The organism is Paragemmobacter straminiformis (genome assembly GCF_014243445.1).
Classification (GTDB): Bacteria; Pseudomonadota; Alphaproteobacteria; order Rhodobacterales; family Rhodobacteraceae; genus Paragemmobacter; species Paragemmobacter straminiformis.
Genome location: NZ_JACLQD010000001.1, coordinates 1 through 56,592 on the forward strand (window position 1 = coordinate 1; position 56,592 = coordinate 56,592).

General features: G+C 67.9%; 48 protein-coding genes, 3 tRNA genes and 1 riboswitch. Of the genes, 28 read left to right on the top strand and 23 right to left on the bottom strand.

Annotated features, from left to right (window positions below):
* Positions 1-179 precede the first annotated feature (179 nt).
* Both H7F16_RS00005 and H7F16_RS00010 read left to right on the top strand, forming a co-directional pair.
* Positions 180-1,202 carry an alkane 1-monooxygenase gene (locus H7F16_RS00005; protein ID WP_185795509.1) on the top strand — a complete coding sequence of 341 codons (1,023 nt, stop codon included), beginning with the start codon at positions 180-182 and terminating at the stop codon, positions 1,200-1,202.
* A gap of 53 nt (positions 1,203-1,255) precedes the next feature.
* Complete coding sequence (locus H7F16_RS00010; protein WP_185795510.1) at positions 1,256-1,669, top strand: hypothetical protein; 414 nt, start codon at positions 1,256-1,258, stop codon at positions 1,667-1,669.
* Between the two features lie 126 nt (positions 1,670-1,795).
* Here the strand turns inward: H7F16_RS00010 and xseA are convergent, their stop codons facing one another.
* On the bottom strand, positions 1,796-3,352 hold the full coding sequence (gene xseA, locus H7F16_RS00015) for an exodeoxyribonuclease VII large subunit (protein WP_185795511.1): 1,557 nt from the start codon (positions 3,350-3,352) through the stop codon (positions 1,796-1,798).
* 840 nt (positions 3,353-4,192) lie between these two features.
* Here xseA and purD point away from each other — a divergent pair.
* The 4 genes from purD (at position 4,193) to ptsP (ending at position 10,877) form a co-directional block, all read left to right on the top strand.
* Positions 4,193-5,455: a phosphoribosylamine--glycine ligase gene (gene purD / locus H7F16_RS00020; protein WP_185795512.1), complete on the top strand. Its 1,263-nt coding sequence runs from the start codon at positions 4,193-4,195 to the stop codon at positions 5,453-5,455.
* On the top strand, positions 5,397-6,914 hold the full coding sequence (locus H7F16_RS00025) for an ArnT family glycosyltransferase (RefSeq protein WP_185795513.1): 1,518 nt from the start codon (positions 5,397-5,399) through the stop codon (positions 6,912-6,914). Before purD ends, H7F16_RS00025 begins: the two co-directional genes overlap by 59 nt.
* Before the next feature lie 140 nt (positions 6,915-7,054).
* Positions 7,055-8,317 carry an aspartate kinase gene (locus tag H7F16_RS00030; RefSeq protein ID WP_185795514.1) on the top strand — a complete coding sequence of 421 codons (1,263 nt, stop codon included), beginning with the start codon at positions 7,055-7,057 and terminating at the stop codon, positions 8,315-8,317.
* 316 nt (positions 8,318-8,633) lie between these two features.
* Complete coding sequence (gene ptsP, locus H7F16_RS00035; RefSeq protein WP_185795515.1) at positions 8,634-10,877, top strand: phosphoenolpyruvate--protein phosphotransferase; 2,244 nt, start codon at positions 8,634-8,636, stop codon at positions 10,875-10,877.
* A gap of 292 nt (positions 10,878-11,169) precedes the next feature.
* Here the strand turns inward: ptsP and H7F16_RS00040 are convergent, their stop codons facing one another.
* On the bottom strand, positions 11,170-13,596 hold the full coding sequence (locus H7F16_RS00040; RefSeq protein ID WP_185795516.1) for an ATP-dependent helicase: 2,427 nt from the start codon (positions 13,594-13,596) through the stop codon (positions 11,170-11,172).
* Between the two features lie 233 nt (positions 13,597-13,829).
* Between H7F16_RS00040 and H7F16_RS00045 the strand changes: the two genes are divergently transcribed.
* On the top strand, positions 13,830-17,273 hold the full coding sequence (locus tag H7F16_RS00045; RefSeq protein ID WP_185795517.1) for a pyruvate carboxylase: 3,444 nt from the start codon (positions 13,830-13,832) through the stop codon (positions 17,271-17,273).
* Positions 17,274-17,498: 225 nt separating this feature from the next.
* Here the strand turns inward: H7F16_RS00045 and H7F16_RS00050 are convergent, their stop codons facing one another.
* Positions 17,499-18,017 (bottom strand): PhnA domain-containing protein, encoded by a 519-nt coding sequence (locus H7F16_RS00050; protein ID WP_185795518.1) that lies wholly within the window; start codon positions 18,015-18,017, stop codon positions 17,499-17,501.
* 142 nt (positions 18,018-18,159) lie between these two features.
* Here H7F16_RS00050 and H7F16_RS00055 point away from each other — a divergent pair.
* From H7F16_RS00055 to hisH, 5 genes are all read left to right on the top strand, one after another.
* A tRNA-Gly gene (locus H7F16_RS00055) sits at positions 18,160-18,234 on the top strand.
* A 113-nt stretch (positions 18,235-18,347) separates the two neighbouring features.
* Positions 18,348-18,977, top strand: a complete 630-nt coding sequence (locus H7F16_RS00060; protein ID WP_185795519.1) for an FMN-binding negative transcriptional regulator — start codon at positions 18,348-18,350, stop codon at positions 18,975-18,977.
* Between the two features lie 195 nt (positions 18,978-19,172).
* Positions 19,173-19,247 (top strand) — tRNA-Gly (locus H7F16_RS00065).
* A gap of 99 nt (positions 19,248-19,346) precedes the next feature.
* Complete coding sequence (gene hisB, locus H7F16_RS00070; protein WP_185795520.1) at positions 19,347-19,934, top strand: imidazoleglycerol-phosphate dehydratase HisB; 588 nt, start codon at positions 19,347-19,349, stop codon at positions 19,932-19,934.
* A 94-nt stretch (positions 19,935-20,028) separates the two neighbouring features.
* On the top strand, positions 20,029-20,667 hold the full coding sequence (gene hisH, locus H7F16_RS00075; RefSeq protein WP_185795521.1) for an imidazole glycerol phosphate synthase subunit HisH: 639 nt from the start codon (positions 20,029-20,031) through the stop codon (positions 20,665-20,667).
* Here hisH and H7F16_RS00080 read toward each other — a convergent pair.
* Positions 20,636-21,523 carry a DMT family transporter gene (locus H7F16_RS00080; protein WP_185795522.1) on the bottom strand — a complete coding sequence of 296 codons (888 nt, stop codon included), beginning with the start codon at positions 21,521-21,523 and terminating at the stop codon, positions 20,636-20,638. The genes hisH and H7F16_RS00080 overlap by 32 nt on opposite strands.
* 336 nt (positions 21,524-21,859) lie before the next feature.
* The gene (locus H7F16_RS00085) at positions 21,860-22,255 is read right to left on the bottom strand and encodes a DUF2147 domain-containing protein (protein ID WP_185795523.1); all 396 of its coding nucleotides are present in this window, start codon (positions 22,253-22,255) and stop codon (positions 21,860-21,862) included.
* Positions 22,256-22,460: 205 nt separating this feature from the next.
* On the opposite strand from H7F16_RS00085, the gene hisA reads away from it, so the two are divergent.
* On the top strand, positions 22,461-23,180 hold the full coding sequence (gene hisA, locus H7F16_RS00090) for a 1-(5-phosphoribosyl)-5-[(5-phosphoribosylamino)methylideneamino]imidazole-4-carboxamide isomerase (RefSeq protein WP_185795524.1): 720 nt from the start codon (positions 22,461-22,463) through the stop codon (positions 23,178-23,180).
* 70 nt (positions 23,181-23,250) lie between these two features.
* Here hisA and H7F16_RS00095 read toward each other — a convergent pair whose 3' ends face one another.
* Positions 23,251-24,168, bottom strand: coding sequence for an HNH endonuclease (locus H7F16_RS00095; RefSeq protein ID WP_185795525.1), 918 nt, complete (start codon positions 24,166-24,168; stop codon positions 23,251-23,253).
* A 92-nt stretch (positions 24,169-24,260) separates the two neighbouring features.
* Here H7F16_RS00095 and hisF point away from each other — a divergent pair, with 92 nt between their 5' ends.
* Positions 24,261-25,022 carry an imidazole glycerol phosphate synthase subunit HisF gene (gene hisF / locus H7F16_RS00100; RefSeq protein ID WP_185795526.1) on the top strand — a complete coding sequence of 254 codons (762 nt, stop codon included), beginning with the start codon at positions 24,261-24,263 and terminating at the stop codon, positions 25,020-25,022.
* Positions 25,019-25,330 (top strand): phosphoribosyl-ATP diphosphatase, encoded by a 312-nt coding sequence (locus H7F16_RS00105; protein WP_185795527.1) that lies wholly within the window; start codon positions 25,019-25,021, stop codon positions 25,328-25,330. Before hisF ends, H7F16_RS00105 begins: the two co-directional genes overlap by 4 nt.
* Positions 25,331-25,404: 74 nt before the next feature.
* Here the strand turns inward: H7F16_RS00105 and H7F16_RS00110 are convergent, their stop codons facing one another.
* The 3 genes from H7F16_RS00110 to H7F16_RS00120 form a co-directional block, all read right to left on the bottom strand.
* The gene (locus H7F16_RS00110) at positions 25,405-26,244 is read right to left on the bottom strand and encodes a class I SAM-dependent methyltransferase (RefSeq protein WP_185795528.1); all 840 of its coding nucleotides are present in this window, start codon (positions 26,242-26,244) and stop codon (positions 25,405-25,407) included.
* 95 nt (positions 26,245-26,339) lie between these two features.
* Positions 26,340-27,020, bottom strand: a complete 681-nt coding sequence (bluB, locus tag H7F16_RS00115; RefSeq protein ID WP_185795529.1) for a 5,6-dimethylbenzimidazole synthase — start codon at positions 27,018-27,020, stop codon at positions 26,340-26,342.
* Between the two features lie 44 nt (positions 27,021-27,064).
* Positions 27,065-27,253, bottom strand: a riboswitch (cobalamin riboswitch).
* A 66-nt stretch (positions 27,254-27,319) separates the two neighbouring features.
* Positions 27,320-27,874, bottom strand: a complete 555-nt coding sequence (locus tag H7F16_RS00120) for a winged helix DNA-binding protein (RefSeq protein ID WP_185795530.1) — start codon at positions 27,872-27,874, stop codon at positions 27,320-27,322.
* 114 nt (positions 27,875-27,988) lie between these two features.
* On the opposite strand from H7F16_RS00120, the gene H7F16_RS00125 reads away from it, so the two are divergent.
* Both H7F16_RS00125 and H7F16_RS00130 read left to right on the top strand, forming a co-directional pair.
* Positions 27,989-29,083: an LLM class flavin-dependent oxidoreductase gene (locus H7F16_RS00125; RefSeq protein WP_241741099.1), complete on the top strand. Its 1,095-nt coding sequence runs from the start codon at positions 27,989-27,991 to the stop codon at positions 29,081-29,083.
* Between the two features lie 19 nt (positions 29,084-29,102).
* Entirely contained in the window at positions 29,103-29,594 is a 492-nt protein-coding gene (locus H7F16_RS00130; protein ID WP_185795532.1) for a flavin reductase family protein, read from the top strand.
* Positions 29,595-29,612: 18 nt separating this feature from the next.
* Here H7F16_RS00130 and H7F16_RS00135 read toward each other — a convergent pair whose 3' ends face one another.
* Together H7F16_RS00135 and rlmB are read right to left on the bottom strand one after the other, a co-directional pair.
* Complete coding sequence (locus tag H7F16_RS00135; protein ID WP_185795533.1) at positions 29,613-30,029, bottom strand: CoA-binding protein; 417 nt, start codon at positions 30,027-30,029, stop codon at positions 29,613-29,615.
* Between the two features lie 260 nt (positions 30,030-30,289).
* A complete protein-coding gene (rlmB, locus tag H7F16_RS00140) occupies positions 30,290-31,075 on the bottom strand; it encodes a 23S rRNA (guanosine(2251)-2'-O)-methyltransferase RlmB (protein ID WP_185795534.1) in 786 nt (261 codons plus the stop codon).
* 134 nt (positions 31,076-31,209) lie between these two features.
* On the opposite strand from rlmB, the gene H7F16_RS00145 reads away from it, so the two are divergent.
* The 3 genes from H7F16_RS00145 (at position 31,210) to H7F16_RS00155 (ending at position 33,096) form a co-directional block, all read left to right on the top strand.
* Positions 31,210-31,293, top strand: a tRNA-Tyr gene (locus tag H7F16_RS00145).
* Positions 31,294-31,319: 26 nt separating this feature from the next.
* Positions 31,320-32,114: a dimethylarginine dimethylaminohydrolase family protein gene (locus tag H7F16_RS00150; RefSeq protein WP_185795535.1), complete on the top strand. Its 795-nt coding sequence runs from the start codon at positions 31,320-31,322 to the stop codon at positions 32,112-32,114.
* 7 nt (positions 32,115-32,121) lie between these two features.
* The gene (locus tag H7F16_RS00155) at positions 32,122-33,096 is read left to right on the top strand and encodes a hypothetical protein (protein WP_185795536.1); all 975 of its coding nucleotides are present in this window, start codon (positions 32,122-32,124) and stop codon (positions 33,094-33,096) included.
* A gap of 195 nt (positions 33,097-33,291) precedes the next feature.
* Here the strand turns inward: H7F16_RS00155 and H7F16_RS00160 are convergent, their stop codons facing one another.
* A complete protein-coding gene (locus H7F16_RS00160) occupies positions 33,292-33,705 on the bottom strand; it encodes a VOC family protein (RefSeq protein ID WP_185795537.1) in 414 nt (137 codons plus the stop codon).
* 186 nt (positions 33,706-33,891) lie between these two features.
* On the opposite strand from H7F16_RS00160, the gene H7F16_RS00165 reads away from it, so the two are divergent.
* The gene (locus H7F16_RS00165) at positions 33,892-35,178 is read left to right on the top strand and encodes an O-acetylhomoserine aminocarboxypropyltransferase/cysteine synthase family protein (RefSeq protein WP_185795538.1); all 1,287 of its coding nucleotides are present in this window, start codon (positions 33,892-33,894) and stop codon (positions 35,176-35,178) included.
* Between the two features lie 52 nt (positions 35,179-35,230).
* Here H7F16_RS00165 and H7F16_RS00170 read toward each other — a convergent pair whose 3' ends face one another.
* Positions 35,231-35,932 (bottom strand): SIMPL domain-containing protein, encoded by a 702-nt coding sequence (locus H7F16_RS00170; protein ID WP_185795539.1) that lies wholly within the window; start codon positions 35,930-35,932, stop codon positions 35,231-35,233.
* 161 nt (positions 35,933-36,093) lie between these two features.
* Here H7F16_RS00170 and H7F16_RS00175 point away from each other — a divergent pair, with 161 nt between their 5' ends.
* The gene (locus H7F16_RS00175; protein WP_185795540.1) at positions 36,094-38,985 is read left to right on the top strand and encodes a translation initiation factor 2; all 2,892 of its coding nucleotides are present in this window, start codon (positions 36,094-36,096) and stop codon (positions 38,983-38,985) included.
* Between the two features lie 54 nt (positions 38,986-39,039).
* Positions 39,040-40,989 carry a cation:proton antiporter domain-containing protein gene (locus H7F16_RS00180; protein ID WP_185795541.1) on the top strand — a complete coding sequence of 650 codons (1,950 nt, stop codon included), beginning with the start codon at positions 39,040-39,042 and terminating at the stop codon, positions 40,987-40,989.
* Here the strand turns inward: H7F16_RS00180 and cobT are convergent.
* Positions 40,978-41,994, bottom strand: a complete 1,017-nt coding sequence (cobT, locus tag H7F16_RS00185; RefSeq protein WP_185795542.1) for a nicotinate-nucleotide--dimethylbenzimidazole phosphoribosyltransferase — start codon at positions 41,992-41,994, stop codon at positions 40,978-40,980. The genes H7F16_RS00180 and cobT overlap by 12 nt on opposite strands.
* Before the next feature lie 106 nt (positions 41,995-42,100).
* Here cobT and H7F16_RS00190 point away from each other — a divergent pair, with 106 nt between their 5' ends.
* Positions 42,101-42,868, top strand: a complete 768-nt coding sequence (locus H7F16_RS00190) for an adenosylcobinamide-GDP ribazoletransferase (RefSeq protein WP_185795543.1) — start codon at positions 42,101-42,103, stop codon at positions 42,866-42,868.
* A gap of 144 nt (positions 42,869-43,012) precedes the next feature.
* Here the strand turns inward: H7F16_RS00190 and H7F16_RS00195 are convergent, their stop codons facing one another.
* From H7F16_RS00195 to H7F16_RS00215, 5 genes are all read right to left on the bottom strand, one after another.
* The gene (locus tag H7F16_RS00195) at positions 43,013-43,522 is read right to left on the bottom strand and encodes a CarD family transcriptional regulator (RefSeq protein WP_185795544.1); all 510 of its coding nucleotides are present in this window, start codon (positions 43,520-43,522) and stop codon (positions 43,013-43,015) included.
* Positions 43,523-43,840: 318 nt separating this feature from the next.
* Entirely contained in the window at positions 43,841-44,179 is a 339-nt protein-coding gene (fdxA, locus tag H7F16_RS00200; RefSeq protein ID WP_185795545.1) for a ferredoxin FdxA, read from the bottom strand.
* 48 nt (positions 44,180-44,227) lie between these two features.
* Positions 44,228-44,509, bottom strand: coding sequence for an RNA-binding S4 domain-containing protein (locus H7F16_RS00205; protein WP_338401928.1), 282 nt, complete (start codon positions 44,507-44,509; stop codon positions 44,228-44,230).
* Between the two features lie 52 nt (positions 44,510-44,561).
* Complete coding sequence (locus H7F16_RS00210) at positions 44,562-47,471, bottom strand: helicase-related protein (RefSeq protein ID WP_185795547.1); 2,910 nt, start codon at positions 47,469-47,471, stop codon at positions 44,562-44,564.
* A 12-nt stretch (positions 47,472-47,483) separates the two neighbouring features.
* Positions 47,484-48,032, bottom strand: a complete 549-nt coding sequence (locus tag H7F16_RS00215) for a tetratricopeptide repeat protein (RefSeq protein ID WP_241741101.1) — start codon at positions 48,030-48,032, stop codon at positions 47,484-47,486.
* 87 nt (positions 48,033-48,119) lie between these two features.
* On the opposite strand from H7F16_RS00215, the gene H7F16_RS00220 reads away from it, so the two are divergent.
* Together H7F16_RS00220 and H7F16_RS00225 are read left to right on the top strand one after the other, a co-directional pair.
* Entirely contained in the window at positions 48,120-48,407 is a 288-nt protein-coding gene (locus H7F16_RS00220) for an SCP2 sterol-binding domain-containing protein (protein ID WP_185795549.1), read from the top strand.
* A complete protein-coding gene (locus tag H7F16_RS00225; RefSeq protein ID WP_185795550.1) occupies positions 48,404-49,363 on the top strand; it encodes an alpha/beta fold hydrolase in 960 nt (319 codons plus the stop codon). The genes H7F16_RS00220 and H7F16_RS00225 overlap by 4 nt, the downstream gene beginning before the upstream one ends.
* 69 nt (positions 49,364-49,432) lie before the next feature.
* Here H7F16_RS00225 and H7F16_RS00230 read toward each other — a convergent pair whose 3' ends face one another.
* Genes H7F16_RS00230 through H7F16_RS00245 form a run of 4 tightly spaced genes read right to left on the bottom strand, consistent with a single transcriptional unit; the run spans position 49,433 to position 53,345 of the window.
* Positions 49,433-50,158: a proteasome-type protease gene (locus H7F16_RS00230; protein WP_185795551.1), complete on the bottom strand. Its 726-nt coding sequence runs from the start codon at positions 50,156-50,158 to the stop codon at positions 49,433-49,435.
* Between the two features lie 34 nt (positions 50,159-50,192).
* The gene (locus H7F16_RS00235; protein ID WP_185795552.1) at positions 50,193-50,999 is read right to left on the bottom strand and encodes a transglutaminase family protein; all 807 of its coding nucleotides are present in this window, start codon (positions 50,997-50,999) and stop codon (positions 50,193-50,195) included.
* Entirely contained in the window at positions 50,999-51,949 is a 951-nt protein-coding gene (locus H7F16_RS00240; RefSeq protein ID WP_185795553.1) for an alpha-E domain-containing protein, read from the bottom strand. The genes H7F16_RS00235 and H7F16_RS00240 overlap by 1 nt, the downstream gene beginning before the upstream one ends.
* 4 nt (positions 51,950-51,953) lie before the next feature.
* Entirely contained in the window at positions 51,954-53,345 is a 1,392-nt protein-coding gene (locus H7F16_RS00245; protein ID WP_185796582.1) for a circularly permuted type 2 ATP-grasp protein, read from the bottom strand.
* A 387-nt stretch (positions 53,346-53,732) separates the two neighbouring features.
* Here H7F16_RS00245 and H7F16_RS00250 point away from each other — a divergent pair, with 387 nt between their 5' ends.
* The gene (locus H7F16_RS00250; protein ID WP_185795554.1) at positions 53,733-54,749 is read left to right on the top strand and encodes a ligase-associated DNA damage response exonuclease; all 1,017 of its coding nucleotides are present in this window, start codon (positions 53,733-53,735) and stop codon (positions 54,747-54,749) included.
* A 115-nt stretch (positions 54,750-54,864) separates the two neighbouring features.
* Positions 54,865-56,475: an ATP-dependent DNA ligase gene (locus H7F16_RS00255; protein ID WP_185795555.1), complete on the top strand. Its 1,611-nt coding sequence runs from the start codon at positions 54,865-54,867 to the stop codon at positions 56,473-56,475.
* Positions 56,476-56,592: the final 117 nt, after the last annotated feature.

Here is a 56,592-nt window from a genome sequence, read left to right on the forward strand (position 1 = left end):
CGCCCGTCCCTCGCCTCCCGTCCCTCCCTCCCCCTCGCACCGCGTCGCGCCCTCCCCCGCCCCTCGCGCCCTTCGATAGGACGCCGTCCCTCGCCCCCCTCCCCCTCACCCACCCCCACACAACCAACCCCGCCGATCCCCGTTGCCCCGCACCGATCCGCTGCTATCCTTGTCGCGTCATGAGTGCCAAACCCCTCCCCCTTGCCGCCTTTGCCGTGGCGACGCTGCTTCCCGCCGCCCTCCTCGGCCTCGGGGCGACACTCGGCGGCCTCTGGCTCGGGGCGGCCCTTTTCTGGATGTGCGCGCTTTCGCTGCTGCTCGACCAACTCCTGCCGCTGGTCGAAGCCGATGCCCCCGAAGGGGCCGAGTTTCCGGCCGCCGATCCGCTTCTCGCAGGTCTCGCCCTCTCGGCCCTTGCCCTTCTCGTGCTGGCCACCCATGCGGCCACCTCGGGCAGCCTGACCCTGCCGCAAAAGGCGGCACTCCTCATAGCCACCGGCCTCTGGCTCGGCCAGATCGCCCATCCCGCCGCGCATGAGCTGATTCACCGCAGCGACCGGCGTCTCTTCCGCCTCGGCGTGCTCGTCTACTCGGCCCTGCTCATCGGCCATCACGCCTCGTCCCACCGCCTTGTCCACCACCGCCACGTCGCCACCGCCCAAGACCCCGCCACCGCCCGCCGGGGCGAGGGCTTCTGGCGCTTTCTGCTGCGCGCGGGCTGGCAGGGGTTCCGTCAGGGCCTGCGGGCCGAATCCGCCCGCCCGCACCGCCTGCACCCCTATCTCGCCTATCTCGGCCTCGCCGCCCTCGCCCTCGGCGTCGCGGCAGCGGTCGGCGGCGCTGCGGGCGTCGCCGTCTGGACCGCCCTCGCCCTGCACGCCCAGATGCAGATCCACCTGTCCGATTACGTCCAGCACTACGGCCTCACCCGCAGCGTCGCCGCAGATGGCCACCCCGAACCCGTCGGCCCCGCGCACAGCTGGAACACCGCGCACTGGTTCTCCTCGGCGCTGCTGCTGAACGCCCCGCGCCATTCCGACCACCACGCCCATCCGCAGCGCCCCTACCCCGCGCTGCGCCTGCCGCCCGACGCCCCGCGACTGCCCTGGCCCTTGCCCCTTGCCGCCCTGATCGCACTGGTTCCGCCGCTCTGGCGCCGCCTCATGCGGCCCCACCTTTCGCGCATCCGCCCACCGCAATGACTGGTCATCGCCCCGCCTTTCTGGCATTTTCCCGCCAGTTGACCGGAGCTGCCATGACCCTTCGCCCCCTCGCCTTCACCGTCGCACTGGGACTGTCCGGCACCGCCTTCGCCGCTCCCGCCGCCGACGTGCCCATGACGGCCGAGGAATTCTCCGCCTATGCCACCGGCAAGACCCTCTCCTATGCCCAGGGCGGCGAGGTCTGGGGCTCGGAACAATACCTCCCCGACCGCCACGTCGTCTGGACCTTCTCGGGCGAGGAATGCCAATACGGCCAATGGTTCGAGGATGACGGCGCGATCTGCTTCGTCTACGACAAGGACCCCACCCCGCAATGCTGGCGCTTCTTCCGCGAGGCGCGGGGCCTGCGGGCCGAATTCCTTGACGATCCGGTCAACACCAACCTGTCCGAGGTGAGCCAAAGCCCGAAGCCGCTCGCCTGCCCCGGCCCCGACCTCGGCGCATAGGCCAGCCCCCCGGCACCCTCGCCCTGCGGCCCCGTTTCAGCCTTGCGGAAATACTCCACGGGGGGGGCCATCGGTTCCCCGAACCGATGGACGGGGGGCGTGAAGCCCCCCCCCCTTTCGCGCGGCTCAGAACAGCGACCCCTGCCCCCCGTCGCCGCCCGCCTTGCCCTTGCCTGCGGCCAGCCTCACCCGCCCGTCCGCGAATTCGATCTCCAGCACCGCCGCCCGTTCCGCGGCGGCCTTTCCGGTGACGACCGCGCCATCCCCGCGCACCACGGCAAAGCCGCGCCGCAAGGTCTCGGCATAGCCCAGCGTCACCCGCGTCCGGTCCAGCGCATCCAGCCGTTGCTCCAGCGCCGCAAAGCGCGCGGCAGGCGCCGCCTCAAGCCGCGCGGCCAGCGGGACCAGCCGGTCCCTGCCCTCGCGGGTCTTGCGCAGGGCATCCCCGATCACCCGCGCCAGCGACGGCAGCAACCGCGCGCCCAAAGCCTCAAGCCGCGCGGCCCTCCGCTCGGCCCAGCGCTCGCCCGCAACCCCGAGCCGCTGCGCCGCCTCGGCCAGATCGCGCCGCCGGTGCATGACCAGCCCCAGCAGCAACTCGGGCCGCACCAACCCCGCCCGCGCCTCGAACCGCTGCCGCTTGCGCGCCGCGGCCATGCCCAGCCCCGCGCCCAGTCGCCCCGCCCACAGGTCCAGCCGCTGCGCGGCCCCGCCCGTCAGCGCCTCGAGCCGCGGCAAGGCCCGTCCCAGATCGCGCAACCGCTGCCCGCGCAGCCCCACGCCCGAGACCGCCGCCCGCATCGCCCGCGCGCCCAGCCCGTCGACCGCCGCCAGCAGTTCCAGCCGCACCGGAACCGCCATCTCCGCCGCCGCCGTGGGGGTGGGCGCGCGGCGGTCGGCGGCATAGTCGATCAGCGTGGTGTCGGTCTCGTGGCCCACGGCGGAAATCAGCGGAATCCGGCTCGCCGCCGCGGCCCGCACCACGATCTCCTCGTTGAAGCCCCACAGATCCTCGAGCGACCCGCCCCCCCGCGCCACGATGATCAGATCGGGCCGCGGCACCGGCCCCCCCGCCTCGATGGCATTGAACCCGCGGATCGCCGCCGCCACCTCGGGCGCGCAGGCCTGCCCCTGCACCGCGACGGGCCAGATCAGCACATGGCGCGGAAAGCGGTCGCGCAGGCGGTGCAGGATATCGCGGATCACCGCACCACTGGGCGAGGTGACCACCCCGATCACCCCCGGCAGGAACGGCAAGGGCTTTTTGCGCGCGGCATCGAACAGCCCCTCGGCGGCCAGCGCCGCGCGGCGCTTCTCGAGCATCGCCATCAGGGCACCCGCCCCCGCAGGGGCCACATCCTCGACGATCAGCTGGTATTTCGACTGCCCCGGAAAGGTGGTCATCCGCCCCGTGGCGACAACCTCCATTCCCTCCTCGGGGCGCACCTGCATTCGGGAAAGCTGCCCCTTCCAGCTGATCGCCGCGATCACGCTGCGGTCGTCCTTGAGGTCGAAATACAGATGCCCCGAGGCCGGACGCGACACCCGCCCCACCTCGCCCCGCACGCGGACAAGGCCGAACTCGCCCTCGATCACCCGCTTCACCGCGCCGGAGAGTTCCGACACGGTATATTCCGGCTGGTTTCCCTGCGGCGCGGGGGCGGGGTCTTCGAACAGATCCATTGCGTCGGTCTCCGGCTTGTGCGCGAATGTTAAGTCGCCCGCAGGCAAAGGAAAACCGCAAAGCGGTTTCTGACGCAGAAACCGCGCCGGAATTTGACGCAAATTCCGCGCCCCGCCCCGCGCGCCCCCGCCCGCGACAAGGGCGCACCCGATTTCCGCTGCCACCCGATTTCCGCGTCAGAAATCGTCGCGAAATCCGCGTCAGATTTCGCCCCCGCCACCCGCCCCGCGCCCCCCGGCCCGCGAAAAATGCGCAGCCGATTTCCACAGCCCACCCGATTTCTACGTCAGAAATCGTCGCGAAATCCGCGCCAGATTTCGCCCCCGCCGCCCGCCCCGCGCCCCCCGGCCCGCGACAAAGGCGCAGCCGATTTCCGCAGCCCACCCGATTTCTGCGCCAGAAACCGTCGCGAAATCCGCGTCAGACTTCGCCCCCGCCGCCCGCCCCGCGCCCCCCGCCCCGCGACAAGGGCGCAGCCGATTTCCGCAGCCCACCCGATTTCTGCGCCAGAAACCGTCGCGAAATCTGCGCCAGATTTCGCCCCCGCCGCCCGCCCCGCGCCCCCCGCCCCGCGACAAGGGCGCACCCGATTTCCACAGCGCAGCCGATTTCTGCGTCAGAAATCGTCGCGAAATCTGCGCCAGATTTCGCCCGCCCCGCCCGCCCCGCGCCCCCCGGCCCGCGACAAGGGCGCACCCGATTTCCGCAGCCCGCCCGATTTCTGCGTCAGAAATCGTCGCGAAATCTGCGCCAGATTTCGCCCCCGCCGCCCGCCCCGCGCTTGCACCGATGCCCCGCCCCCCCTATAGCCCACCCAACCAGCAAGGGGGGCAGCGCCCATGAACATCCTCATCCTCGGCAGCGGCGGGCGCGAACACGCCCTTGCATGGGCCGTCAAACAGAACCCCAAGACCGACCGCCTCATCGTCGCCCCCGGCAATGCGGGCATCGCCCAGCTTGCCGAATGCGCCGAGATCGACATCCTTTCGGGCGCGACCGTGGTCACCTTCTGCGAAGAGAACGCCATCGACTTCGTGATCGTCGGCCCCGAAGCCCCCCTTGCCGCAGGCGTGGCCGATGCCACCCGCGCCGCTGGCATCCTGACCTTCGGACCTTCGGCCGAGGCCGCAAAGCTCGAAGCCTCAAAATCCTTCACCAAGGAAATCTGCGACGCCTGCGCCGCCCCGACCGCCGCCTATGCCCGCTTCACCGCCCCCGCCCCCGCCCGCGCCTATGTGCAGGCGCAGGGCGCGCCCATCGTGGTGAAAGCCGACGGCCTTGCCGCGGGCAAGGGCGTGATCGTGGCAATGACGATCGACGAGGCGCTTGCCGCCATCGACGACATGTTCGGCGGCGAATTCGGCGCCGCAGGGGCCGAAGTGGTGATCGAGGAATTCATGACGGGCGAGGAAGCCTCGTTCTTCATCCTCACCGACGGCACCCATGCCCTGCCCATCGGCACGGCGCAGGACCACAAGCGCGTGGGCGACGGCGACACGGGGCCGAACACCGGCGGCATGGGCGCCTATTCCCCCGCCCCCGTCCTGTCGGATGCCATCGCCACACGCGCCATGCAGGAAATCGTCCTGCCCACCATCCGCGAAATGGCCCGCCGTGGCACGCCCTACCAAGGCGTCCTCTACGCCGGATTGATGATCGAGAACGGACAAGGCCGCCTTGTCGAATACAACGCCCGCTTCGGCGACCCCGAATGCCAGGTGCTGATGATGCGCCTCGGCGCGCAGGCCCTCGACCTGCTGCTCGCCTGCGCCGAAGGCCGGCTGGACGAGGCGCAGGTGACCTGGGCCGAAGACCACGCCCTGACCGTTGTCATGGCCGCGCGCGGCTACCCCGCCGCCTATGTCAAGGGAACCGAGATCAGGGGGCTCGACGCCCTGCCCGAAACCTCGTCGCAGATGGTGTTCCACGCCGGAACCCGCGCCGAAGGCGGCAAGACCCTCGCCACGGGGGGCCGCGTCCTCAACGTCACCGCCCGAGGCGCCACATTGGCCGAGGCGCAGGCCCGCGCCTATGCGATGGTCGATGCCATCGACTGGCCCGAAGGCTTCTGCCGCCGCGACATCGGCTGGCGCGCGCTCTGACGGTGCGGTCGTGGCGGGGCTGACCGCAGCAGGGGGGCGTGGCCCGACGCTTCTGGCCCTCGCCCTCGCAGCGCTTGCCCTGCTAAGCCTCGCGCCCCGCCTGCCCCATGCAGAACTGTGGCAATACGACGAATGGTACAGCGCCGAGCGGGTCCACGGCATCCTGCAAGGCGACTGGCTCACCTTGCGCGAAAACGGCCTGCCGGTGTTCAAGAAGCCGCCGCTGCAATACTGGCTTTCGGCGGGCCTCGTCCATCTGGGGCTGTCCGACAGGCTCGCCCTGCGCCTGCCCTCGCTTCTTGCCGCGCTGGGCACGCTGGCGCTGACCGCGCATCTGGCCCGCCGCCTTTCGCCCCATCCGCTTGCTGCCCCCGTGGCACTGGTGCTTGTGCTGTCCTCGACACTGTTCTGGATTTCGGCCAGTTCGGCCATGCTCGATGCAGGCGCGGCCTTCCTGCTGACTGCGGCCATCGCCGCACTCTTCGCGGCGTGGCAGACCCCCCGTTACTGGTGGCTCGTGGCGCTCGCCCTCGGCCTTGGCGCGCTGCAAAAGGCGCCCGTCGCGGCCCTCGCCCTGCCGCTTGCCGCGCTGATGCTCGCAACGGGCGGCCGCCCCGCGCGCTGCGGCAAACACGCCCTCGCGCTGATCCCCGCCCTCGCCCTGCTTGCGCTCTGGCCCCTCGTCACCCTTGCGCTGCACGGGCCGGATGCGCTGCGCGTCGCCTATCTGCGCGAAACCCTCCTGCGCTTCACGCCAGCCCCCGCCGACTGGTCGCGCCACCTGCGCTGGACGACATGGGCCGCAAAGGACGGCGTCCTGCTGTGGACCACCCTCGTCCTCGCCCCGCTTGCCCTTGCCGCCCTTTCCCTTGCCCGCGCCCCCTTCGTCCCCGCCCTCGGCCAGCGCCGCCCGCAGGCCCGCGCCACGGCATTGCTGGTGCTGGTGTTCTTCGCCGCCCTCACCGCGGCACGAGGCGAGGTGTTCGACCGCTACCTCGTGCAAATCCTGCCCCTCGCCGCCGCCGGCACCGCCGCCCTCCTCTGCGCCCTGCCGCGCAACAGCGGCCCCCTCGCCGCCGCGATCCTGACCATCGCAAGCGGCGGGCCGTTGAAATCGCCCCATGACGCCGGCCTGACCGAGGCGGGAATAGCCCCCTTCCGCCCGCTGCTCGCGCATTTCCACGCCCGCCTGACGCCCGCCGAACAGCCCGTGGTCTGCGGCTGGGAGAAATCCGACCAGATCATCTTCCCCGCCGCGCTCTGGCTGCTCGGCTCGGGCAACCGGCCCTTCCGCCGCATCTGGAGCGCCGCCGAACTGCCCAAGGCCCTCGCCATCGCGAACCTGACACCCCCGCTGCGCGGCCTCTGCCTTGATACGGAATACGCGGCCCTATCCCGCGCCCTGCCCCTGACCGTCGCCGAACGCGACGCAGGCTGGGTCCACTGGACCTACCCCTGACCGCCCGCACCACCCGCGAAAAACTTTCCTCCGAAAGTTTTTCCGCCCCCGCCCGCACGGCGGCAGCCCGATCCGCCCTTGCACGCCTCGGCTGCCCCGCATAAGAAGCGCGCGAATTATGGCCTTGGCGGGGGGGACGCATGCCGCTTCTCGTGATGAAATTCGGCGGCACCTCGGTGGCCGACCTTGCGCGCATCAAGAACGCCGCGGCCAAGGTCAAGCGCGAGGTCGAGCGCGGCTATGACGTGATCGTCATCGTCTCGGCCATGTCGGGCAAGACCAACGAACTCGTCGGCTGGGTCGAGGCGACCTCGCCCCTCTACGACGCGCGCGAATATGACGCGGTGGTCTCCTCGGGCGAGAATGTGACCGCAGGCCTCATGGCGCTGACCTTGCAGGAAATGGAGGTCCCCGCCCGTTCGTGGCAGGGCTGGCAGGTTCCGATCCTGACCACCTCGGCCCATGCCTCGGCGCGCTTCATCGACATTCCCCGCGCCAACATCGACGCGAAATTCGCCGAAGGCTTCAAGGTCGCGGTCGTCGCGGGCTTTCAGGGCGTCAGCCCCGAAGGCCGCATCACCACGCTAGGCCGCGGCGGTTCCGACACCACCGCCGTCGCCTTCGCCGCCGCCTTCGGCGCCGAACGCTGCGACATCTACACCGATGTCGACGGCGTCTACACCACCGACCCGCGCATCACCGACAAGGCCCGCAAACTTCCGAAGATCGCCTTCGAGGAGATGCTGGAACTCGCCTCGCTGGGTGCCAAGGTGCTGCAAACCCGCTCGGTCGAGCTTGCCATGCGCTACAAGGTGCGGCTGCGCGTTCTGTCCTCGTTCGAGGACACCGACGAAAACTCTGGAACCCTGGTCTGTGACGAGGATGAAATCATGGAATCGAAAGTCGTCTCGGGCGTCGCCTATTCGCGCGACGAAGCCAAAATGACCCTTGTGACCGTCGAAGACCGCCCCGGCGTCGCCTCGGCCATCTTCGGCCCGCTGGCCGAGGCAGGGGTGAACGTGGACATGATCGTCCAGAACATCTCGGAAAAGAACTACGCGGGCCATTCGGGTGCCGTTACCGACATGACCTTCTCGGTCCCCACCAATCAGGTGGCGCGGGCGAAAAAGGCGATGGAAGACGCCCAGGCCGCAGGCATGATCAAATACGACGACCTCAACGTCGACACCGATGTCGCCAAGGTATCGGTCGTGGGCATCGGCATGCGGAGCCACGCAGGCGTTGCCGCCAAGATGTTCGCGGCCCTCGCGGCCGAGAACATCAACATCAAGGTCATCGCCACCTCCGAGATCAAGATTTCCGTCCTGATCGACCGCAAATACATGGAACTGGCCGTGCAGGCGCTGCACGACGCCTTCGAACTGGACAAGGCCGGAGCCTGAGGCTTCCGCCTCACCGCGTGAACCAAGGGGCGTGCAGCGATGCGCGCCCCTTGCCTTTTGCGGCAAGGCCGAACGCCCGCGCACAATCCGGCCCCGGTCCACCCTGCCCGACCCTACCCTTGCGGCAAGGCGTCCCCCGGGGCCACGGGCGGGTGGCGTCCCTGCGCCGCGTGGCACGGGCTGCCGCCCTTACCGCTCCCGACCTGCCGCCCCGCGCCCGCGCCTTTTCCCGACCGGCGGCTTAACCATCCCCGTTTCCCTTCCCGCCCCTTTATGATCTAACGCAGCTAAACCCCCAACCATCGGGCGGAGCATGATGCCGGAACGGACAGAAAGCGACAGCCGCAAGCTCTTGCGCCGCCTGCGCGACACACTCGCCATTCCCGGTCAGGGTCAGGACCGGCTGAACCGCATCACCCACCTCATCGCCGACAGCATGGGAACCGAGGTCTGCTCGATCTACCTGTTCCGCGACCCCGAAACGCTCGAACTCTGCGCCACCGAGGGTCTGCGCCCCGAATCCGTCCACCAGACGCGCATGAAACTGGGCGAAGGGCTCGTCGGCCGCGTCGCCCGCACCGGCCTTCCCGTCAACACCGCCAACGCCCCCTCGGAAAAGGGCTTCCGCTACATGCCCGAAACGGGAGAGGAGATTTACTCCTCCTTCCTCGGCGTGCCGATCCAGCGCGTGGGCGAGAAACTCGGCGTCCTCGTCGTCCAGTCCCGCACCGCCCGCCAGTTCACCGAAGACGAGATCTACGCCCTCGAAGTCGTGGCGATGGTGCTGGCCGAAATGACCGAGCTTGGCCTCTTCGCGGGCGATGTCGACGGGATGCGCGCGCTGCACAAGCAACCCGTGATGATCCGTGGCGGCACGGGGCAAGAGGGTGCTGCCGAAGGCCGCGTCTGGCTGCACGAAGCCCGCGTCGTGGTGACGAATCCCGTGGCCGACGACCCGCTGACCGAAATCGAACGCATCCGCGCGGCGGTGGGGCAACTGCGGGTCTCGGTCGATGATCTTCTGGCCGCCGAAAGCCTCGACAAGGACCAGAAACAGGTTCTCGAAGCCTATCGCATGTTCGCCCATTCCCGTGGCTGGCTGCGGCGGATGGAGGATGACATCGCCCTCGGCCTCTCGGCCGAAGCCGCGGTCGAAAAGGAACAATCCGCCACCCGCGCCCGCCTCGAACAGGTGCCCGACGCCTACCTGCGCGAACGTCTGCACGACCTTGACGACCTGTCGAACCGCCTGTTGCGCATCCTGACGGGCCAGGGCCACGACACAGGCGCCGAAATGCCGGAAAATCCGGTGCTGGTCGCGCGCAACATCGGCCCTGCCGAGCTTCTGGAATATGGCCGCAAGCTCAAGGGCGTGGTGCTCGAGGAAGGCTCGGTCGGCAGCCACGCCGCCATCGTCGCCCGCGCGCTGGCCATTCCGCTCGTCATCCACGCCGACCGCATCGTGACCGAGGCGCTGAACGGCGACCCGATCCTCGTCGATGGCGATCAGGGCATCGTCCACCTCCGCCCCGAGGAAACCGTGGCCCGCGCCTTCCGCGACAAGATCGCGATGCAAGCCGCCGCCCAGCAACGCTATTCCAGCCTGCGCGGCCTGCCCGCCCAGTCGAAATGCGGCACCGTCACCAGCCTGATGATGAACGCGGGCCTCATGGCCGACCTGCCCAGCCTCGACGGCTCGGGGGCCGAAGGCGTGGGCCTCTTCCGGACCGAGCTGCAATTCCTCGTCCGCAACAAGATGCCCCAGCGCGCCGAACTCGCCGCCCTCTACGCCCGCGTGATGGACGCGGCCAAAGGCAAGCGCGTCGCCTTCCGCACCCTCGACATCGGCTCCGACAAGGTGCTGCCCTACATGAAGCCGCAGGACGAACCCAACCCCGCGATGGGCTGGCGCGCGATCCGCGTGGGGCTCGACAAGCCGGGCGTGCTTCGGATGCAGTTGCAGGCGCTGATCCGCGCCGCCAAGGGGCGTCCGCTGTCGGTCATGTTCCCCTTCATCACCGAATACGGCGAATTCGTCACCGCCCGCGATGTCGTCATGGCCGAACTCGACCGCGAAGCCGCGATGGGCCACCCCGTGCCCGAAACGGTCGAGGTGGGGGCCATGCTCGAAACCCCCAGCCTTGCCTATGCGCCCAAGGCCTTCTTCGACCTGACCGATTTCGTCTCGATCGGCGGCAACGACCTGAAGCAGTTCTTCTTCGCCGCCGACCGCGAGAATGAACGCGTGCGCCGCCGTTACGACACGCTCAACGTCTCGTTCCTGCGCTTTCTCGACCATATCATCGCCCGCTGCGCCGCCTCGGGAACGCCGCTCTCCTTCTGCGGCGAGGATGCGGGCCGCCCGGTCGAGGCGCTGGCCTTCGCGGCGCGCGGCTTGCGCACGCTGTCCATGCGCCCCGCCTCGATCGGCCCGATCAAGGCGCTCTTGCGCCGCGTCGATCTGGCCGAAGCCAATGCCGTCATCGACAGGGCGATGGCCGAGGGCCACGAAACCATCCGCCCCGCCTTGATGGACTGGCTGGCCGACCAGCCCGAATAACCCCGCCACCCCGCGCAGGTGCCACGCATCGGGGCAAGGCGCCCCCGACCGACCAAAGGCTCCCGCCCTTCCCCTTGCAGACATCGGGGCGCATCTCGCTTCGGGAATCGGGGCGGCTAGCACAGCCGAAACAGCCGTCAGACCACCGTTGCACCCCGACCCGCCCGCACAGCCACCCGCCGCTGGCAGGCACGGCGGCGGCCGCAAAACGCGGTCGGGACGAACCGCTGTCAGGGCGGGCCGCTGTCAGGGCGGGCCGCCCCGATTTTTCGCAGAAAAATCGTGCCCCGCCTCAGAACGGCAGGTCGTCGGCCTGATCGGCATCGACAACGAAACCCGCCACCACGCGCTTGACGCCGGCCTTGCTGAAATCGACCTCCAGCTTGTCGCCCTCGATCCCGATCACGATGCCATAGCCGAATTTCTGGTGGAACACGCGGTCCCCTTCGGCAAAGGCCGATACGGCGGTGGCGTCGATCACGATGCCCCGCGCCTCGCGCGGCTGGGCCACGGGACGGGTCGCCGCACGGTCCTGCATCCGCCGCCAACCGGGCGAGTTGTAGACATCCGCCTTGCCCACGCGGTCGTCAAAGGACGTGCTGCCATAGCTCACCGCCGCCGCGCCGAAACCGCCGCCATACAGCCCCGGCGGCGTCAGCACCTCGACATGGGCGGCGGGCAATTCGTCGATGAAGCGGCTTGGCAACTGGCTTTGCCACTGGCCATAGACGCGGCGGTTCGACGCAAAGGAGATCGTGCAGACCTCCTCGGCCCGCGTGATGCCCACATAGGCCAGACGCCGCTCCTCCTCCAACCCCTTCAACCCGCTTTCATCCATGCTGCGCTGGCTCGGGAACAGCCCGTCCTCCCAGCCCGGCAGAAACACCACCGGAAACTCCAGTCCCTTGGCCGCATGCAGCGTCATGATCGACACCTTTTCCAGCGCCTCTTCGGACTCGTTCTCCATGATCAACGAGACATGTTCGAGGAACCCTTGCAGATTGTCGAACTGCTCCAGCGCCTTGACCAGTTCCTTGAGGTTCTCGAGCCGCCCCGGAGCCTCGGGCGTCTTGTCGTTCTGCCACATCGCCGTGTAGCCCGATTCCTCGAGAATCACCTCGGCCAGCCGCACATGGTCCATCGGCTTCGGCGCGGCCCCGATCTCTTCGACCAGCGCGTCATCCTCACCGCCCACCACCCGCGCAGCGCCCAGCGTCAGCGCATGCCAGCGGTCGATCCCCTCGACAAAGGCGCGCAGTTGCCCAGCCCCCTTGCCGCCGATCCCGCCGCTTGCAACCAGCTCCCGCGCGCCCTCGTGCAAGCTGACACCCGCCATCCGCGCCGTCCGCTGGATATCGGCCTGCGCCTTGTCGCCCAGCCCCCGCTTGGGCAGGTTGACCACCCGCTCAAAGGCCAGATCGTCCTCGGGGCTGACCGCCAGCCGGAAATAGGCCATCGCATCGCGGATTTCCTGCCGCTCGTAGAATCGCGGCCCCCCGATCACGCGATAGGGCAGGCCGATGGTCAGGAAGCGGTCCTCGAAGGCCCGCATCTGGTGCGACGCACGGACAAGAATCGCCTGATCCTCCAGCCCGTATGTCCCCATCCCGCGCGTGCCGCGTTGCAGCGCCTCGATCTCTTCCCCGATCCAGCGCGCTTCTTCCTCGCCATCCCAATGGCCGATCAGCCGCACCTTCTCGCCCGCCTGCGCCTCGGTCCACAGCGTCTTGCCAAGCCGCCCCGCATTGGCCGAAATCACCCCGCTCGCGGCGGCAAGGATATGGGGCGTGCTGCGGTAATTCTGCTCAAGCTTGATCACCACAGCGCCGGGAAAATCCTTTTCGAACCGCAGGATATTGCCCACCTCGGCCCCGCGCCAGCCATAGATCGACTGGTCGTCGTCGCCCACGCAGCAGATGTTGCGATGGCCCTGCGCCAGCAGGCGCAGCCAAAGGTACTGGCAAACGTTGGTGTCCTGATATTCGTCGACAAGGATGTATCTGAACCAGCGCTGATACTGCGCCAGCACATCGCCATGCGTCTGGAAGATCGTCACGCAGTGCAAGAGCAGGTCGCCGAAATCCGTGGCGTTCAGCGTCCGCAGCCGCTCCTGATATTGCGCGTAAAGCTCGGTCCCGCGGTTGTTGTAGCCTGCCGCCTCGCCCGACGGCACGCGCTCGGGCGTGAGGGCGCGGTTCTTCCATCCGTCGATCATTCCGGCCAGCATCCGCGCGGGCCAGCGTTTCTCGTCGATGTTCGCGGCCACGATCAACTGCTTGAGCAACCTGATCTGGTCATCTGTATCCAGAATCGTGAAGTTCGACTTCAACCCCACCAGTTCCGCATGCCGCCGCAGGATCTTGACCGACAGGCTGTGAAAGGTGCCCATCCACGGCATCCCCTCGACCACCTCGCCCAAAAGGCGCCCGACCCGCTCCTTCATCTCGCGCGCCGCCTTGTTGGTGAAGGTCACGGCCAGAATCTCGTTCGGCCTTGCCCGACCCATCCGCATCAGATGCACGATCCGCGCGGTCAGCGCCTTGGTCTTGCCCGTCCCCGCCCCCGCCAGCATCAGCACAGGGCCGTCCATCGCCTCGACCGCGCGGCGCTGTTCGGGGTTCAGATCGTCCATATAGCGCGCCGGCCGCGCCGCGACGGCCCGCTGCGACAGGGGAATGGCCGCAGCCTCGAAAGCGTCGTTTTCGTCGTACTGGCTCATACAGCCAGTCTAGCGGCATCCGGCCCAAAGGAAAAGGGCGATGTTCCCCAAATGTTCGCCGCTCCGCCCTCGCCCGCGCGTCAAGATCGCTCAAGAACGCACCTGCGCACCTTGTCGCAGCGCCCGAGTGTCGCATTTCCTTCACTTGGCAGCGCATACGCCCCTTGCGCTGCGCTGCAGCAACAATAGAGTGCCCTGCAATTTCCGTTGCCAATCCGCCAAAGGACATGCCCATGCCCGAATTCCGCAAGATCCTTGTCGCCAACCGCGGCGAGATCGCCATCCGTGTCATGCGTGCCGCGAACGAGATGGGCAAGAAGACCGTCGCCGTCTTCGCGGAAGAGGACAAGCTGTCGCTGCACCGCTTCAAGGCGGACGAGGCCTACCGCATCGGCGAGGGGCTCTCGCCCGTGGGCGCCTACCTCTCCATCCCCGAAATCATCCGCGTGGCCAAGATGGCCGGGGCCGACGCCATCCACCCCGGCTACGGCCTCCTTTCCGAAAACCCCGATTTCGTCGAAGCTTGCGACAACGCGGGCATCACCTTCATCGGCCCCCGCGCCGAAACCATGCGCGCCCTCGGTGACAAGGCCTCGGCCCGCCGCGTGGCGATGGAGGCGGGCGTGCCCGTCATCCCCGCGACCGAAGTTCTGGGCGACGACATGGCGCTCATCAAGAAACAGGCCGCCGAAGTCGGCTACCCGCTGATGCTGAAAGCGTCATGGGGCGGCGGCGGTCGCGGCATGCGCCCGATCCTGTCGGAATCCGAACTCGAGGCCAAGGTCCGCGAAGGCCGGCGCGAGGCCGAGGCCGCCTTCGGCAACGGCGAGGGCTATCTGGAAAAGATGATCCAGCGCGCCCGCCACGTCGAGGTGCAGATCCTCGGCGACAAGCACGGCAACATCTACCACCTGTGGGAACGCGACTGCACCGTGCAGCGCCGCAACCAGAAGGTCGTCGAACGCGCCCCCGCCCCCTACCTCACCCCCGAACAGCGGGCCGAGGTCTGCGAAATGGGCCGCCGCATCTGCGCCCATGTGAATTACGAATGCGCCGGCACCGTCGAATTCCTGATGGATATGGATTCGGGCAAGTTCTACTTCATCGAGGTGAACCCCCGCGTGCAGGTCGAACACACCGTCACCGAAGAGGTGACCGGCATCGACATCGTGCAGGCCCAGATCCTGATCGAAGAGGGCAAGACGCTGGCCGAAGCCACCGGCATCGCCAGCCAGGACGGCGTGCAACTCAACGGCCACGCCCTGCAATGCCGCGTGACGACCGAGGACCCGCTCAACAACTTCATCCCCGACTATGGCCGCCTCACCGCCTATCGTTCGGCCACGGGCAACGGCATCCGCCTCGATGGCGGCACGGCCTATGCGGGCGGCGTCATCACCCGCTATTACGATTCGCTTCTGGTAAAGGTCACCGCCCACGCCCAGACGCCCGAAAAGGCCATCGCCCGCATGGACCGCGCCCTGCGCGAATTCCGCATCCGCGGGGTGGCGACGAACATCGATTTCGTCATCAACCTGCTCAAGCACCCGACGTTCCTCGATGACACCTACACCACCAAGTTCATCGACACGACGCCCGACCTTTTCGTGTTCAAAAAGCGCCGCGACCGCGCCACCAAGATCCTGACCTACATCGCCGACATCACGGTGAACGGTCACCCCGAAACCGCAGGCCGCCCGAAACCGCCGGCCGAGGCGCGCCCGCCCAAACCGCCGAAACTGCTGACCGAACAGCCCGGCACAGGCACGCGCAACCTTCTCGAACAAAAAGGCCCGCAGGCCGTCGCCGACTGGATGAAGGCACAGAAAAAGGTCCTGCTGACCGACACCACCATGCGCGACGGCCACCAGTCGCTGCTGGCGACGCGCATGCGCTCGGTCGACATGATCCGCGTGGCACCCGCCTATGCCGCCAACCTGCCGCAACTGTTCTCGGTCGAATGCTGGGGCGGGGCGACGTTTGACGTCGCCTATCGCTTCTTGCAGGAATGCCCGTGGCAACGCCTGCGCGACCTGCGCGCGGCCATGCCCAATGTCATGACCCAGATGCTGCTGCGCGCCTCGAACGGGGTGGGCTACACCAATTACCCCGACAACGTGGTCAAGGCCTTCGTCAAACAGGCCGCGACCACCGGCGTCGATGTGTTCCGCGTCTTCGACAGCCTGAACTGGGTCGAGAACATGCGCGTCGCGATGGATGCTGTGATCGAGGCGAACAAGGTCTGCGAAGGCACGATCTGCTACACCGGTGACATCCTCGACCCCGCCCGCGCCAAATACGACCTGAAATATTACGTCGACCGCGCCAAAGAGCTGAAGGCCGCAGGCGCGCATGTCCTCGGCCTCAAGGACATGGCGGGCCTGCTGAAACCCGCAGGCGCGCGGCTTCTGGTCAAGACGCTCAAGCAGGAAGTCGGCCTGCCGATCCACTTCCACACCCATGACACCTCGGGCGCGGGTGCGGCCACCATCCTTGCCGCCTGCGACGCGGGCGTCGACGCCGTGGATGCCGCGATGGACGCCTTCTCGGGCGGCACCTCGCAGCCCTGCCTCGGCTCCATCGTCGAGGCGCTCCGCCATACCGACCGCGACACCGGCCTCGACATCGCCGCCATCCGCGACATCTCGAACTACTGGGAGGCCGTGCGCCGCCAGTATCTCGCCTTCGAATCCGGCCTGCCCGCCCCCGCGTCCGAAGTCTACCTGCACGAAATGCCCGGCGGCCAGTTCACCAACCTCAAGGCGCAGGCCCGCTCGCTCGGTCTCGAAGAGCGTTGGCCCGAAGTGGCACAGGCCTATGCCGACGCCAACCAGATGTTCGGCGACATCGTCAAGGTCACGCCCTCGTCGAAAGTCGTGGGCGACATGGCGCTGATGATGGTGGCACAGGGCCTGACCCGCGCGCAGGTCGAAGACCCCGCCACCGATGTGGCCTTCCCCGACTCGGTCGTCGACATGATGAAGGGCAATCTCGGCCATCCCCACGGCGGCTGGCCCGCGGGCATCCAGAAAAAGGTGCTCAAGGGCGACACGCCCCTCACCGACCGCCCCGGCAAGACCCTGCCCCCCGTCGATCTCGAGGAAACCCGCGCCAAGCTCTCGGCCGAACTCAACGGCTACACCGTGGATGACGAGGACCTGAACGGCTACCTCATGTATCCCAAGGTGTTCCTCGACTACATGGGCCGCCACCGCCTTTACGGCCCCGTCCGCGCCCTGCCGACCAAGACCTTCTTCTACGGCATGGAACCGGGCGAAGAGATCACCCCCGAAATCGACCCCGGCAAGCAGCTCGTCATCCGCCTGCAAGCCGTGGGCGAGACGACCGAGGACGGCGACGTCAAGGTGTTCTTCGAACTCAACGGCCAGCCCCGCGTGATCCGCGTGCCGAACCGCGCCATCAAGGCCAAGGCCGCAGTCAAGCCCAAGGCGGCCGAGGGCAACCCCGCCCATGTCGGCGCGCCCATGCCCGGCTCCATCGCATCCGTGGCCGTCTCGGTCGGCCAGAAGGTCCGCGCGGGCGACCTGCTTTTGACCATCGAGGCGATGAAGATGGAAACCGGCCTCCACGCCGACCGCGAGGCGACCGTCAAGGCGCTGCACGTCCATCCCGGCAGCCAGATCGAGGCCAAGGACCTGCTCGTCGAACTGGAATGACCTTGCCCTGACCCTTATGCACGCCACCACCTGACGGCCCGCCCCACGGCGGGCAGTTTGGCATGCTGCAACCGGAACGCCGGGGGGCTGTCTGCCCCCCACGAAGGGCCGCGTGCCGCGCCCCTTCTCCCCCCGAGGATATTTGGACGAGCATGAAAGCAGCGCCCCGCGCGAATTGCGTCCAGAGAGGCAAGAACATCCCCGCAGGGGTTTTGCGGGCGGCCCCTACCGCTTCTTGACGAACTCGGTCAGAATCACGATCCGCTGCCCTTCGACACGACCCTCGATCTGCGCCGCATTGTCGGACACCAACGCGATCCCGCGCACCGCCGTGCCGCGCTTGGCGGTGAAATTCGCGCCCTTGACCACAAGGTCCTTGATCAGCACCACCGTATCGCCCTGCGCCAGAACCGCGCCGTTGCTGTCCTTGTGGACCACGCCCGCCGCAGCCTCGGTCCAGCCCTGCACCTCGTCCGACAGCATCATCCCCGCCCGCGCCTCGGCGGCCCAATCGGCATCCAGCGTGCCAAGCTTGCGCCAGACGGCCAGTTGCACCGCAGGCACCCCCGACCAAGCCGCGCCCTCGAGGCAGCGCCAGTGGCTTTCCCCCACGGTTTCGTCGCCGCGACAGGCCGCGCAAAGCGCCACCTCGCCCGCAGGCGGCACATCGACCGCTTCCAGCCCCTCGGCCACGCCGCAGAATTCGCAAACCCCGCCCGACCGCGCGATCAGTTCCCCGTCCATTCCGTCACCTTTCGACAAACTCCCCCTCCCCCTACGCCCCCCGCAGGGAAAAGACAAAGCCGCCGCGATTTTTCGCCAAAGCCGCTTTTCCCCCCTTGCGGTGCGCGCGCCTCTTTTATACATCCCCCCTCGTCCAGACGGTGCGGGCGTAGCTCAGGGGTAGAGCATAACCTTGCCAAGGTTAGGGTCGTGAGTTCGAATCTCATCGCCCGCTCCAATGGACCAGCCAAGCGGCCACCCCCCCGGGTGGCCGTTTCGCATTGCGCCCCCCCGCTTTCCTTCCGCCCCGATCCGCGCCACTCTCTGCCGCACCGAAGCCAAGGCCGCGCCATGTATGTCCCGCCCCATTTCCACGAGATCGACCCGACCGAGATCGCCGCCGTCATCGCGGCCTTTCCTCTCGCCTGCCTCGTGGCCCAGACACCCCTCGGGCTGATCGCCAACCACATCCCCCTGCTTGCCGCCCCCGATGGCACGCTGGTCGGCCACGTGGCGCTTGCCAACGACCTGCACCGCCTGATCCCCGACGGGGCCGAGGTGCTGGCGATCTTCCGCGCCGAAGACGCCTATATCTCGCCCAACACCTACCCCTCCAAGGCCGAGCATCACCGCCACGTGCCGACATGGAACTATCAGGCCGTGCATATGGCGGGCCGCATCGCCTTCCAGCACGACAGCCACAGCAAACGCGCCGCCGTCGGCCTGCTCACCCGTCTGCACGAACGCCGCGTGAACGGCGCGGACGCATGGCGCATGGCCGATGCGCCGCCCGACTACATGGAGACGATGCTGGAAAACATTGTCGCCTTCCGCATCACGGTCGCGCAGACGCTTGCGAAATCGAAACTCGGCCAGAACCGCGACGACCGCGACCTGCACGGCGCGGTCGAGGGGCTGCGCCGCCAGGGCCGGAACGACATCGCGGACAAGATGGCCAAGGCCCGCACGCGCAAGGGCTGACCCGCCCCGACACCGCCTGCCACAGCGCTGATTTCCCGCAGAAAAATCTCGCCGCCCCGCCACTGCGGCCCGCCCGCCCCGCCAGTTCCCGCGCCGGATTCGCCGCCGGATCACCCACAGCGTCCTCTGCGCGGCGGCGCGCAAATTTCCCCTTGCACCCCGCCCGCTCTCGCACTATCACCCGCCCCACGGAGTGCGGGCGTAGCTCAGGGGTAGAGCATAACCTTGCCAAGGTTAGGGTCGTGAGTTCGAATCTCATCGCCCGCTCCAATCGACCAAAGGGCGCCTTCGGGCGCCCTTCGTCATTTCCGCCCCCTTCCCAACACCGCCCCCCGCGCCTATAACGCCCCCGTCAGACAGGAGCGCCGCATGCGTACCGCCGAAATCCACCGCACGACCGCCGAAACCGAAATCGCCGTCACCGTCAACCTCGACGGCACGGGCGCCTACGACAACCACACCGGCGTCGGCTTCTTCGACCACATGCTGGACCAGCTCGCCCGCCACTCGCTCATCGACATCACGGTGAAAGCCGATGGCGATCTGCACATCGACGACCACCACACGGTCGAGGATTGCGGCATCGCGCTGGGACAGGCGCTGGTAAAGGCACTCGGCGACAAAAAGGGCATCCGCCGCTACGGCCACTTCAACCTCGCGATGGACGATGCGCAGGTGGCCTCGGCGCTTGACCTTTCGGCGCGGCCCTTCCTCGTCTGGAACGTGGCCTTCCCGACGCAGAAGATCGGCAGTTTCGATACCGAACTGGTGCGCGAATTCTTCCAGGCGCTGGCGACCCACGGCGGCATCACGCTGCATGTCGATCTGGTTCACGGGGTGAACAGCCACCACATCGCAGAGGCCGCCTACAAATCGGTGGCCCGCGCCCTGCGTCAGGCGGTCGAACCCGACCCGCGCATGGCAGGCGTGCTGCCCTCGACCAAGGGCGCGCTCTGACCCCGCGCCTGCGCGCCCCCGCGCAGGCCTGTTTCTCCGAAGAAATCTGCACGGATCTCCCGCGATCCCTGCCACCAGCCGGACCCGTAGCGCCATGCCCCTGACCGTCCTCGTCGATTACGACAGCGGCAACCTCCACTCGGCCGAGAAAGCCTTCCAGCGCATGGCCGCCGAAACCGGCGCGGGCGATGTCCGCGTCACCTCCGACCCCGACCTGGTGGCCAAGGCCGACCGCATCGTCCTTCCCGGCGACGGCGCCTTTCCCGCCTGCCGCAAGGCGCTGGGCAATTATGGCGGGCTGTTCGACGCGATTTCCCAAGGCGTCACCGCAGGCAAACCCTTCCTCGGCATCTGTGTGGGCATGCAGATGCTCGCCACATGGGGCCGCGAATACGAAGACACCGCAGGGTTCGGCTGGATCGGGGGCGAGGTCGTCCGCATCACCCCCGCCGACCCTGCGCTAAAGGTGCCGCATATGGGCTGGAACGATCTGGTGATCGACCGCCCCCACCCCGTGCTTGCCGGCATCGCCACGGGCGACCACGCCTATTTCGTGCATTCCTACCACTTCAAGGTGGCCGACCCCGCCCACCTTCTGGCCCACGCCGATTACGCAGGCCCCATCACCGCGATCGTCGGGCGCGACAATATCATCGGCACCCAGTTCCACCCCGAGAAAAGCCAGACCCTCGGCCTGCGCCTCATCGCCAATTTCCTCGGCTGGCGGCCCTAGGCTTCCGCCCCACCGCCACCAGCCCCAGGGCGATCAGCGCAAATCCCGCCAGATGGCGCGGCTCGGGCATCTGCCCCAGAAAGGCAATGCCCAGTCCCGTCGCACTGACCGGAATAAGGAACGTCACCAGCGACAGCCGCATCGCCCCGGCCGAGGCGAGGATGCCGAAGAACAGCACATAGGCCAGCACCGTCGACAAAAGCCCCAACCCCGCCATCGCGGCCCAGACCTTCGCCTCCGGCAGGGGAAACGGCACCGCAAAGGCCAGCATCACCGGCAAGACCACCACCGCCGCACTGGCGCATTGCCCGAAGGCCACCTGCATCGGCCCGACCCCCAGCCGCTTGAACCGCCGCGCCCAGACCCCCGCCACCCCGTATGAGCAGGCCGCCCCCAGACAGGCGATCTTGGCCCAAAGCGTGCCATCCAGCCCCCGCCCCCACATCATCACGGCCACGCCCGCAAGGCCCGCCACCAGCCCGAACAGCCGCGCCGGCGTGATCCGGTCATCCGTGGTGAACAGATGCAGGGCGACCAGCGTGAACAAAGGCGTGGTCGCGTTCAATATCGCAGCCAGCCCCCCGCTGATCTGCCCCTGCGCCAGCGCGAAAAGCGTAAAGGGAATGGCGTTGTTCAGCACCCCCATCCCCGCCAGCGCCGCCCAGACCGCCCGCCCCCGCGGCAGGCCCTGCCCCGAGACACGGATGACCCCCGCCAGCCCCAGCGCCCCCATGACCACCCGCAGCCAGACGATGGCCAAGGGCGGCAATCCCGCCAGCGCGATCTCGACGAAAAAGAACGACCCGCCCCAAAGCAGCGACAAAAGCCCCAGCCGCAGCCAATCCACCCGCGCCATAGGCGTCTCCCCCTGTTGCGGATCACCGCGTCCACCCGGCCGCCTGCCGCCGCCGCCTGCCCCCGCCGTCTGTCCCCGCCTTCTGCCAGCCCCGCACCGCAAGCGCGACCCGAAACCTGCCGCTTTGCAACCCTACGCCCCCAGCCTCACGCCCCCAGCGCGCAGCCCCGGCCTGCCGCGCAGCGCGCCCCCCGCCTTCATCCTTGCCCAAATACTCTCGGGGGGGGGCGGCTCGCCTGCGAGCCGCGGGGGGCAGACAGCCCCCCGCCCGGCCCGCCAAGCGCGCCACCTCGCAGACCCGCCGCCCCGCGCCTGCGGCAGGCGCGGCGGCAGCCGCTATTTCACCCGTGTCCAGGTCCCGCCATCGCGGCAGATGAACAGCACGCAGCCCTCGACCGCCAGACTGTCCCCCGTCAGCGTCATCTTCGAGGCATAGACCTTGTCGCGATCCGGCGACCAGACCTTGCCGCCGTCATAGAAGCCGCCGCCCTCGGCCACCATGTCCCAGATGATCTGCTTGCCGATCTCGGGCGCGTCATCGATTGCGGCCCCCGTCTCGTCAAAGGCCCTGACCAGCACGCCACAGAACGCCGCCCCGCAGGGCTTCACCTCGATATGCCCGTAATGCCCGTTGTCGTCGGGAATGGTCTGCCAGACCCCCTCGACCGGATCGGTGGCATAGGCCGCCCCCGCCATCAGCCAGACCGCAATTCCCGCACCCAGAACCCGCATCGCCGCCCTCCTGCCAAATCCCTGCGCCAACTCTGCCCGAACCGCCCGCACGATCAAGCCCCGACCACTCGGCCCCAACCCGCAAGCCCCGACCACCCGGCCCCACCCCGCAAGCCCCGCCCCGCCCTGCGGCGGCGTTCCGCCCTTGCGAGGCCCGTTTCCCCGTGGCAAAGCACCGCGCATCACAGCAGAACGGACCGCGGCCATGATCCTTTACCCCGCCATCGACCTCAAAGACGGCCAATGCGTCCGCCTCCTGCGCGGCGAGATGTCCGCCGCCACCGTCTTCGGTGACGATCCCGCCGCACAGGCGCTGAAATTCGAAGCGGCGGGCTGCCAGTGGCTCCACCTCGTCGACCTCAACGGCGCTTTCGCCGGAACCCCCGTCAACGGCGCGGCAGTCGAGGCGATCCTGAAATCCGTCAGCGTGCCCACCCAGCTCGGCGGCGGCATCCGCGACATGGCAACCATCGCCATGTGGCTGGAAAAGGGCCTCTCCCGCGTCATCCTCGGCACCGTCGCCGTGGAAAACCCCGACCTCGTGCGCGAGGCCGCCCGCAGCTTCCCCGGACAGGTCGCCGTCGGCATCGACGCCCGCCGCGGTTTCGTTGCCACCAAGGGATGGGCCACCGAAACCACCGTTCAGGCAACCGACCTCGCCCGCAGCTTCGAGGACGCGGGTGTCGCCGCCATCATCTACACCGACATCGACCGCGACGGCGCGATGCAAGGCCCGAACATCGAGGCGACCGAGGCCCTCGCCCGCGCCGTCACCATCCCCGTGATCGCATCCGGCGGCGTGTCCCGCATGGAAGACCTCGTCGCATTGCGCGACACCGGCATCATCGCAGGCGCCATCTCGGGCCGCGCCCTCTATGACGGCGCGATCGACCTCGCGGCGGCCATCGCGGCGCTCAGGGGCTAAGGCAGACCCGACCCCCGCGACAGCCGGCAAGTCGCAACGCGCAAAACGCACGGCGCAACGCGCAAGGCCCTCAATTCCAGGGCGTCGGCCCGTCAAGCAGACGCTGGCCGAAGACGTTCTCGCGGTGCCAGCGCAGGTTTTCCGGATGCGGCCAGTCGCGCTCGTCCTTCGGTCGCCACAACTTGCCCCCGGGCAGGATCAAACGGTCGACAACCTCGCCCGGCACCTTGTTGCGCGAGACAAGCACCGTCCAATCCTCGGCAACCGACAATAGCCCGCGGTCGAACATCCAATGCAGCGTCCCCGACAAGGCCAGACCGTTCCTGACCGAGTCGCTTCCCCGATGCTCGACAGGGCGGATATGCGCGGCCTGCACCTCGGGCCGCCCCCCGCCATTGCGCAACCGCAGTCCCGATATGGCGCAGCGATAGTCATAGGCCTCGCGCACCTTGCGGCGAAAGGCGATGTCGCGATAGGCGCGGCTGGTCAGCCGTTCGATCAGCGGCCGCTCGAAAGGGGCCGCCCCCTCGTCGATCTCTCCGGTCGCGGAATACCGCCGCGCCTCGCGCTCGGGCAGGTCCACCGGCAGACCGGCCCCGACGATGGCTGCGAATTCCGCCTCGGGCAGCCTGCGCACCGCAAGTTGCTGCGCCCCGCCCTTCTTGACCTGCCCCGTTTGCGTCATCAGACCGGCTTCCCATGCCCGCCCCCCGACCAGTCGCGGCACCTCGTGGTCAAAGGGCAGAAAGCTGCCCGCCTCGATCAAGGCCAGAAACCGGCCCTCGACCCGTGGCTTGGGGATCACCTGCGCGATCTTTGCCACCGCGAAATAGCCGCGCGGTCCCGCCTTGACCGGCTCGTAATAGACGACCCAATCCCCCACCGCCTCCCGAACCGCCTTCAGGTAGGCGCGCGGGAAATCATAGACGCGATCCGGCTCGTCCTCGTAGATCGAGCCTGCCTTGTGCAAGAGAACCAGTTTCACCATAGGCCCAGGAAACCGCGCCCCGGCCCTGATTGGCAAGCCCTTTCATGGCCTGCCCCCTTGCCTTTCGCCCCCCCGCGCGGCATTCAGTCCCCATGCTCAAGATCCGTCTCATCCCCTGTCTCGATGTCGCCGATGGCCGCGTGGTCAAGGGCGTGAATTTCGTCGATCTGCGCGATGCGGGCGATCCGGTCGAAGCGGCCCGCGCCTATGACGCGGCGGGGGCGGACGAGCTGTGCTTCCTCGACATCCACGCCACGCATGAAAACCGTGGCACGATGTTCGACCTCGTCACCCGCACCGCCGAGCAATGCTTCATGCCGCTCACCGTCGGCGGCGGCGTCCGCACCCCCGAGGATGTGCGCGCCCTGCTGCTGGCAGGGGCCGACAAGGTCTCGTTCAACTCTGCCGCCGTGGCCGACCCCGACGTGGTGGCCCGCAGCGCCGACCGGTTCGGCTCGCAATGCATCGTCGTCGCCATCGACGCCAAGACCGTCGCGCCGGGCAAATGGGAAATCTTCACCCACGGCGGGCGCAAGGCCACGGGCATCGACGCGGTTGAATTCGCCCGCACCGTCGCCGCCAAGGGGGCGGGGGAAATCCTGCTCACCTCGATGGACCGCGACGGCACCAAGGGCGGCTACAACCTGCCCCTCACCCGCGCCATCTCCGATGCCGTCCCCGTTCCCGTCATCGCATCGGGCGGCGTCGGCACGCTCGACCACCTCGTCGAGGGCGTGACCCAAGGCGGCGCCTCTGCCGTCCTCGCCGCCTCGATCTTCCATTTCGGCACCTTCACCATTGGGCAGGCCAAGGCCCACATGGCCGCCGCCGGCATCCCGATGAGGCTTTCATGACCACGCTCGACCGCCTCGCCGCGACCATCGCCGCCCGCAAGGGCGCCGATCCCGAAAGCAGCTGGACCGCCAAGCTTCTGGCCAAAGGCCCCGAGAAATGCGCCGAGAAATTCGGCGAAGAGGCCGTCGAAGCCATCATCGAAGCGGTCAAGGGCGACCGCGCCCGCCTGACCAGCGAAGCGGCGGATGTCCTTTACCACCTTCTCGTCATGCTCGCCGCCCGCGACGTGACACTGGCCGAGGTGCTGGCCGAACTCGACCGCCGCGAGGGCGTGTCGGGCATCGCGGAAAAGGCCGGACGCGGCTGAATTCGCCCGCCGCCCCGCCTCCGCCCGCGACCGCCCCGCCTCTGCCCGCCCGCGACCGCCTACGCCCGCCCGCCTCAGGCGGCCTTGCGTGCGATCACCAGCCCCAGCGCGATCTGCCCCGCCTCGGCCATCGCGATCATGTTCTGCGACTTCTCCTTGGCCGTGCTGCCCTGCAACAAGTGCAGCCCAAGCGGCGACGGCGTCCCCCCCGACGAAAGCTCTGCCACTCTGGCGCGGTGGTGCTGCAACACGATGGGCGTGCGGTCCTGTTCGACCAGAACCGTGAACCCCGCCGCCGCCAGCAACGCGCGCAACGCCTCGGCCGTGACCAGATGGCTCGTCGCGGGCGTATCGGCCCAGGGCACGGGAAAGCGCATCCCCGCCTCGCGGCCTTTCAGCACGTCATAGATCACCAGCGTGCCCCCCTTTTGCAGCACGCGGAACGCCTCGCGGTATTTCGTCGCGCGGTCGGCGATGTTCATGCCGACATGAAAGGTCAGCGCCGCGGAAAACGCGCCATCGTCAAAGGGCAGCGCCAGCGCACTGCCCAGCACGAAATCGGCCCTGCCCGACAGGCCCGTCCTTTCGGTGAACTCGCGCGCCAGCGCCACATATTCCGGCGTCAGGTCAAGCCCCGTCACACGGCAGCCCGTCTCGCTGGCCAGATAGCGCACCAGCCCGCCCAGACCGCAGCCGATGTCCAGCACGCGGTCCTCGGCAGACAGCCCCGCGCGCGCCACGATATCGGCCGTCGCCATCCGCCCGCCCATGTGGAATTCGTCGACCGGCGCCAGATCGGCAGGCTCCAGCCTGTCCGCATCCAGCCCCGCGCGGCGGATCGCATCGAAGATGCGCTCCCGCAAATCGCCGCCCCCGTAATGCTCCGCAACCGCGCGTTCGCTCGCATCACCCATCGGCACCTCCCTTGGTCGGCACAAGCCCAGCCTAGCAGAAACCGACCGGTCGGGCGAGTCTGCCCTGACCCACCCGCCCCGCACGGCGTGGGGGGCTACCCCCGCTGCCCCCAGCCGTCACGAAAGACCAGCCCCTCCAGCGGCAGGCGCTTGGCCCAGCCCTTCGCCTCAAGCTCGGGCCGGTCGTAAAGCGCATCGACATAGCCCAGACACAGCCACGCCACCGGCACCACCCCCTCGGGCAGGCCCAGAATGTCGCGCAGATCGCCCTCGCGGAAAATGCTCACCCATCCCACGCCGATCCCCTCGGCCCGCGCGGCCAGCCACAGGTTCTGCACCGCGCAGACCGTGGAATACAGGTCCATCTCCGGCGCATGGGTCCGCCCCAGAACCACCGGCCCGCCGCGATTGCGGTCGCAGGTGATGCACAGGCTGACGGGCGCCTGCAAAATGCCTTCCAGCTTCAGCGCCGAATAAAGCGGGCGGCGGTCGTCGGAAAACATCGCCGCCGCCTCGGCATTGGCGGCCGCAAAGGCCCCTTGCACCTGCCGCTTCACCGCAGCACTGCGCACCACGATGAAATTCCACGGCTGCATGAACCCGACCGAAGGCGCATGATGCGCGGCCGTCAAAAGCCGCCCCAGCACCTCGTCCCCGACCGGGCGCGCGGTGAACTGCGACCGCACATCCCTGCGCGAGAAGATGGCGCGATAGACCGCCGCCCGTTCCTCGTCGGAAAAGGCACCGGCCGCGACCGGAGTGGCATGGGTGGACATGTAGAATCCCCTTTCGTCGAAACGGGCACCCCGCCGGCCTTCGGGCTGCCCTGTTTCGTCTGGCCGGTCTTCTGACTTGGCTTCGCGCGGAACTTGCGCCTTCCCGACCCTGCGGCCCGTGGCATCTGCAAGCCCCATCCACCTTACAGCGTTGGGCACGTCGCGGCATCGCACCGCGTTCCCGATTATCCCGCAGCAAACCTGCCACGGGCACCAGACCGTCCCACCCTAGGCACGGCGCGCGCGCACCGCAACCGCCATCCCGCGCGCTGCAACCGGCATCCCCCTCGGCGCGGCCCCTAGGCGCGACGGTGCGTCGCCGCGGTGCGCGCCACTTCCTCGTAGATGCCCGACAACAGGTTCAAGGTCCGCGTCGCCTCGGCCAGACGGCCCGCGAAACCGGGCAGGTTCTCGATCGCGGTCATCAGCAACCGCCGGCGCAAGGCGCCGTAATCCTCGGTCACGCGCAGCCCTTCTTCGGTCACCTCATAGGTCACCCCCGACCGCCCCGCCCCCTTGCGCAGGATCAGCCCCGCCCCCAGCAGCTTGCGCAGCGAATACTGGATATTGGGCACATCATCCCGATTGGTCAGCCGCGCCAGATCCTTGATCGTCTTGGGCCGGTCGTTCATGCGGATGATATGCAGCAGCGCATTCTCCGGCCCCGTCGCCGCCAGATCGCAGACCGAAGCCAGACATTCCGACTGCCAGCGCCCGAATCCCTCAAAGGCCCGCATCAGCGCGAATTCCAGTTCCGTCGTGTCCACCTCGGCATCGCTCTGCGCGAGATGCCAAAGGTAATCCAGACCGGTTTCCTTGCCAGCGGCTTGATCGGACTGCGATTTCTGCGCCATGCGGGGCCTCCTCGGATGTCGCCACCATCCCCGCTCAAACCTGTTGACGCAATGGGGTTTTAAGATAGAGTTTCAAACATAAAATACTTACAACATTCAACAGGGATGGCAAAAATGTCTGACGCACCGATGCTCTCGGGCGACCGCTTCCGCTTGGGCACCTTCTCGACCAACTGCTCCTCGGGCATGACGCCCACACAGGCGGCCGACCGCTGGGTCAACTCGTGGGACAACAACCTGACACTCGCCAAGATGCTGGACGAGGCGGGGATCGACTTCATGCTGCCCATCGCGCGCTGGATCGGCTACGGCGGGCCGACCGATTTCCACGGCGGCGTCCTCGAAACCATGACATGGGCGGCGGGCCTTCTGGCCTCGACCAAGAACATCACCGTCTTTGCCACCATCCACGCATCGGCCAACCATCCGGTCGTCGTCGCCAAGCAAATCGCCACCATCGACCAGATCGGCAAGGGCCGCGCGGGGCTGAACATCGTCGCGGGCTGGAACAAGCCCGAATACGAAGCCCTCGGCCTCACCCTGCCCGACGACCACGAAACCCGCTACGGCTATGCGCAGGAATGGTATGACCTGATCCGCAAGATCTGGTCCTCCGACACGCATTTCGACTGGGACAAGACATATTTCAAAGGGATCAAGGGCCTCAAGGGCGACCCCGCCCCGATGCGCGGCTCGGTTCCGGTCATCAATGCCGCAGGTTCGCCGCAGGGCCGCGAATTCGCCACCGACAACGCGAACTTCCTCTTCACCCCCGCCATCGACCTTGCGCGCTCCAAAGACGAGATCGCGGCCCTCAAGGCGCAGGCCGCCGCCAAGAACCGCAAGGTCGGCGTGCTGACCTTCAGCCATGTCGTCTGCCGCCCGACCGAGAAAGAGGCGCAGGATTACGTCCGCTACATCGTCGACGAAAACGCCGACTGGGAGGCGACCGACAACCTCATCCGCCTGCAACTCGCCCACGCCCTCTCGTTCCCGCATGACCTGCTGACCCAGATCCGCTACGGCTTTGCCCTTGGCCACGGCGGCTTCCCCCTCATCGGCACGCCCGATCAGGTGGCCGCAGGTCTGATCCGCCTGCACGAGACGGGCTTCGCCGGCACGACCCTCTCCTTCGTGGACTACGTCAAGGAATTCCCCTACTTCCGCGACGAAGTCCTGCCGCGTCTGGCCAAGGCCGGCATCCGCTGACCGATCACGGGGTGACACCATGACCGAACCATCCGCCAAGGACTTCCGCGACGCGATGCGCGCCCTTGTGGGCAATGTCAGCGTCATCACGGTCGGCGCGGGCGAACAGGCTTCGGGACTGGTCGTCACCTCGGCCATATCGCTATCGGCCGAACCCGCGTTGCTTCTGGCCTGCGTCAACCGCAGCGCCTCGAGCCATCCTCTGCTCGTCGAATACGGCTGCTTCGGCTGGTCCTCTCTCGGGGCCGCGCATCAGGCCGTGGCCGAACGGTTCTCGGGCTTCGGCGGGATCAAGGGCCCCGCCCGCTATGACGGGGCCGGATGGGAGACCGCGGTCACAGGGGCGCGTCTGCTGCAAGGCGCGCCCGCCGCCTTTGACTGCAACGTCGAGGAGATGATCGAACGCGCGACCCACAGCATCGTCATCGGTCGCGTCCGCGCCATCCGCACCACGGCCGGTGCCGGGGCGCTGACCTACTGGAACGGCCAGTACCGCGCCCTCACCGACTGACCTCCCGCCCCGCCGCGCCTATAGGCCAAGGCGCGGAATCTCGATCGCGGGGCAACGGTCCATGACCACGGCCACCCCTTCGGCCCGCGCCCGCGCGGCGGCGTCGGCGTCGACCACACCCAGTTGCATCCAGATCGCCGTCAGCCCCGGCAGCACGCGCAAGGCCTCGTCCACCACCGCCCCCGCCTCTTCGCTGCGGCGGAAGATGTCGACCATATCCACCGGCACGTCGATCTCGGCCAGAGACGCCCGCACCACCTCGCCCAGCGCGACCTGCCCCGCCTGCCCCGGATTGACCGGAATCACGCGATAGCCCCGCCGGTGCAGGAATGCCGCCACCCCGTGGCTCGCCCGCTCGGGCTTGGGCGACCAGCCGACCACGGCGATCACCTTCGCCCGCGCCAGCACATCGCGGATCACCGCATCCTCATCCATGACGGCCTCCAGAATAAAAAGGCGCCCGAACCAATCGGTCGGGCGCCAGTCGCGGAACGAGGGACAGTGAATGGAAGGAATGGGAGTTCCGGGCCCACCCCTCTGCTGTGACATAGAAACCGCAACGGCGGATTAAAGTTCCCATCAAGAGAATGTTACCGCCCGAAAACCCCGATCCGCGCCCCGATCCGGCAAACGGCACGTTTCCCCGCGAAAGGCCGCAAAAGTTTTCCAAAACTTTTGCCACCCGCCCCAAGCCGTCAGCCCCGCACCGAGGCCGCATAAAGCCCCACCGCCGCCGCGTTCGACACGTTCAGCGACCCGAACGCGCCGGCAAAGGGAATCCGCGCGATCACATCGCAGGTCTCGCGCGTCCGCTCGCGCAGCCCCGGCCCTTCGGCCCCCAGCACCAGCGCCACCGCGCGGCTGCCCGCCTGCGCCAGCGCATCGGCCAGCTCGACCGTGCCATCCCCGTCCAGCCCGATCAGCACATAGCCCATCTCGCGCAGCTCGCCCATCGCATCGGCAAGGTTCGTCACCCGCAGATAGGGCTGCCGCTCCAGCGCCCCGCTTGCCGTCTTGGCCAGCGCCCCCGTCTCGGGCGCGGAATGGTGGCGCGGCGCGATCACGGCCCGCGCGCCGAAGACCTCGGCCGAACGCAGCACTGCCCCCACGTTATGCGGGTCCGTCACGCGGTCAAGGCAGACGACAAGCGGCTTGCCCGCCCCCGAAATCGCGACATCGGCCAGCTTGCCCCAGTTGAGCGGCCGCACCTCGAGCGCCGCCCCCTGATGCACCGACCCCTCGTCGATCGGCACGTCGAATTTCCGCGGGTCCGCGATTTCCGGCTCCATCCCGCTTGTCGCGATCGCCTCGGCCAGACGGTCCGCCGCATTGCGCGTCACCACCAGCCGCAGCTTCTCGCGCGCGGGGTTGACGAGGGCGTCGCGCACGGCATGAATCCCGAACAGCCAGACCGTTTCCCGCGCCTCGGCCCGCTTGCCGCGCTCCTTGTCGACCACCCAAGCCGGTTTCTTCTGTGTCATCGCCGCGACCCTTCGCATATCCCCTCCCTCCATGCCGCGAGCCACCCCCAAGTTGCAAGCCGCTTTTGGGTCGCGAAATTCCCCCTTTCCGCCTTGACGCCCCTTTTCCCCTCGGCTATCCCCCGCCTCGCGTCGGGCGACGAGCTGCAAGGTGCGGCAGCGGACTGTAACTCCGCCGGGGAGACCCACGCCTGGTTCGATTCCAGGGTCGCCCACCATCCCTTCCTCTGCTAGGGATGGTGGCATGACGCAAGACGCCTCCTTCCGCTTCACCCATGCCATCACCCGCCGCCCGCCGGGCAGCGTGGCAAACGGCCTGCGCGCCATCGACACGGGCGCACCCGATCCCGCCCTTGTCGCGCAACACCACGCCGCCTATGTCGCGGCCCTGCGCGCGACCGGTGCCACGGTGATCGAGCTGCCCGCGCTCGACGCCTACCCCGATTCCCTCTTTGTCGAGGACACCGCCCTCTGCCTGCCCCAAGGCGCCGTCATCATGCGCCCCGGCGCCCCCTCGCGGCTGGGCGAAGCCGCCGAGATGGAACCCCACCTCCGCGCCCTCTATTCCCGCATCCACCGCATCGAGGCCCCCGCCACCATCGAGGGCGGCGACATCCTCGTGACGGGGCGCGAAATCCTCGTCGGCACCTCGGCCCGCACCAATGCCGCCGGCATCGCGGCGCTTGATGCCATCACCTCGCGCTGGGGCCACCGCCTACGTCAGGTCCACACGCCCCCCGGTGTCCTGCATTTCAAGACCGACTGCGCGCTGCTCGATGCCGGAACGATCCTGTCGACCGAACGCCTCGCGGCCTCGGGCTGCTTTGCGGGCTACCGCGTGATCCATACGGCGCCGGGCGAAGAGGCCGCCGCCAACGTCATCCGCTTCAACGACGCGGTCCTGATGCCCGCAGGTTTCCCCGCCACGGCGCAACGCCTGCGCGACGCGGGCTATGGCGTCACCGAACTTCCCAACAGCGAATGCGCCAAGCTCGACGGCGGCATGTCCTGCCTCTCGTTGCGATTCACCCCGTCCTAAGTGCCCCATGTTCAACATCCTCGCCATCGCCCAGTCGGGGCGGCTGCAATACGAAGCCATCCTCCTTGCCGCCTCGCTCCGCGCGCATGATCCCGCGTTCAAGGGGCGTCTGTTCCTGGCCACCCCGAACCCCGGCCCCCTCTGGGACCATGACCCCCGCATCACCGACGCGGCCACCCTGTCGCTGCTGGCCGATCTCGGCGCGGAACTCCTGCCCTTCGACAGCCGGCATTTCGGGTCGTCCTACCCCTATGGCAACAAGATCGAGGCCATCACCCACCTGCCGGAAGAACCCTTCCTCTTCCTCGACACCGACACGCTGGTCACAGGCCCGCTTTCCGCGCTGCCCTTCGATTTCGCCCGCCCCTCCGCCTCGATGAAGCGCGAGGGCACATGGCCCCAGCCCGACCTCTACGGTCCGGGCTACACCGATATCTGGAAATCGCTCTACGACCGCTTCGGCCTCGACTTCGCCGCCAGCCTCGACCTGTCGCAGCCCGACGAATACTGGCAGCGCTACCTCTACTTCAACGCCGGCTGGTTCTTTCACGAAAGCCCCCGCCGCTTCGGCAAGACCTTCCTGCGCTTCGCCAGCGAGATCGCCGCCCATCCCGGCGCGGCGCTGGCCTGCCAAAGCCTCGACCCGTGGCTCGACCAGATCGCGCTGCCCCTCGTCATCCACGCGCTGGGCGGAGGCCGCCCCCCCGCCAGCCTCGGGGCGCTCGACACGACGCACAGCTGCCACTGGCGGCTGATGCCGCTGCTCTATGCCCGCGAATCCGACGATGTGGTGGCAAAGCTCGAAGCCCTCGCCCACCGCCCCGAAATCGCCGCCGTGCTGCGCGGCTACCCGCCCTTCAAGCGCATGATCTATCAGCAGAAAGGGGCCGAGGTCCGCGCCCTTTTCGACCGCGCCAACCTGCCGCGCAAGGAACAGGCCATGCGCAACACGATCAAACGCGCGGGTCTCTGGACGCGCTAGGCCCGACCCCGACCCGGGCGGTGCTGCCCCGCCGTTGCGGCGGGGGGCTTTGCGCCCCCCGCACCCCCCGCAGGATATTTGGGGCAAGAGGAAGACGGACCCGATCCGCGCCTTGCAGCCCCCGCTCGGGCAGGCTTCCGGTCTGCCGCGCAAAAAGCGTGCATCGGCTGTGCATCCCGCCCCGTAAACGGGGTGTCAATGCGCGAAAACGCCTTCCATCGTCGGAAATCCCTTGAACTCCAACGGGTTGCCCGAAGGATCGCGGAAGAACATCGTCCATTGCTCGCCCGGCTCGCCCGCGAACCTGACCGAAGGCTCCAGCTCGAACGCCACCCCCGCCGCCCCGACCCTGTCGGCCAGCGCCCGCCAGTCGGGCAGCATCAGCACCACCCCGAAATGCGGCATCGGCACCAGATGCGCCCCCACCTTCCCAGTGCGCGCATTGGCAAAAGGCTCGCCCAGATGCAGGCTCAGCTGATGGCCGAAGAAGTCGAAATCCACCCAGGTCGGCGCCGACCGCCCTTCTGCGCAGCCAAGGATTCCGCCATAGAATCCACGGGCTTCGTCAAGGTCCCTCACATGAAGGGCAAGATGGAACGGCGTCAGCATCGGCAAGTCTCCTCTCGTCGCGCGCAGAAGGCTACACGCGCCAGAACCCCGCGCAAGGGAAACCCGTTCTCTGCCGCCACCCTTTGGCAAAGGCCCCGTTCCCTTCCCGCCACCCGCTGCGGCAGACCCTTCCCACAGGGCCGCGCCTGCCCTAGTCTGACGGCGAATATTAACCGAGGTGAACCCATGACCACCGAACGCCCCCTTGCCTTCGACACCCTCGCCATCCACGCCGGCACCGCCCCCGACCCTGCAACCGGCGCGCGGCAAGTGCCGATCTACCAGACCACGGCCTATGTGTTCCGCGATGCCGATCACGCCGCGAAACTGTTCAATCTTCAAGAGGTTGGCTATATCTATTCGCGCCTGACCAACCCCACCGTCTCGGCGCTGGCGAACCGCGTCTGCGCGCTCGAAGGCGGTGCGGGGGCGATCTGCTGCTCCTCGGGTCACGCGGCCCAGATCATGGCGCTGTTCCCGCTGATGGGTCCGGGGCGCAACATCATCGCCTCGACCCGCCTTTACGGCGGCACGGTCACCCAGTTCAGCCAGACGATCAAACGCTTCGGCTGGTCGGCGAAATTTGTCGATTTCGACGACCTCGCAGCGCTCGAGGCCGCCATCGACGGCGACACCCGCGCCGTGTTCTGCGAGACCATCGCCAACCCCGGCGGCTATATCACCGACCTTGACGCCGTGGCAGCCGTGGCTGACCGCGCCGGCATCCCGCTCATCGTCGACAACACCACCGCCACCCCCTACCTCTGCCGCCCGATCGAGCATGGCGCCACCCTCGTCGTCCATTCCGCCACGAAATACCTGACCGGAAACGGCACGGTGACGGGCGGCGTGGTGGTGGATTCGGGCAAGTTCGACTGGTCCGCCTCTGACAAGTTCCCCTCGCTCTCGCAGCCCGAACCGGCCTACCACGGCCTGACCTTCCACCCCACTCTGGGTGCGATGGCCTATACGTTCCACTCCATCGCCATCGGTCTGCGCGACCTTGGCATGACCATGAACCCGCAGGGCGCGCATTACACGCTGATGGGGATCGAGACCCTTGGCCTGCGCATGCAGCGCCATGTCGAAAACGCGGGCAAGGTGGCGGAATGGCTTGAGAAACACCCCAAGGTAAAGGCCGTCACCTATGCGGGCCTGCCCTCCTCGCCCTATGCCGACCGCGTGCCGCGCATCACACCCAAGGGGGCGGGGGCGCTGTTCACCTTCCAGCTCAAAGGCGGCTACGACGCCTGCGTCAAGCTCATCGACAGCCTCAAGCTCTTCAGCCATGTGGCCAACCTCGGCGACACGCGCAGCCTGGTGATCCACTCGGCCTCGACCACGCACCGCCAGCTGACCGAAGAGCAGCAGATCAAGGCCGGAGCCGCCCCCGACGTGGTGCGCCTGTCGATCGGGATCGAAGATGTCTCGGACATCATCGCCGATCTCGAACAGGCGCTGGCGCAGGTCTGACACCAAAGCAAAAGGGGGGCGAAAGCCCCCCTTTTCGTCCCTTCCATCGGGCTTACTGGACGATTTCGAAGGTGATCGTGACGCTTGTCGTCAATCCCACCTCGCCCGCCGCGACCGGCACGGCATCGGCCGCCGCCTCGGCCATGCGATACATCGGCATCGGACCGGGGTTGTAGCCGCCGCTTTCGGCCATCGACACGATACGCCCCAGCTTGGCCCCTGCGGCCCCCACCAGCAACTCGGCCCGTTTCCTTGCCGCGTTCACCGCATCGACCCGCGCTTTGTCGAGCGCGGGTTCGGGATCGTTCAGGCCAAAGCTGATCCCGTTCAGCGTATTCGCCCCGTCGGTGATGGCCGCGTCCAGCACCTGCCCCACCGTGTCAAGCTTGCGCACCCGCACCGTCACCTGGTTCATCGCGATATAGCCCACGATCTTCGGAGCCTGCGTGCCATCGTTCTGCTGCCAGTTCGGGTTCAGCGACAGGTTCGAGGTCTGCACATCGCGATCCTCGATCCCCGCAGCCTTCAGCCGCTCCATCACCGCCGTCAGCGCGGTGGAATTGGCCTCCATCGCCTCGCCCGCCGTCACGCCCTGCGTGGTGACGCCCAGCGACACGGTGGCAAGATCGGGGGCCGCGACAACATTTCCCTCGCCCGTCACCGTGATCGTGGCGGGCTGGACGGTTTCCTCCGCCAGAACGGGGGCTGCAAAAGGCAACAGGACGGCCAGACAAAGGGCAGGGATATAGCGCATTTCGGTCACTCCTTGATCGGCTGCACATTGGCGCGCCACAGGTGTTGCGGACAAGCGGTTTGACTGCCTTTTCCTTCCCTTCGGCGAAAAGCTGCTGTAACAGGATTCCGACCCCCGGCGCCACGTTTCCGCAATCCCAGAACCTGTGCTAGACCCGCGTAATGAAACCAAGTTTTGCCCTGAACTTCACGGATGACAGCGTCTCCCTGCTGCACAGGACCAAGCGCGGCTGGCTCGAAGTCGGGCGCACGGCCTATGACACGCCCGACCTGCCCGAAGCGCTGGCCTACATGCGGGCGACCGCCCTCGGCCTCTCGCCGCAGGGCGTGACGACCAAGCTGGTCATCCCCCCCTCGCAGGTGCGCTATTTCACCATCGCTGCCCCCGGCCCGGACGAGGCTGCGCGCCGCGCACAGATCGCCGCCGCACTCGACGGGCGCACCCCCTATGCGACCGAGGATCTTGCCTTCGACTGGTCGGGCAGCGGGCCGGAAGTCACCGTCGCAGTCGTCGCCCGCGAAACGCTGGCCGAGGCCGAGGCTTTCGCCAGCGAACACCGTTTCGCCCCCCTGTCTTTCGTCACCCGCCCTCCGGCCGAGGGCGAAGGCGCATCCTTCGGGGCCGAGCCGTGGTTCGGCCTGACAGCGCATGCATCCCGCGTGCTGTCGGGCGGCGAAACCGTCGAGCGTGACGCCGAGCCCCTCAACATCCTGTCCCGCGCCCTGCCGCAGGCCAAGGCCCCCGAACCCAGGCCCGCAGAATCCGGGCCTGCAGAAACCGGGCCCGCCGAAACGGAAACCGTCGCGGCAGACCCGCTGCCCGAACCCGAGCCGGAACCCGAGCCGACGCCAGAGCCGGAGCCGACGCCGGAACCCGCGCCTGAACAGGAGCCGGAACCCGAACCGCTGCCCGAACCGCTGCCCGAACCCGTTCCGGCACCCGAACTGCCCGAAGCGGAACCCGAATTGCCCGAGGCGGAACCCCTCGGCATCCCGCAGCCCGATATCTCGCCCGAACCGGCCCCCGAACCCGAACCCGAACCTGCCGGAATGCCGGGCTTCGATCCGCCTGACGACCCCGTCGTCATGGCGGACAAGGCCGCCTCCGCGCCCTCCGACAGCGCCTCAACGCCCGAAGACCGCGCCGATAGCGACGAAGCCCCGATGGCCCTCGACGTCGAAGAGGATGACCCCATCGTCAAATCGCCGCTCGCAGCGCCCGCAAAGCGGCCCGAGACGGCGCAGGTCACGGCAAACACGCTTTTGCCGGTCGAAGACGATGTGGCTCCGGTTCCGATGGGGGGCTTCACCAGCCGCCGCACGCCCGCCCTTGCAGGGGCCACCGCCGCCGCTGCGGCAGGCATCGCCCGCCGTCTCGGGGCCGCCTCGCGCATGGGGGCCGCGGGCGCCAAGGCCCGCGCCGTGCCGCGCCCCAAGGCAAGCCCGAAACTGGGCTATCCCGAAATTCCCGATGCAGGCGCGCCGCAGCGGCCCTCACCCGCAGCGGCTCCGGCCGTAGCTGCGGCACAGCAGCCCCCCGCTGCACTCGCCGCAGCGCCGCGCATCGCCGCCCCGCCCGCTGCCGCCCCGCCCACCGTCGCCCCGTCCACCGTCGCCGGAGCAGCGCCTGCCGTGACCAAGCCCGTCGCCCGCCCCGCGACGGCCCGCAGCACGCCGAAATCCTTCGGCACGGCACAGGGCAAGGCCGGTGGCAAACCGCGCTACCTCGGCCTCATCCTGACGGGCCTGCTGCTTGTCATGCTCGCTCTGGCGGCGGCGATCTCGTCCTTCTACGTCGCCCGCAACGACGCCACCCCGCCCGAACCGGCAACCGCCCTCGCCTCTGCCGACAGCACGGGCAGCGCCGATCCGGCAGCGCAAGGTCTTGCGGGCGAAACCGATCCCACGATCACCGACGAAATGCTTGCCGACGGTCAGGACCCTGACACGCTGGCCGATCCGTCGGGTGCCGATGTCACGGCCGCCGACCTCGGCGTTCCCGAAACCGCAGCCCCCGCCCCCGCAGCCCAAAGCGCCATCCCCGCGATGCAATCGGCCACGGCAGGCACAGCCCGGGGCGGGGACGAGATTTTCCTTTCGGCCTCCGACATGGCACCCGCGCCCGTCGATGCCGCAGCCCTGCCCCTGCCCGAAGCGCGCGGAGACCCCGCGCCCGATGCGCCGCTGCCACCGCCCGCCTTCGGCACGGTCTACCAGTTCGACGCCAACGGCCTCATCCGCCCAACGCCCGAGGGGATCACCACGCCCGAGGGCGTTCTTCTTGTGGCGGGCAAGCCTCCGGTCGTTCCGCCCGCGCGCCCTGCCGGTCTTGCGCCCGCCGCACCCACGCCCGAGGCAACGACCGCCCCCGATGCCGCGACAGGCGGCCAGACCGGCCTTGTCCCCGCCGATCCGGCGCTGCGCGGCAAACGCCCGCTCGCCCGCCCCGCGACCATCGTCGCCCTTCCGGCCGCGCCCGAAGCCGCCCCCGATGCCGCCGCCACCCAACCTGACAGCCGCCTTGCGGGTCTGCGCCCGCTGGCGCGCCCTGCATCCATCGCCCCCGCCCAGCCGCAAGACGGCACCCTTGCCCTTGTCGCACCCGATGGCGCGATCACCCCTCTCGGCGGTCTGACCCTCTCGCCGCGCCCCGCCGCCCGCCCCGATGCGATGGCAAACGCGGTCGCCGCCGCCGTCGCCGCCGCAGCCAGCGCCCCCATCCCCGACACCCCCATCATCGACGACGGCAACGTCACCCCCGAGACCGAACAGGAACCCGAAGTCGCCTCTGCCGCGCCCTCGATCCCGACAAAGGCCAACGTCGCCAAGGAAGCCACGGTCAAGAACGCGATCAACCTCGGCAAGCTCGCCCTCATCGGGGTCTATGGCACGCAGTCGAACCGCTATGCCCTCGTCCGGCAGGCCAATGGCCGCATCGTCAAGGTCAGCGCCGGAGACCGGATCGACGGGGGCCGCGTCGCTGCCGTAACCGACAGCGAAGTGCGCTACGAAAAGCGCGGGCAAATCCTCGTTCTCTCGATGCCGCGCGGCTAGTCCGCGTCCCGACACAGACCAGACACCGGCCCGCGACAGGGCAGACAGGACAGAATGGAAGGCATACTGCTTCAGGCCAGCATGTATCTGGGCGCCGCCGTGCTGATCGTGCCGCTTGCGGTGCGCTTCGGTCTCGGCTCGGTGCTGGGATATCTGGCGGCGGGCATCCTCGTCGGTCCGGTCCTCGGCATCGCCGGCACCGAATCCAAGGATTTGCAGCATTTCGCCGAATTCGGCGTCGTGCTGATGCTGTTCCTCATCGGGCTCGAACTCGAACCCAAAACCCTGTGGAACATGCGCCACAAGCTCATCGGCCTCGGCGGTGCGCAGGTGGTGCTGACAACGCTTGCCATCGCGGCGGCGCTCATGCTGCTCGGCCTCGTCTGGCAGGTGGCGCTGACGCTGGGTCTGGTGATGTCGCTGTCCTCGACCGCCATCGTGCTGCAAACCCTGACCGAAAAGAACCTGATGCGCACGGCGGGGGGGCGGTCATCCTTTTCCGTCCTGCTCACGCAGGATATCGCCGTCGTGCCGATGCTGGCCTTCCTGCCGCTGCTGGCCCTTCCGGCGATCACCTCGACCGGCCCCACGGCGCAGCAATTCGGCATCACCAATGCCACCGACACCGCCGCAATCCCCGAAAACGCCGCCGAACCGCTGCTGACGCTGGTCGACAAACTGCCCAACTGGGCCGCCACCGCACTGACGCTTGCCATCGTCGCGGGCATCGTGCTGGCGGGGCATTTCCTGACCCGCCCCGTGTTCCGCTTCGTCCACGCCGCGCGCCTGCCCGAGATGTCGACCTTCATCTCGCTGCTCATCGTGTTCGGCATCGCCTTCTCGATGATGCTCGTCGGCCTGTCGCCCGCGCTCGGCACCTTCGTCGCGGGGGTCGTCCTCGCCAACTCGGAATTCCGCCACCAGATCGAGGCCGACATCAAACCCTTCAAGGGCCTGCTGCTCGGCCTGTTCTTCATGACGGTGGGCATCGGGATCGACACCCGCACCCTGCTTGACGAACCGGTCACCGTTCTGGGCCTGACGCTCGGGCTTATCGCGATCAAGGCCACCGTGCTCTTCGGCCTGTCGCTGGTGTTCCGCATGCGCGGACAAGACCGCATCCTCTTCAGCCTCGGCCTTGCACAGGCGGGTGAATTCGGCTTCGTCCTCGTGTCCTTCGCGCGCCAGCAGGGCATCTTCTCGGCCAGCCGCGGCGAGATGGCGCTTCTGGTCATCAGCCTGTCCATGCTGCTGACCCCGCTGCTGTTCTTCGGCTTCGAGCACCTCTCCCAGCGCCTGCGCGCCCGCACCCCCGAACGCGCCCCCGACGAGATCGACGAGAAAGGCCGCGTCATCATCGCGGGCATCGGCCGTTTCGGTCAGGTGGTCAACCGCCTCGTCCGCATGTCGGGCCTCTCCACCGTCGTCCTCGACGCCGATGCGGGCACCATCGAAACCATGCGCCGCTTCGGGGTAAAGGGTTTCTTCGGCGACCCGACGCGCCCCGAACTCCTCGAAGCGGCAGGCCTCGCGGATGCCGCCGTTCTGGTCGTCGCGGTCGATGATGCCGACAACGCCACCAAGATCGTGCGCTTCGCCCGCAGCCAGCGCCCCGACCTGCACATTGTCGCCCGCGCCCGCGACCGCGTGCATGTCTACGAACTCTATCAGGCCGGCGCGTCCGACATCGTGCGCGAGACCTTCGACTCGAGCATCCGCGCAGGCCGCTACGTGCTTGAAAACATGGGATTCACCGAATACGAGGCCGCCAAGCTGTCGCAAACCTATTTCAAGGTCGACCGTGGCGCGATGCGCGATCTGGCGCAGCTCTGGGTCCCGGGCCAGCCGGTCCACCTCAACGATGCCTACGTCGAACGCGCCAAGCAGCTTGACCGCGATCTCGAAACCGCCCTCATCGAAGAGCTGTACGAGGTCGAGCCGATGCAGGCCGATTCCTCGTCGGATCCGGTCCCTGCCCCCGAAACGCCGCCGTCAAGCGCCTGAAACGCCCGCCTCGGCAAAGGTCGCCATGCCCGAATGGCAGGCAATCGCGCCCTTCAGCACGCCGATGGCCAGCGCCGCCCCCGACCCTTCGCCAAGCCGCAGCCCAAGGTTCAGCAGCGGCTCCTTGCCCAGCGCGGAAAGCAACTTGCCATGCGCGCCCTCGGCGCTCAGATGGCCCGCCACGCAATGGTCCAGCGCCCCCGCCACCGTCTTTTCCAGCACCGCCGCCGATGCGGTGCAGATAAACCCGTCCAGAATGACCGGAATACGCAAGGCCCGCGCCCGCGCGATCGCGCCCGCCATCGCGGCAAGCTCGCGCCCGCCAAGGCAGCGCATCACCTCGAGCGCATCGCCAAGAACCGCCGCATGCAGCGCCAGCCCCGCATCGACCACCCGCGCCTTGCGGGCCAGCCCCGCATCGTCCACGCCGGTCCCGCGCCCTACCCAAGACGCTCCGCCTCCGCCGAACAGCGCCGCCGCCAGCGCCGCCGCCGGGGTGGTGTTGCCGATCCCCATCTCGCCCACCACCACTAGGTCGGCCCCCGCGTCGACTGCGTTCCAACCCGTGGCAAGGGCGGCCACCACCTCGGCCTCGTCCATCGCGGCACCTCGGGTGAAATCGGCCGTCGGACGGTCCAGCTCCAGCGCATGCACCGACATCGACGCCCCGAAGGCTTTCGACAGCTGGTTGATCGCCGCCCCGCCCGCGTGGAAATTGCCGACCATCTGCACCGTCACCTCGGCCGGAAAGGCCGAAACGCCCTGCGCCACCACCCCGTGATTGCCCGCAAAGACAATGACCTGCGGCCGGTCGCAATGCGGCTTGTCCGTGCCCTGCCACCCTCCGGCCCAGATCGCCAGATCCTCCAGCCGGCCCAAAGCCCCCGGCGGCTTGGTCAACTGCCCGTTGCGCGCCGCAGCCCCCGCCAGCGCGGCCGCATCGACCATCGGCATCGCCTGCAACACAGCGCGGAATTCGGAAAGCGAGGCGAAGGAAGCGGTCATGTCGGTCTCTTTCAATGATAGGCCAATGCTGCTTGCGCATTGAAGCCTTGGTCCTGCTTGGCTACCTAAGGCACAGGGCAAAGGCCAGTCGGGAAAGGACACATCCATGCGACCCAGCGACACGGATCCCGCCCGCCTTGCGCTGCAAGACCTCGTCTCGGCCTTCGGCCTGCTCACCCGCCTGCCCGTGCCGCAGGGCTGGCCGATGCGCGGCGCCGCATCTGCATGGGCCTGGCCCGTCGTCGGCCTTGCCGTGGCGCTGGTCGCCGCCGCCGCAGGCTCGCTCGCCCTCGCCCTCGGCCTGCCCGCAGGGGTCGCCGCAGCGGTGACCCTCGCCGCCTCGGCCCTCGTGACGGGGGCGATGCACGAAGACGGCCTTGCCGACACGACCGACGGCCTCTTCGGGGGCTGGAGCCGCGAACGCCGGCTCGAGATCATGAAAGACAGCGCCATCGGCAGCTACGGCACGCTGGCCCTCGTCTTCACCGCCCTCACCCGCTGGTCCGCGCTGACCGCCCTCATGGCTGCCGGGGCGCATTGGGCGGGCCTCGTCGCCGCCGCAGCCCTTGGCCGCGCCGCTATGGCGGTGGTGATGCAGGCCCTGCCCAATGCCCGCGACACCGGCCTTTCGTCCAGCGTGGGCCGCCCCGGCCCCCGCATCGCCGCAGCCTCGGCAGCCATCGCCCTCGTGATTGCCGCCCTCGCGACCGGCACGGCCAGCTTCGCCATCGTCCCGACCGCCGCCCTCGCAGCGCTTGCCGTGGCACTTCTCGCCCGCGCCCGCATCGGCGGACAGACCGGCGACATCCTCGGCGCGACCCAGTTCCTTGCCGAAACCGCCGCCCTCGCCACCGCGGCAGCCCTGCTCGTGTAAGACCGCCGCCCGCTTCCTCTTGCCGCAAATATCCTCGGGGGGGTCCGGGGGGCAGAATGCCCCCCGGCCTTTGGCCCCAAAGCAAAGGGCCGCAGGGTTTCCCCCGCGGCCCGAGCATTCAATTCAATTCAATTCAACGCAAGATCAGGCCGCGCGGCCGGTCAGCACCGAACCCACGGTTTTCTGCGCGCCCGCCTCGTCCACGCCCGACACGGCAGCGACTTCGCGGGTCAGGCGCTCCAGCGCCGCTTCGTAAAGCTGGCGCTCGGAATAGCTCTGCTCGCGCTGGTCGTCGGTGCGGTGCAGGTCGCGCACCACTTCCGCGATGGACAGCAGATCGCCCGAGTTGATCTTCTGTTCATATTCCTGCGCACGGCGCGACCACATCGCCCGCTTGACCCGCGCCTTGCCCTTCAGCGTGTCGAGCGCCTTGGTCACGATATCGGGCGACGAAAGCTGCCGCATCCCGATCTCGGTCGCCTTGTGCGTCGGCACGCGCAGGGTCATCTTGTCCTTCTCGAACGAGATCACGAACAGCTCGAGATGCAGACCCGCAATCTCCTGTTCCTCGATCGAGATGATCCGGCCCACGCCATGCGCGGGGTAAACGACGAACTCGTTCGGGCGAAAATCAGGCTTCTTCGACTTGGTCATTCAACGTTCCCTCAGGGGACCCCCGATCCGGCGACAAAGAAACCGACCGGACCCTTGCGAACCCCGGCAGAACGGTCAGTTTGTCACAGGAAAACCCCACTCAGGCGAGCAGCACTGAGTCAGGCATCAGGCTTCCGTGCTAGTTTGTGCAGAGTGTATACCACAAAAACACCGTGATTCCAACTGCGCCGAACGGTTTGCGTTCTGCCGGATGCCTTGAAATTACGCATTTATCCACAGCCATGTCACAGACGCATGACAGTCATGCCGAATCATCGGCACATCTTTTTCACAGGCGTTAACCGTGACGCGGCGGGGTCAGTTCCCCTCGCCGGCCGCTTCCGAGAAGTATTTGGCCAGTTTGCCCGTCTCGCCATCCTTGGCCTCGGCGTCGGGCAGCGGGTCTTTCTTCACGGTGATGACCGGCCACATTTCCGAATATTTCCGGTTGAACGACACCCATTCGTCCATATCCGGCTCGGTATCGGGGCGGATCGCATCGGCGGGGCATTCGGGCTCGCACACGCCGCAGTCGATGCATTCATCCGGATGGATGACCAGCATGTTCTCGCCCTCGTAGAAGCAGTCCACCGGACACACCTCGACGCAATCGGTGTATTTGCAGGCGATGCAATTGTCGGTCACCACATAGGTCATGGCCGTCTCCTTCGAATGTCGGTCGCCTGACTAAGCCGCTTTGGCGGATCATTCAAGCGGGGCAATCGTCTCATCTTCGCCCTGTTGCGCGTCGAGATCGTCATAAAGCCGCTGCGCCTCGTCGGCAGGCCCGCGCCGGTAGCCCAGCGCCGTGACGCGGATCACGCGGATGCGGTTGGCCTGCGGAAAGGTCAGCACATCCCCGACGCCCACCCCGTGCCCCGGCTTGCGCGTCGGCTGGCCGTTGATGCGCAGATGCCCGCCCTCGGCCAGATCGGCGGCCAAGGCGCGGGACTTGAAGAACCGCGCCTGCCATAGCCATTTGTCCACCCGCAAGCTGGGGCGTTGGGCAGGGTTGGGCCTTGCCGAGGGTCCGGCCAAATCAGCTCCGGTTTTTCAACGCTGCCAGAACGGCAAAAGGGTTGTCCGGATCGATCGGCTTTTCGGCGCGCGGCGGGCGGGCCTCGAAAGACTTCGCCCCCTGCGGCTTTCCGCCACGCTCGCCCCGGTCTCCACCACGGTCACCACGGTCGCCCGGCTTGCCGCCCTTGGGCTTGTTGCCCTTGTAGCCGCCGCCCTTGCCCTCGCCGCCCCGCTCGCCACCACGGTCGCGGCGCTCGCCCTGCGGACGTTCGCCCTTCGGACGCTCGGCCCCCGCCTCGCCGGCAGGCTTTTCGCCCTCGGCGGGCTTCGGACCGCGCGGCGCACCCCGTTCGGGCCGCGGCCCGCGCTCGGGCCGCTGGAAGCGCGGCTTGGGTGCCCAGGTAAAGGTATAATAGGCTTCCATCTCGACCGGAGCCGCCTCGGCGCCCTCCTCCGCGACGGGTTCGGGTTCCGGCGGCGGAGCCAGCACCGACACCTCCTCGGGGATCGGCGCGGTCGATTGCGGCGCGTCAAGCTTGGCCGGCTCGACGACCTTGGCCTTGGGCCGCTCGGCCTTTTCACCCTTGTAGCCCAGCCCCGCCATCAAGTCGGCAAACTGGTCCAGCGTCATGCCGGTGATCGACAGCATCTCGGGTGCCGCCTCGAAGCCCGCGCGGCTGTCCTTGGCGCGCAGCAGATCGGCCAGACGCTCCAGCATGTCGATGCGGATCGCACGGCTTCCGGCGGGATGATAGCCCGACAGAGTGTAATGCTGCTTCGGCACCTCGGTGATGTTCGGAATCGTCACCAGACCGGGCGGCGGGCTTTCGGGGAATTCGTCCAGATTGTTCCACAGCGACCACAGCACCAGCCGCAACCGGGTCGGCGCGGGCTTGAGCAGCGCGGGCAGGAAGACCGTGAACTGGCCGAACCGCACGCCATGCTTGCGCAACGCGCCCCGCGCTTCCTGATCGAGTTGCTTGACTTCCTCGTTCACCGCATCGCGCGGCAAAACCCCCAGCGCCTCGACCAGCCTAAAGGCGAAGCCGCGGGCAAGCCCCGTCAGCGCCTCGTCACGGCTCATCGCGGTCAGCGGCTCGAACAGCGCGGCTGTCTTGCGGTCGATGAAATGCTGCAAGCGGCGCTTCACCTTCTCGGCCACATCCGGCCCCGCCTCGTCATCGACGAAGGCATCGACCGATGCGCGCAGCACCTCGGGGCCTTTCACCAGCTTGCCGACGGCCGTGGTTCCCCACATCAGCCCGCCCTGCTCGGTGAAATCCAGTTCCGTGTCGGGCGCGTTGTAGAAACGGTCCGCCCGCAGGTGGAACTCGGGCTTCAGCGCCTGCACCGCCGCCTGACGCAGCGTCCGCGCCTCGTCGGGTGACGAGGACGCGTCCTGATGGAAACGGAACCCCTCGAGACGGCCGACGAACTCGCCTTCGACCGTCACTTCACCCTTGTCATTCACCTCGGCCACGAGGGTCTCCTTCTGCTTCAACCGCCGCATCAGCACGCTCGTGCGCCGGTCAACAAATCTTTGCGTCAGACGTGCGTGCAGCGCATCCGACAGGCGGTCTTCTACAGCGCGAGTCTCGTCGCGCCAATGCATTTCGTCATCGACCCACCCTTTGCGCTGCGCCACATAGGTCCAGGTGCGGATATAGGCCAACCGTTTCGAGATCGCGTCGATGTCGCCATCCGTCTTGTCGATCCTCGAAACCGCCTTGGCAAGCCAGTCGCTCGGAACGCGCCCTTTCTTCAGGAACTCGTACAGACGCGCAAGCAGACTTGCGTGTTCCATGCCCGAAGACGACCGGAAATCCGGCACGCGGCACACATCCCACAGCAGGCGCACATCCGCCGGACCCTTCAGACGGTCGCGCACCTCGGGCATTTCCGAAAGGGCCTTCAGCGCCAGAACGTCATCGGCATCGCGCGCGCGCGACAGCCAGTCGTTGCTCGTCGGCGCCTCGAGCGACCGCACCAGCCGCTCGACCGTGCCGAACTCCAGCCCCTCGTTGCGCCATTGCAGCTTCTTGACGGGGGCGAAGCGGTGGTTCTCGATGGCCTCGACCAGATCCTCGTCAAGGGGCCGCGCCTCGCCCGTCACCCCGAAGGTGCCGTTCTCGGTATGCCGCCCCGCCCGCCCCGCGATCTGCGCCAGCTCTTGCGGATAAAGCGCCCGCATCCGCCGCCCGTCGAACTTGGCCGTGCTGGAAAAGGCGACGTGATGGATATCGAGGTTCAGCCCCATCCCGATGGCATCGGTGGCCACCAGATAATCCACATCGCCATTCTGGTACAAAGCCACCTGCGCATTGCGCGTGCGGGGCGACAGCGCCCCCATGACCACGGCACAGCCGCCCTTCTGGCGGCGGATCAGCTCGGCGATGGCATAGACGTTTTCAACCGAAAAGCCCACGATCGCGCTGCGTGCAGGCATCCGGCTTATCTTTTTCGAACCTGTGTAGGTCAGCGTCGACAGACGGTCGCGCTTCATGAACTGCACACCCGGCACCAGCGCCGCTATCGCGGGGCGCATGGTGTCCGATCCCAGAAACAGCGTCTCGTGCAGCCCCCGCGCCCGCAGCAGACGGTCGGTGAACACATGCCCCCGCTCGGGGTCGGCGCAGAGCTGGATCTCGTCCACCGCCACGAAATCGGCACCGATCTCGAGCGGCATCGCCTCGACCGTGCAGACCCAGTATTGCGCCCGCTCGGGCACGATCCGCTCTTCCCCCGTCACCAGCGCCACGACCGAAGGCCCCCGCTGGGCCACGCAACGGTCATAGACCTCGCGCGCAAGCAGACGCAGCGGCAGGCCGATCACCCCCGTCCGGTGTGCCAGCATCCGGGTGATGGCGTAATGCGTCTTGCCGGTGTTCGTCGGCCCGAGGACCGCCGTAACCCGTGAGGTCGTGCCCATATCGTCTCTCTGTCAGAGGTCCTGCCCGGCTGCCTCGGCCTCAAGCCGTTGGACAGAATCCAATACCCCGCTCAGGTGGGGATGTATAGCCAAGGCCGCCTTGTAGACCTCGAGCGCCTTCTTGGGCTGGTCGAGTTGCTCGAAGATCATCCCGAGGCCCGCAAGCGCCCCGAAATGCCGCGGGTTCAGCGTCAGCACATGGGCGATGTCCTGCACGGCGGGGCCAAGCTCGCCCATCTGGTAATAGGCCGTGGCCCGTGCGTTCCAGCCTTCGGCGAAATCCGGCGCATGGTCGGTCAGCGCGGTCAGATGTTCGATCGCCGCAGGCAAATCCCCCTCGGCCATCGCCTTGCGCCCGCGCTCCAGCAGCAGGTCCATCGCGGGCGAGCCGGACTTGGACCATTCGTTCCAGATTTCCTGCTCGATCCGCCCCGACGCCTGCGCGTCCGACGTTTTCAGCTCGTCAAACAGCTTGTCCAAAGCCGCATCGTCCGCGAAAACCGGCCATGCCAGCGCGAAAACGGCCAGAACTGCCGCAACGAGACGATTGTGAAATGGCATCCGCGCTTCCATAACTGCATAGGTAACGCAACCGCGCCGAAACGCCAGACGTTCTGCGGTCACGACAAAGCGAGAAGGACCGACCCCATGAGCCACGTCATAGACGCCGCCGTCACGGCACTCGCGGCCAAGCTCTCGGGTCCGCTCGACGGCGTGGCGAAATTCGTGATCGAGGGCGAAGGCGCGGTCATGATCGACGGGGCGACCGTCCGCGCGGGTGACGACCCCGCCGATGTGACCCTGACCGCCAGCACCGACACCTTCCGCGCCATCCTCGACGGCAGCCTGAACCCGACCACCGCCTTCATGACGGGCAAGCTCTCGGTCGATGGCAGCATGGGCCTTGCGATGAAACTCGGCTCGGTGCTGGGATGACAGCCGCCGCCCGCGCCAACGCCTCCCCCTCGCCCGCGCCCTACTATGCCGAGGTGGCCGACGGCCCCGCGGCGGGCCACGCGTTCTGGGTGCAGGCGCCGGGCGCGCGCATCCGCATCGGCATATGGCCCGAAGGGTCAAAGGGCACCGTCCTGCTGTTGCCCGGCCGCACCGAATATGTCGAGAAATACGGCCGCGCCGCCGAAGACCTGCGCCGGCGCGGCTATGCCTCGGTGGCCATCGACTGGCGCGGGCAGGGGCTTGCCGACCGCCCCGAGATCGACCGCATGGTCGGCCATGTCGCGCATTTCGACGAATACCAGCACGACCTCGACGCGGCCCTTGCCTTTGCGGCAAGCCTCGATCTGCCGCAGCCCTTCTACATGCTGGCCCATTCGATGGGCGGCTGCATCGGCCTGCGCGCACTGATGCGCGGGCTTCCCTTCAAGGCGGCGGCGTTTTCCGCCCCCATGTGGGGCATCAGCCTGTCGTCATGGATGCGCCCGCTTGCCCATGCGGTCACCACTCTGGCCGGTCCCTTCGGTCAGGCCCTGCGCTACGCGCCGATGACCAACCGCTTCAGCTATGTCCTGACCGCCCCGATGGCCGGAAACGTGCTGACCACCGATCCCGACATGTGGCACTACATGCACCGCCAACTCGTGGCGCACCCCGACCTCGCGCTTGGCGGGCCCAGCCTCGGCTGGGTCAACGCGGCCTTGCGCGAATGCGGCGCGCTCTCGAACCTGCCCGCCCCCGCCACGGCCTGCCTCACCGCCCTCGGCACCGCCGAACGGGTCGTCGACGTGGCACCGATCCACGAGCGGATGGCCGGTTGGCGCACAGGCCGCCTCGACCTTTACCAAGGGGCCGAGCACGAGGTCATCATGGAAACCGGAACCCATCGGACCCGCTTTTTCGACAGCGCGGCCGCCCTTTTCGACAGCCACCGCTGAAGCGAAGCCCTTCAAGGGACTTTGCGGAAATCTTGCCCGGCCTTGCGCCCGGACCCGCCGTGACGGGCGTCAGATGTTGATCTGGGCGAAGCCGTCGCGCAGCGCCTTGGACCATGCCTCCGACATGGCGCGGAACTGCTCGTCCCCCGCCTCGATCCGCCGCGTCTGCGACACCCGCAGCGCGTCGCGCTCGATCACGGCCAGATCGAGCGGCATCCCCACCGACAGGTTCGACCGCAAGGTCGAATCCATCGACAGCAGCACCGCCTTCTTGGCATCCGCAAGGCTGGTCGTGGGCTTCACCACACGGTCCAGAATCGGCTTGCCGTATTTATGCTCGCCGATCTGCAAGAAGGGCGTGTCCTCGGTCGCCTCGATGAAATTCCCCTCGGGATAGATCAGGAACAGCCGCATCGCGCCGCCCTTCCTTTGCCCCGCGACGATCATGCTGGCCGAAGCGCCCTGGTTCATCGCGCTCAGCTTTTCGTCCACATCGGCGCGCACCTGCGCCAGCGTGCTGCCGACCATCTCGGCCACCTTCAGCAAGGTCGGCGCCTTCAGGATCGAGGTTTCGGGCGTGCTCTCGGGGTCTTCCACCGCCTCGCGCAAGCGCGCCATCGTGGTCTGCGTCACCGACAGGCTGCCCGCCGTCATGATCGCGATCACCCGCTCGCCGGGATCTTCAAAGGTGAACATCTTGCGATAGGTCGAGATATTGTCGAGCCCCGCATTGGTGCGCGTATCCGACAGCAAGACCATGCCGTCCCGCAGCAGCAAGCCCACGCAATAGGTCATCTCCGGCCCCCTTCGCTCCGTTCCCGCGCAGACCCTATTGCTGCACCTGCCGGACCGCAACGGCCACATCCAAACTTTCCGCCCCGCCGCCCCGCGCCGTGCCGCGGATGGGGGCGGCATCCACCGCGTCGAACCCCGATCCAAGCCGGATGTAGCGGTCATCGGGGCAGCAGCGGTTCGATGCGTCGAACCCGATCCAGCCCAGCCCGCCCACGAAGATTTCGGCCCAGGCATGCGCCGCCTCCGGCGCGCCCTCGCCACTGGCGAACAGATAGCCCGAGACATAGCGCGCCGGCAGCCCCAGATGCCGCGCACAGGCGATCAGCGCCTGCGTATGGTCCTGACAGACGCCCTGCCCCTGCGCCAGCGCCTCGGCGGCCGTGGTCCGCGCATGGGTGGCCCCCGGCACATAGGCGATGGCATCCGACACCAGCGCCGAAAGCCTGTGCGCCTGCGCCAGATCGCCCGCCTCGTCGCGGGCCTGTTCGGCCAGCGCCGCCAGCGCCGCATCCGCCTGCGTGGCCAGCGTGTCGCACAGATAGACCTCGGCCGGCACGCTTTCGCGGTGGCCGCGCAACACGCCCGCCAGATCGACCGTCTCGACCGTGCCCGCCACGCGCACCGTGATCTCGCTCACCGGTCCGCGCACGGTCCAGCCCTGCACGCGGTCGCCCGCCCCGTCGCGGAACGCCCCGCCCTGCACGCCGTCGCTCACCGTCACGCTCCAGTCGCGCAGCTTCTGCCCGTCAAAGGCGCTCGGCACCAGCCGGTGGCTCTGCACCACCCCCCGCACGGGGCGGTCGTAGCGATAGGTGGTCACATGATCGACCGACAGCAGCATCAGCGCATATCCCCGCTCAGATAGGTTTCATGGATCACCGACCCCAGCGCCGCCGTCTGCTTGATGAAGCGCGTCAGGAAATCATGCAGCCCTTCCTCGAAGATGTCGTCCACCTTGGTCTCCTCGAGCGCCGCCCGCATCGCCCGCGCCTGCGCCTGCGCGTCGGTCGTCGCCCCGTATAGCTTTGCCAGCCGGTCCAGATGCCCCGAAAGGCCCTCGGCACAGGTGATCAGCGACCTGGGGCATTGCGAGTTCAGGATCAGGAAATGCGCGATCTTCGCCGCCGTGATCTCGCCGCCATAGGCCCAGTGGAACGCCCGGTGCGACGACATCGCCCGCAGCAGCGTCGACCATTGGTAATTGTCCAACCCCGAGCCGACGAAATCGAGCCGCGGCAGCAGGACGTAATATTTCACATCCATCAGACGCGCCGTGTTGTCCGCCCGTTCCAGCAGATAGCCGAGGTTCAGGAAATCCCATCCGTCATTGCGCAGCAGCGTGGCGTCGATCGCGCCCCGCACCATCGCGGCATGGCGCATGGTCCATTCGGTCAGGCGGCTCAACTCCAGCTCGCTGCGCGGCATCCGCTCCAGCGCCCGCAACTCCTGAAAGGCCGAATTGAGCGCGTCCCAGACCTGCGCCGTCAGCGCCGTCCGCACGATCCGCCCGTTCTCGCGCGCCGCCGTGATGCAGGCCGCGACCGAGGACGGGTTGTCATGGTCGAAGAACAGGAAACTTTCGATGTTCCGCTGCACGGGGTCGCCGTATTTCTTGGCAAAGGCATCGGCATTGCCCCCCGCCTGCAACAGGCTGTCCCATTCGTTGCGGTATCCCGCCGCACTCGGCAAAAGCGCGATCCGCGCCCCCACCTCGAGCAGCCGCGCCGCGGTTTCCGCCCGTTCCATATAGCGGGCGATCCAGAAAAGGTTGTCAGCGGTCCGGCTCAGCATGTCATCACTCCGCCAGCACCCAGGTATCCTTGACGCCCCCGCCCTGCGACGAGTTCACGACCAGCGACCCCTCCTTCAGCGCCACCCGCGTCAGCCCGCCCGGCACCAGTTCGATCCGCTCGCCCACCAGACAATAGGGCCGCAGGTCCACATGGCGCGGGGCCACCCCTTCGGCCACGAAGGTCGGCGTGGTCGAAAGCGCCAGCGTCGGCTGGGCGATGTAGTTTCCGGGGTCCGCCATGATCCGGTGACGGAAGCTTTCCACCTGCTCCCTGCTCGACTTCGGCCCCACCAGCATCCCGTAGCCACCCGATCCATGCACCTCCTTGACCACCAGATCGCCAAGGTTCGACAGCACATATTTCAGATCGTCCTCCTTGCCGCATTGCCATGTGGGCACGTTGTTGAGCAGCGGCTCCTCGCCCAGATAGAAGCGGATCATCTCGGGCACGAAGGTATAGACTGCCTTGTCATCGGCCACGCCCGCGCCGGGGGCCGAACAGATCGACACCCCGCCCGAGCGGTAGACATCCATCAACCCCGGCACGCCCAGCATGGAATCGGGCCTGAAACACAAAGGGTCGATGAAGGCATCGTCGATCCGGCGGTAGACCACATCCACGCGCCGCGGCCCCTCGGTCGTGCGCATGTAAAGGAACGGCCCCTGCACGAACAGATCCTGCCCCTCGACCAGTTCGATCCCCATCAGATCGGCAAGGAAGGAATGCTCGTAATAGGCGCTGTTGAAATGCCCCGGCGTCAGCAGGACGACAGTCGGCTCACCCTCGCATTTCTCGGGCGCGACCGATGCCAGCGTGCGGCGCAGCAGTTCGGGATAGCGGTCGACGGGTTCGATCCGGTTCTCGCGGAACAGATCGGGGAACATCCGCATCATGATCTCGCGGTTTTCCAGCATGTAGGACACACCCGACGGCGTGCGGCAATTGTCCTCGAGGACGAAGAAATCGTCCGGCCCTGTGCGGACAAGGTCCACCCCCACGATATGGCTGTATACCCCCTTCGGCGGCTTTATCCCCGCCACGGCCTTTTCATAGGCCTCGTTCTGGTAGACCAGCTTCGACGGAATCCGCCCCGCCCGCACGATCTCGCCCCGCCCGTAGATATCGACCAGAAAGGCGTTGAGCGCCCGCGCCCGCTGCTTGATGCCCTTCTCCAGCTTGCCCCATTCGGCCGAGGTAAAGACCCGCGGGAACATGTCGAACGGGATCAGCCGGTCCGGATCGCCCCCCTCGCCATAGACGGCAAAGGTGATCCCGATGCGGCGGAACAGCGCCTCGGCCTCGGCCTGCTTGAGGCTGCGCAATTCGGCAGGCATGGCCCGCATCCAGTCTTCCAGCCGCGCATAGGGCACCCGCACGCCGCCGCCCTGATACATCTCGTTGAAATAATCCGTCACCCGCAGCCCCCGCACCCGTCGTTGACCCGATCTAATCAGCCGAAACCGGCATGGGAAAGCGAAAGCGGACCGCCAAGCGGCTGCGACGGAAGCATTCGCCTATTTTTTGTGCATCACCCCCGGCACCCCCGGCGCGGCGCGCATGGCATGACCGCTCCGTCCCGCAGCGCGTCCCACCCGCGAAAGGGGGGCCGTCTGCCCCCCTCCGGCGCGTTCCGCGCCGCCCCCCGAGGATATTTTTGCGAGCATGAAAGCAGCAAGGGCCACAGTGGCCACGGTCAAAAAGCGGCAGACCGGCCTTTGCCCGCCACCGCACGTAGCCCGCCCCGTTTGGCCTTTTCCCCTGCGCGCACTACACTTGCCCGCATGACAGCGCTTCTCACCTTCACCGACCGCGGCATCTACTGCCCTGACGGAGATTTCTTCATCGACCCGTGGCGCCCCGTGCCGCGCGCGCTGGTCACGCACGGCCATTCCGACCACGCCCGCCGTGGCCACGGCCAGTATCTCTGCACCCATCAGGCGCTCCCCGTCATCCGCCACCGGCTGGGCGAGATCACCGCCTCCGGCATCGCCTATGGCGAAAGGCGGCGCATCGGCGGCGTCACCGTCAGCTTCCACCCCGCGGGCCATGTCCCCGGATCGGCCCAGATCAGGGTCGAGCGGGCGGGCGAGGTCTGGGTCGTCTCGGGCGACTACAAGACCGAAGCCGACGGTCTGGCCGAAGCCTTCGACCCCGTGCCGTGCCACGCCTTCATCACCGAATGCACCTTCGGCCTGCCCGTGTTCCGCTGGCAGCCACAGGCGCAGGTCATGGCCGGGATCGGCGCATGGTGGGCTGCCAATGCCGCCCTCGGCCGCCCCTCGATCATCGGGGCCTACAGCTTCGGCAAGGCCCAGCGCCTGATGGCGGGCCTGACACCGCAAGGGCCGATCCTCACCCACGGCGCTGTCGAAGATGTCACCACGATCCTGCGCAGCCAAGGCTATGCCCTGCCCGAAACCACCCGCGTCACCCCCGGCATCGACGCCAGATCCCACCCCGGCGCGCTGGTCATAGCGCCCCCCTCCGCCTTAGGCTCCGTCTGGGCACGGCGCTTCCAGAACGCGGACGAGGCCTTTGCCTCGGGCTGGATGGCCCTGCGCGGCATCCGCCGCCGCCGCGCCCTCGGCACGGGCTTCACCGTCTCCGACCACGCCGACTGGGACGGGCTCAACACCGCCATCCGCGCCACGGGCTGCGAACGCGTCTTCGTCACCCACGGCTACACCGGCCCCTTCCGCCGCTGGCTCGCCGAACAGGGCTATGACGCGGGCATCGTCGAAACCGCCTATGGCGACGAAGAAGAGGAAACCGCCCCCGTAGCCGAGGCCCACCCGTGACCGCCCCCCGTCTCGCCTGCATGAAGCCCCCCCTGTTCCTCTTGCCCCAAATATCCTCGGGAGGGGTCCGGGGAGGGCAGACAGCCCGCCCCGGCCTTTGCGCAAGGGTCCCGCGATGAAAGCCTTCGCCACCCTCTTTGCCGCCCTCGACGGCACGACCAAGACCGGCGCGAAACTCGCGGCCCTGACCCATTACTTCCAGACCGCCCCCGAAGCCGACCGCCTTTGGACCATCGCCCTCCTGTCGGGCCGCCGCCCCAAGCGCAGCGTCAACGCGACCGAACTGCGCCTCTGGGCGGCCGAGGCCGCGCACCTCCCCCTCTGGCTTTTTGAAGAGGCCTATGCCGTCACCGGCGACCTTGCCGAAACCATCGCCCATATCCTGCCGCCCCCCGCCACCGCCAGCGACCGCAGCCTGACCGCGACCATCACCTTCCTCGCCTCCCTCACCGGCCACCCTCCCGAGGCGCGCCGCGCCGCCATCTTTGCTGCATGGAACGAACTGGTCCCGACCGAGCGTTTCCTCTTCAACAAACTCCTGACCGGCGGCTTCCGCATGGGCGTCTCCCAAGGGCTGATGACGCGGGCGCTGGCCACGGCCACGGGGCAGGACGAAGCCACCCTCGCCCACCGCCTGATGGGCGACTGGTCGCCGCAGACCACCACCTTCGCCGCCCTCACCGCAGGCGCGGGCGACACGGGCACGGGCGACACGGGCGCAGGCTCGCGCCCCTATCCCTTCGCCCTTGCGGCCCAGCTTGAAGGCGGCCCCGAAACGCTTGGCGATCCCGCCGACTGGCGCGCCGAATGGAAATGGGATGGCATCCGCGGCCAGCTCGTCCACCGCGCAGGGGCCTTCGCCCTCTGGTCGCGGGGCGAGGAACTGGTGACCGACCGCTTTCCCGAATTCGCCCCCCTCGCGGATTTCCTGCCCCAAGGCACAGTGGTCGACGGCGAAATCCTCGCATGGGGGTCAAACCGCCCCCTTCCCTTCGCGCAACTTCAACCCCGCATCGGCCGCAAGACCGTGCCGAAGAAACTGCTGACCGAGGCCCCCGCCCGCCTCCTCGCCTATGACCTCCTGGAGGAAAACGGCCAGGACCTCCGCCCCCTGCCCTATGACACCCGCCGCGCCCGCCTCGCCGCCCTACTGGCAGACCTCCCCCCAACCCTCCCCATCGCCCTCTCTCTCGACGTCCCCTTCACCGACTGGGCCAGCCTCAGCGAAACCCGCGCCACCTCGCGCAGTGAAATGGCCGAGGGGATCATGCTCAAACGCGCCGCCTCGCCCTATCACGTGGGGCGCAAGCGCGGCGACTGGTGGAAATGGAAGCTCGACCCGTGGTCGGTCGATGCGGTGATGATCTACGCCCAATCCGGCCACGGCCGCCGCGCGGGCCTGTTCACCGACTTCACCTTTGCGTTGCGCGACGGCAACGACCTTGTCCCCTTCACCAAGGCCTATTCCGGCCTGACCGATGCCGAATTTGCCGAAATCACCCGCTGGGTCGGCAAGAACACGCTCGAACGCTTCGGCCCCGTCCGCCGCGTCACCCCCGAACTGGTGTTCGAAATCGCCTTCGAGGGCATCCAGAAAAGCCCCCGCCACAAATCGGGGCTGGCGCTGCGCTTCCCCCGCATGGCCCGCTGGCGGCGTGACAAGGGCGTGGACGGGATCGACACCTTGGCCAGCCTGCATGCGCTTTTGACCGCCACCTCGGGCTGAACCGGCAGAAGCGGGGGGTTTCACACCCCCCGCACCCCCCGTGGGATATTTGTCCGAGTATGAAAGGCGGCAGGGCGTTGAGCAGATTTCGCCCCTGTGACTTGCACCTTCCCGCCC

Coding starts and splice junctions, on each gene's coding strand:
- H7F16_RS00005 (WP_185795509.1), top strand. CDS start 180: ATGAGTGCCAAACCCCTCCCCCTTGCCGCCTTTGCCGTGGCGACGCTG.
- H7F16_RS00010 (WP_185795510.1), top strand. CDS start 1,256: ATGACCCTTCGCCCCCTCGCCTTCACCGTCGCACTGGGACTGTCCGGC.
- xseA (WP_185795511.1), bottom strand. CDS start 3,352: ATGGATCTGTTCGAAGACCCCGCCCCCGCGCCGCAGGGAAACCAGCCG.
- purD (WP_185795512.1), top strand. CDS start 4,193: ATGAACATCCTCATCCTCGGCAGCGGCGGGCGCGAACACGCCCTTGCA.
- H7F16_RS00025 (WP_185795513.1), top strand. CDS start 5,397: ATGCCATCGACTGGCCCGAAGGCTTCTGCCGCCGCGACATCGGCTGGC.
- H7F16_RS00030 (WP_185795514.1), top strand. CDS start 7,055: ATGCCGCTTCTCGTGATGAAATTCGGCGGCACCTCGGTGGCCGACCTT.
- ptsP (WP_185795515.1), top strand. CDS start 8,634: ATGCCGGAACGGACAGAAAGCGACAGCCGCAAGCTCTTGCGCCGCCTG.
- H7F16_RS00040 (WP_185795516.1), bottom strand. CDS start 13,596: ATGAGCCAGTACGACGAAAACGACGCTTTCGAGGCTGCGGCCATTCCC.
- H7F16_RS00045 (WP_185795517.1), top strand. CDS start 13,830: ATGCCCGAATTCCGCAAGATCCTTGTCGCCAACCGCGGCGAGATCGCC.
- H7F16_RS00050 (WP_185795518.1), bottom strand. CDS start 18,017: ATGGACGGGGAACTGATCGCGCGGTCGGGCGGGGTTTGCGAATTCTGC.
- H7F16_RS00060 (WP_185795519.1), top strand. CDS start 18,348: ATGTATGTCCCGCCCCATTTCCACGAGATCGACCCGACCGAGATCGCC.
- hisB (WP_185795520.1), top strand. CDS start 19,347: ATGCGTACCGCCGAAATCCACCGCACGACCGCCGAAACCGAAATCGCC.
- hisH (WP_185795521.1), top strand. CDS start 20,029: ATGCCCCTGACCGTCCTCGTCGATTACGACAGCGGCAACCTCCACTCG.
- H7F16_RS00080 (WP_185795522.1), bottom strand. CDS start 21,523: ATGGCGCGGGTGGATTGGCTGCGGCTGGGGCTTTTGTCGCTGCTTTGG.
- H7F16_RS00085 (WP_185795523.1), bottom strand. CDS start 22,255: ATGCGGGTTCTGGGTGCGGGAATTGCGGTCTGGCTGATGGCGGGGGCG.
- hisA (WP_185795524.1), top strand. CDS start 22,461: ATGATCCTTTACCCCGCCATCGACCTCAAAGACGGCCAATGCGTCCGC.
- H7F16_RS00095 (WP_185795525.1), bottom strand. CDS start 24,168: ATGGTGAAACTGGTTCTCTTGCACAAGGCAGGCTCGATCTACGAGGAC.
- hisF (WP_185795526.1), top strand. CDS start 24,261: ATGCTCAAGATCCGTCTCATCCCCTGTCTCGATGTCGCCGATGGCCGC.
- H7F16_RS00105 (WP_185795527.1), top strand. CDS start 25,019: ATGACCACGCTCGACCGCCTCGCCGCGACCATCGCCGCCCGCAAGGGC.
- H7F16_RS00110 (WP_185795528.1), bottom strand. CDS start 26,244: ATGGGTGATGCGAGCGAACGCGCGGTTGCGGAGCATTACGGGGGCGGC.
- bluB (WP_185795529.1), bottom strand. CDS start 27,020: ATGTCCACCCATGCCACTCCGGTCGCGGCCGGTGCCTTTTCCGACGAG.
- H7F16_RS00120 (WP_185795530.1), bottom strand. CDS start 27,874: ATGGCGCAGAAATCGCAGTCCGATCAAGCCGCTGGCAAGGAAACCGGT.
- H7F16_RS00125 (WP_241741099.1), top strand. CDS start 27,989: ATGTCTGACGCACCGATGCTCTCGGGCGACCGCTTCCGCTTGGGCACC.
- H7F16_RS00130 (WP_185795532.1), top strand. CDS start 29,103: ATGACCGAACCATCCGCCAAGGACTTCCGCGACGCGATGCGCGCCCTT.
- H7F16_RS00135 (WP_185795533.1), bottom strand. CDS start 30,029: ATGGATGAGGATGCGGTGATCCGCGATGTGCTGGCGCGGGCGAAGGTG.
- rlmB (WP_185795534.1), bottom strand. CDS start 31,075: ATGACACAGAAGAAACCGGCTTGGGTGGTCGACAAGGAGCGCGGCAAG.
- H7F16_RS00150 (WP_185795535.1), top strand. CDS start 31,320: ATGACGCAAGACGCCTCCTTCCGCTTCACCCATGCCATCACCCGCCGC.
- H7F16_RS00155 (WP_185795536.1), top strand. CDS start 32,122: ATGTTCAACATCCTCGCCATCGCCCAGTCGGGGCGGCTGCAATACGAA.
- H7F16_RS00160 (WP_185795537.1), bottom strand. CDS start 33,705: ATGCTGACGCCGTTCCATCTTGCCCTTCATGTGAGGGACCTTGACGAA.
- H7F16_RS00165 (WP_185795538.1), top strand. CDS start 33,892: ATGACCACCGAACGCCCCCTTGCCTTCGACACCCTCGCCATCCACGCC.
- H7F16_RS00170 (WP_185795539.1), bottom strand. CDS start 35,932: ATGCGCTATATCCCTGCCCTTTGTCTGGCCGTCCTGTTGCCTTTTGCA.
- H7F16_RS00175 (WP_185795540.1), top strand. CDS start 36,094: ATGAAACCAAGTTTTGCCCTGAACTTCACGGATGACAGCGTCTCCCTG.
- H7F16_RS00180 (WP_185795541.1), top strand. CDS start 39,040: ATGGAAGGCATACTGCTTCAGGCCAGCATGTATCTGGGCGCCGCCGTG.
- cobT (WP_185795542.1), bottom strand. CDS start 41,994: ATGACCGCTTCCTTCGCCTCGCTTTCCGAATTCCGCGCTGTGTTGCAG.
- H7F16_RS00190 (WP_185795543.1), top strand. CDS start 42,101: ATGCGACCCAGCGACACGGATCCCGCCCGCCTTGCGCTGCAAGACCTC.
- H7F16_RS00195 (WP_185795544.1), bottom strand. CDS start 43,522: ATGACCAAGTCGAAGAAGCCTGATTTTCGCCCGAACGAGTTCGTCGTT.
- fdxA (WP_185795545.1), bottom strand. CDS start 44,179: ATGACCTATGTGGTGACCGACAATTGCATCGCCTGCAAATACACCGAT.
- H7F16_RS00210 (WP_185795547.1), bottom strand. CDS start 47,471: ATGGGCACGACCTCACGGGTTACGGCGGTCCTCGGGCCGACGAACACC.
- H7F16_RS00215 (WP_241741101.1), bottom strand. CDS start 48,032: ATGCCATTTCACAATCGTCTCGTTGCGGCAGTTCTGGCCGTTTTCGCG.
- H7F16_RS00220 (WP_185795549.1), top strand. CDS start 48,120: ATGAGCCACGTCATAGACGCCGCCGTCACGGCACTCGCGGCCAAGCTC.
- H7F16_RS00225 (WP_185795550.1), top strand. CDS start 48,404: ATGACAGCCGCCGCCCGCGCCAACGCCTCCCCCTCGCCCGCGCCCTAC.
- H7F16_RS00230 (WP_185795551.1), bottom strand. CDS start 50,158: ATGACCTATTGCGTGGGCTTGCTGCTGCGGGACGGCATGGTCTTGCTG.
- H7F16_RS00235 (WP_185795552.1), bottom strand. CDS start 50,999: ATGCTGCTGTCGGTCGATCATGTGACCACCTATCGCTACGACCGCCCC.
- H7F16_RS00240 (WP_185795553.1), bottom strand. CDS start 51,949: ATGCTGAGCCGGACCGCTGACAACCTTTTCTGGATCGCCCGCTATATG.
- H7F16_RS00245 (WP_185796582.1), bottom strand. CDS start 53,345: ATGTATCAGGGCGGCGGCGTGCGGGTGCCCTATGCGCGGCTGGAAGAC.
- H7F16_RS00250 (WP_185795554.1), top strand. CDS start 53,733: ATGACAGCGCTTCTCACCTTCACCGACCGCGGCATCTACTGCCCTGAC.
- H7F16_RS00255 (WP_185795555.1), top strand. CDS start 54,865: ATGAAAGCCTTCGCCACCCTCTTTGCCGCCCTCGACGGCACGACCAAG.